This is a genomic window from Pseudomonas sp. WS 5011 (assembly GCF_012985775.1).
Classification (GTDB): Bacteria; Pseudomonadota; Gammaproteobacteria; order Pseudomonadales; family Pseudomonadaceae; genus Aquipseudomonas; species Aquipseudomonas peli.
Genome location: NZ_JAAQXA010000021.1, coordinates 1 through 57,428 on the forward strand (window position 1 = coordinate 1; position 57,428 = coordinate 57,428).

General features: G+C 61.7%; 50 protein-coding genes and 1 pseudogene. 21 read left to right on the plus strand and 30 right to left on the minus strand.

The genetic code is table 11. The annotated features are described in order from the left end of the window. Window positions 1-122: 122 nt before the first annotated feature. The 14 genes and pseudogenes from HBN63_RS18190 to HBN63_RS18255 all read right to left on the minus strand — a co-directional run. Window positions 123-1,421 (minus strand): annotated as a pseudogene (locus HBN63_RS18190) (DUF748 domain-containing protein); the annotation flags it as partial. A 102-nt stretch (window positions 1,422-1,523) separates the two neighbouring features. After that, window positions 1,524-2,540 (minus strand): class I SAM-dependent methyltransferase, encoded by a 1,017-nt coding sequence (locus tag HBN63_RS18195; RefSeq protein ID WP_170050390.1) that lies wholly within the window; start codon window positions 2,538-2,540, stop codon window positions 1,524-1,526. Between the two features lie 119 nt (window positions 2,541-2,659). Next, a complete protein-coding gene (locus HBN63_RS18200; protein ID WP_170050388.1) occupies window positions 2,660-2,839 on the minus strand; it encodes a hypothetical protein in 180 nt (59 codons plus the stop codon). Between the two features lie 178 nt (window positions 2,840-3,017). Further along, on the minus strand, window positions 3,018-4,199 hold the full coding sequence (locus HBN63_RS18205) for an acetyl-CoA C-acetyltransferase (RefSeq protein ID WP_170050391.1): 1,182 nt from the start codon (window positions 4,197-4,199) through the stop codon (window positions 3,018-3,020). Window positions 4,200-4,294: 95 nt separating this feature from the next. Then, on the minus strand, window positions 4,295-5,173 hold the full coding sequence (locus tag HBN63_RS18210; RefSeq protein WP_170050392.1) for an oxygenase MpaB family protein: 879 nt from the start codon (window positions 5,171-5,173) through the stop codon (window positions 4,295-4,297). A 70-nt stretch (window positions 5,174-5,243) separates the two neighbouring features. Further along, a complete protein-coding gene (gene acs, locus HBN63_RS18215; RefSeq protein ID WP_170050393.1) occupies window positions 5,244-7,181 on the minus strand; it encodes an acetate--CoA ligase in 1,938 nt (645 codons plus the stop codon). A 94-nt stretch (window positions 7,182-7,275) separates the two neighbouring features. After that, a complete protein-coding gene (gene pgi / locus HBN63_RS18220; RefSeq protein ID WP_170050429.1) occupies window positions 7,276-8,940 on the minus strand; it encodes a glucose-6-phosphate isomerase in 1,665 nt (554 codons plus the stop codon). A 107-nt stretch (window positions 8,941-9,047) separates the two neighbouring features. Continuing rightward, window positions 9,048-9,908, minus strand: a complete 861-nt coding sequence (gene panC, locus HBN63_RS18225) for a pantoate--beta-alanine ligase (protein WP_170050394.1) — start codon at window positions 9,906-9,908, stop codon at window positions 9,048-9,050. Then, window positions 9,905-10,705: a 3-methyl-2-oxobutanoate hydroxymethyltransferase gene (panB, locus tag HBN63_RS18230; protein ID WP_160088666.1), complete on the minus strand. Its 801-nt coding sequence runs from the start codon at window positions 10,703-10,705 to the stop codon at window positions 9,905-9,907. The genes panC and panB overlap by 4 nt, the downstream gene beginning before the upstream one ends. A 236-nt stretch (window positions 10,706-10,941) precedes the next feature. Next, window positions 10,942-11,439: a 2-amino-4-hydroxy-6-hydroxymethyldihydropteridine diphosphokinase gene (gene folK, locus HBN63_RS18235; RefSeq protein WP_170050395.1), complete on the minus strand. Its 498-nt coding sequence runs from the start codon at window positions 11,437-11,439 to the stop codon at window positions 10,942-10,944. Next, entirely contained in the window at window positions 11,439-12,845 is a 1,407-nt protein-coding gene (locus tag HBN63_RS18240) for a polynucleotide adenylyltransferase PcnB (RefSeq protein ID WP_170050396.1), read from the minus strand. The genes folK and HBN63_RS18240 overlap by 1 nt, the downstream gene beginning before the upstream one ends. A gap of 699 nt (window positions 12,846-13,544) precedes the next feature. After that, a complete protein-coding gene (locus HBN63_RS18245; RefSeq protein ID WP_170050397.1) occupies window positions 13,545-14,972 on the minus strand; it encodes a sigma-54 dependent transcriptional regulator in 1,428 nt (475 codons plus the stop codon). A 76-nt stretch (window positions 14,973-15,048) separates the two neighbouring features. Beyond that, entirely contained in the window at window positions 15,049-18,003 is a 2,955-nt protein-coding gene (locus HBN63_RS18250; protein WP_170050398.1) for a sensor histidine kinase, read from the minus strand. Window positions 18,004-18,063: 60 nt separating this feature from the next. Continuing rightward, on the minus strand, window positions 18,064-18,240 hold the full coding sequence (locus HBN63_RS18255; protein WP_003244646.1) for a hypothetical protein: 177 nt from the start codon (window positions 18,238-18,240) through the stop codon (window positions 18,064-18,066). 156 nt (window positions 18,241-18,396) lie between these two features. Here HBN63_RS18255 and HBN63_RS18260 point away from each other — a divergent pair, with 156 nt between their 5' ends. From HBN63_RS18260 to HBN63_RS18285, 6 genes are all read left to right on the plus strand, one after another. Continuing rightward, complete coding sequence (locus HBN63_RS18260; protein ID WP_170050399.1) at window positions 18,397-19,635, plus strand: parallel beta-helix domain-containing protein; 1,239 nt, start codon at window positions 18,397-18,399, stop codon at window positions 19,633-19,635. Beyond that, window positions 19,635-20,747 carry an SO2930 family diheme c-type cytochrome gene (locus HBN63_RS18265; RefSeq protein ID WP_170050400.1) on the plus strand — a complete coding sequence of 371 codons (1,113 nt, stop codon included), beginning with the start codon at window positions 19,635-19,637 and terminating at the stop codon, window positions 20,745-20,747. Before HBN63_RS18260 ends, HBN63_RS18265 begins: the two co-directional genes overlap by 1 nt. A 168-nt stretch (window positions 20,748-20,915) precedes the next feature. Then, the gene (locus HBN63_RS18270; RefSeq protein WP_170050401.1) at window positions 20,916-24,206 is read left to right on the plus strand and encodes a transglutaminase family protein; all 3,291 of its coding nucleotides are present in this window, start codon (window positions 20,916-20,918) and stop codon (window positions 24,204-24,206) included. 74 nt (window positions 24,207-24,280) lie between these two features. Continuing rightward, complete coding sequence (locus HBN63_RS18275; protein WP_170050402.1) at window positions 24,281-26,773, plus strand: circularly permuted type 2 ATP-grasp protein; 2,493 nt, start codon at window positions 24,281-24,283, stop codon at window positions 26,771-26,773. Next, window positions 26,770-27,675 (plus strand): transglutaminase family protein, encoded by a 906-nt coding sequence (locus HBN63_RS18280; protein ID WP_170050403.1) that lies wholly within the window; start codon window positions 26,770-26,772, stop codon window positions 27,673-27,675. The genes HBN63_RS18275 and HBN63_RS18280 overlap by 4 nt, the downstream gene beginning before the upstream one ends. 55 nt (window positions 27,676-27,730) lie before the next feature. Further along, entirely contained in the window at window positions 27,731-28,579 is an 849-nt protein-coding gene (locus HBN63_RS18285; RefSeq protein WP_170050404.1) for a mechanosensitive ion channel family protein, read from the plus strand. Window positions 28,580-28,620: 41 nt separating this feature from the next. Here HBN63_RS18285 and HBN63_RS18290 read toward each other — a convergent pair whose 3' ends face one another. The 7 genes from HBN63_RS18290 to HBN63_RS18320 form a co-directional block, all read right to left on the minus strand. Further along, entirely contained in the window at window positions 28,621-29,577 is a 957-nt protein-coding gene (locus tag HBN63_RS18290) for a DUF808 domain-containing protein (RefSeq protein WP_170050405.1), read from the minus strand. A 991-nt stretch (window positions 29,578-30,568) separates the two neighbouring features. Beyond that, entirely contained in the window at window positions 30,569-31,480 is a 912-nt protein-coding gene (locus HBN63_RS18295; protein WP_170050406.1) for a glycerophosphodiester phosphodiesterase, read from the minus strand. A gap of 170 nt (window positions 31,481-31,650) precedes the next feature. Beyond that, window positions 31,651-32,223: a HupE/UreJ family protein gene (locus HBN63_RS18300; protein WP_090256007.1), complete on the minus strand. Its 573-nt coding sequence runs from the start codon at window positions 32,221-32,223 to the stop codon at window positions 31,651-31,653. A gap of 172 nt (window positions 32,224-32,395) precedes the next feature. Continuing rightward, the gene (gene ureG, locus HBN63_RS18305; protein ID WP_170050407.1) at window positions 32,396-33,010 is read right to left on the minus strand and encodes an urease accessory protein UreG; all 615 of its coding nucleotides are present in this window, start codon (window positions 33,008-33,010) and stop codon (window positions 32,396-32,398) included. A gap of 19 nt (window positions 33,011-33,029) precedes the next feature. After that, the gene (locus tag HBN63_RS18310; protein WP_170050408.1) at window positions 33,030-33,704 is read right to left on the minus strand and encodes an urease accessory protein UreF; all 675 of its coding nucleotides are present in this window, start codon (window positions 33,702-33,704) and stop codon (window positions 33,030-33,032) included. Then, entirely contained in the window at window positions 33,701-34,201 is a 501-nt protein-coding gene (gene ureE / locus HBN63_RS18315) for an urease accessory protein UreE (RefSeq protein WP_160088638.1), read from the minus strand. The genes HBN63_RS18310 and ureE overlap by 4 nt, the downstream gene beginning before the upstream one ends. Window positions 34,202-34,378: 177 nt before the next feature. Next, on the minus strand, window positions 34,379-35,041 hold the full coding sequence (locus tag HBN63_RS18320) for a TetR family transcriptional regulator (RefSeq protein ID WP_170050409.1): 663 nt from the start codon (window positions 35,039-35,041) through the stop codon (window positions 34,379-34,381). Between the two features lie 141 nt (window positions 35,042-35,182). On the opposite strand from HBN63_RS18320, the gene HBN63_RS18325 reads away from it, so the two are divergent. After that, entirely contained in the window at window positions 35,183-36,298 is a 1,116-nt protein-coding gene (locus HBN63_RS18325) for a ferredoxin reductase (protein ID WP_170050410.1), read from the plus strand. Between the two features lie 17 nt (window positions 36,299-36,315). Next, window positions 36,316-37,395: a fatty acid desaturase gene (locus HBN63_RS18330; protein ID WP_170050411.1), complete on the plus strand. Its 1,080-nt coding sequence runs from the start codon at window positions 36,316-36,318 to the stop codon at window positions 37,393-37,395. 135 nt (window positions 37,396-37,530) lie between these two features. Here HBN63_RS18330 and HBN63_RS18335 read toward each other — a convergent pair whose 3' ends face one another. Then, the gene (locus tag HBN63_RS18335; protein WP_262499022.1) at window positions 37,531-38,259 is read right to left on the minus strand and encodes a class I SAM-dependent methyltransferase; all 729 of its coding nucleotides are present in this window, start codon (window positions 38,257-38,259) and stop codon (window positions 37,531-37,533) included. Between the two features lie 121 nt (window positions 38,260-38,380). Here HBN63_RS18335 and HBN63_RS18340 point away from each other — a divergent pair, with 121 nt between their 5' ends. Then, window positions 38,381-39,271, plus strand: a complete 891-nt coding sequence (locus tag HBN63_RS18340) for a triacylglycerol lipase (RefSeq protein WP_170050412.1) — start codon at window positions 38,381-38,383, stop codon at window positions 39,269-39,271. On the opposite strand, the gene HBN63_RS18345 is transcribed toward HBN63_RS18340, so the two are convergent. Together HBN63_RS18345 and HBN63_RS18350 are read right to left on the minus strand one after the other, a co-directional pair. After that, on the minus strand, window positions 39,268-39,594 hold the full coding sequence (locus tag HBN63_RS18345) for a Rieske (2Fe-2S) protein (protein WP_170050413.1): 327 nt from the start codon (window positions 39,592-39,594) through the stop codon (window positions 39,268-39,270). The genes HBN63_RS18340 and HBN63_RS18345 overlap by 4 nt on opposite strands. Window positions 39,595-39,720: 126 nt before the next feature. Further along, window positions 39,721-41,913, minus strand: coding sequence for a TonB-dependent hemoglobin/transferrin/lactoferrin family receptor (locus HBN63_RS18350; RefSeq protein WP_170050414.1), 2,193 nt, complete (start codon window positions 41,911-41,913; stop codon window positions 39,721-39,723). 130 nt (window positions 41,914-42,043) lie between these two features. Between HBN63_RS18350 and HBN63_RS18355 the strand changes: the two genes are divergently transcribed. From HBN63_RS18355 to HBN63_RS18395, 9 genes are read left to right on the plus strand one after another with little or no spacing between them, the layout of a single operon-like run. Continuing rightward, entirely contained in the window at window positions 42,044-42,742 is a 699-nt protein-coding gene (locus HBN63_RS18355; RefSeq protein ID WP_170050415.1) for an energy transducer TonB, read from the plus strand. Window positions 42,743-42,763: 21 nt separating this feature from the next. Continuing rightward, window positions 42,764-43,834: a ChuX/HutX family heme-like substrate-binding protein gene (locus tag HBN63_RS18360; RefSeq protein WP_170050416.1), complete on the plus strand. Its 1,071-nt coding sequence runs from the start codon at window positions 42,764-42,766 to the stop codon at window positions 43,832-43,834. 1 nt (window position 43,835) lies between these two features. Then, a complete protein-coding gene (locus HBN63_RS18365) occupies window positions 43,836-44,477 on the plus strand; it encodes a MotA/TolQ/ExbB proton channel family protein (RefSeq protein ID WP_170050417.1) in 642 nt (213 codons plus the stop codon). Continuing rightward, entirely contained in the window at window positions 44,474-44,905 is a 432-nt protein-coding gene (locus tag HBN63_RS18370) for a biopolymer transporter ExbD (protein WP_170050418.1), read from the plus strand. The genes HBN63_RS18365 and HBN63_RS18370 overlap by 4 nt, the downstream gene beginning before the upstream one ends. Further along, window positions 44,892-45,791, plus strand: a complete 900-nt coding sequence (locus HBN63_RS18375; RefSeq protein WP_170050419.1) for an ABC transporter substrate-binding protein — start codon at window positions 44,892-44,894, stop codon at window positions 45,789-45,791. The genes HBN63_RS18370 and HBN63_RS18375 overlap by 14 nt, the downstream gene beginning before the upstream one ends. Beyond that, window positions 45,788-46,825: an iron ABC transporter permease gene (locus HBN63_RS18380; protein WP_170050420.1), complete on the plus strand. Its 1,038-nt coding sequence runs from the start codon at window positions 45,788-45,790 to the stop codon at window positions 46,823-46,825. The genes HBN63_RS18375 and HBN63_RS18380 overlap by 4 nt, the downstream gene beginning before the upstream one ends. Beyond that, the gene (locus tag HBN63_RS18385; RefSeq protein ID WP_170050421.1) at window positions 46,825-47,592 is read left to right on the plus strand and encodes a heme ABC transporter ATP-binding protein; all 768 of its coding nucleotides are present in this window, start codon (window positions 46,825-46,827) and stop codon (window positions 47,590-47,592) included. Before HBN63_RS18380 ends, HBN63_RS18385 begins: the two co-directional genes overlap by 1 nt. 10 nt (window positions 47,593-47,602) lie before the next feature. Continuing rightward, window positions 47,603-48,484: a ChaN family lipoprotein gene (locus HBN63_RS18390; RefSeq protein ID WP_170050422.1), complete on the plus strand. Its 882-nt coding sequence runs from the start codon at window positions 47,603-47,605 to the stop codon at window positions 48,482-48,484. 54 nt (window positions 48,485-48,538) lie between these two features. Continuing rightward, the gene (locus HBN63_RS18395; RefSeq protein WP_170050423.1) at window positions 48,539-48,946 is read left to right on the plus strand and encodes a nuclear transport factor 2 family protein; all 408 of its coding nucleotides are present in this window, start codon (window positions 48,539-48,541) and stop codon (window positions 48,944-48,946) included. Window positions 48,947-49,222: 276 nt separating this feature from the next. On the opposite strand, the gene HBN63_RS18400 is transcribed toward HBN63_RS18395, so the two are convergent. The 5 genes from HBN63_RS18400 to HBN63_RS18420 form a co-directional block, all read right to left on the minus strand. Further along, on the minus strand, window positions 49,223-50,023 hold the full coding sequence (locus tag HBN63_RS18400; RefSeq protein ID WP_090256024.1) for a cyclic nucleotide-binding domain-containing protein: 801 nt from the start codon (window positions 50,021-50,023) through the stop codon (window positions 49,223-49,225). A gap of 106 nt (window positions 50,024-50,129) precedes the next feature. After that, window positions 50,130-50,402, minus strand: a complete 273-nt coding sequence (locus HBN63_RS18405) for a TfoX/Sxy family protein (protein WP_090256025.1) — start codon at window positions 50,400-50,402, stop codon at window positions 50,130-50,132. Between the two features lie 38 nt (window positions 50,403-50,440). Further along, complete coding sequence (locus HBN63_RS18410; protein WP_345940498.1) at window positions 50,441-51,181, minus strand: class I SAM-dependent methyltransferase; 741 nt, start codon at window positions 51,179-51,181, stop codon at window positions 50,441-50,443. A gap of 11 nt (window positions 51,182-51,192) precedes the next feature. Then, window positions 51,193-51,537 (minus strand): pentapeptide repeat-containing protein, encoded by a 345-nt coding sequence (locus HBN63_RS18415; RefSeq protein WP_090256027.1) that lies wholly within the window; start codon window positions 51,535-51,537, stop codon window positions 51,193-51,195. An 84-nt stretch (window positions 51,538-51,621) separates the two neighbouring features. Continuing rightward, on the minus strand, window positions 51,622-53,184 hold the full coding sequence (locus HBN63_RS18420; RefSeq protein ID WP_170050425.1) for a bifunctional aminoglycoside phosphotransferase/ATP-binding protein: 1,563 nt from the start codon (window positions 53,182-53,184) through the stop codon (window positions 51,622-51,624). Between the two features lie 118 nt (window positions 53,185-53,302). Here HBN63_RS18420 and mrcB point away from each other — a divergent pair, with 118 nt between their 5' ends. Genes mrcB through HBN63_RS18435 form a run of 3 tightly spaced genes read left to right on the plus strand, consistent with a single transcriptional unit; the run spans window position 53,303 to window position 56,665 of the window. Further along, complete coding sequence (gene mrcB / locus HBN63_RS18425) at window positions 53,303-55,621, plus strand: penicillin-binding protein 1B (protein WP_170050426.1); 2,319 nt, start codon at window positions 53,303-53,305, stop codon at window positions 55,619-55,621. Between the two features lie 16 nt (window positions 55,622-55,637). Then, the gene (locus HBN63_RS18430; RefSeq protein ID WP_160088610.1) at window positions 55,638-56,336 is read left to right on the plus strand and encodes a tetratricopeptide repeat protein; all 699 of its coding nucleotides are present in this window, start codon (window positions 55,638-55,640) and stop codon (window positions 56,334-56,336) included. Continuing rightward, complete coding sequence (locus tag HBN63_RS18435) at window positions 56,336-56,665, plus strand: YqcC family protein (protein WP_090256031.1); 330 nt, start codon at window positions 56,336-56,338, stop codon at window positions 56,663-56,665. The genes HBN63_RS18430 and HBN63_RS18435 overlap by 1 nt, the downstream gene beginning before the upstream one ends. Window positions 56,666-56,679: 14 nt before the next feature. Here the strand turns inward: HBN63_RS18435 and HBN63_RS18440 are convergent, their stop codons facing one another. Further along, a complete protein-coding gene (locus HBN63_RS18440; RefSeq protein ID WP_160088606.1) occupies window positions 56,680-57,123 on the minus strand; it encodes a DUF4124 domain-containing protein in 444 nt (147 codons plus the stop codon). Window positions 57,124-57,428 lie beyond the last annotated feature (305 nt).

The window sequence follows — 57,428 nt, forward strand, 5'->3', positions numbered from 1 at the left end:
GTGCTCGCGGCGGTTAGAAATACAGAAATTAGCGGGTGATCTGGTCGTTTTTGATCGGTTTGCCGCTTTCAAAATCGGCAGGGGCTGAAGTCAGCCTGAAATACAGGGCTTTTTCAGACCATCCTTAGGTCGAGATTAAGCGGGGCCAGGTCTATTTTGACTTCCGCGCCGCCGGCGCGGTCGGCCAGATGCACCTGATAGTCGCGCAGTTGCACGTCACGCAGGATTACCTGCCAGGGTTTGCTGGGCTCTTCCGGCTGGTCGGCAGTGGCGGTTTCCAGGTCAGCGGATTGCTCTGCGGTGGTCGGTTCGCTTGGCTCTTTTGCCGGTTCGGCTTCCGTGGCTGCGGAGCCTGAGCCACCCTCATTTGGAGCTGGAGCTGGAGCTGGAGCTGGAGCTGGAGCTGGTTTGGCGGGTTGGCCGGCCAGCAGCTTCTGCCAGTCGAGCTGGCCATCGGCCTCGCGTGCAGCCCAGGTTTCCAGCTTCTGGCTCCGAATCTTGCCGACGATGACCTGCTGCTTAGCCAGGTCCACGCTGGTTTCGCTTATATCCAGACTTTCCAGGCGCAGCAACGCTTTATCCGCCGGGCTCTTGATGGCAAAGCTGCTGACGCTGAGTTGGGTATTGCTCAGCAGTAGTTCGGTGCCTTTAGCCAGGTTCAGGCTGTAGTCGCTGCTCATATTGACGGTGCCGTCCTCCAGGACCAGCGGCACCGCATCGCGCACATAGGGCCAGATGGCTTTAAGTTTGCCGTCAGTGACTTTCAGACTGCCGCTGGAGCTGATTGGCACCAGGCTGATGCGCCCGGTCCAGTCGATGCGCCCGCCGGTGGGGCCTGTGGCGATCAGGCTCATGTCGGCATTGTCGTCAGGCAGGGTGCTGAGGTTGAACAACTCGAAATTGAGGTCGTCGTAAATAAACTCGATCGGCTCGCTGGGGCGCAGGTCCTGAAAATGCACGTTGCCGCCACTCAGCTTGATCCGCGAAATACGCAGCGGGAACGGCTCGCCGGCCGGCTCTTCAACCGCCGGCTCGGTGCTAGGCGGGACGTTAAACAGTTGCGTTAGATTGAGTCTGCCATCCTTGCCGAACAGCACTTCACTGTGCGGCTTGTCCAGCTCGATATCGGCCAGGTGCAGCACGCCGTTCCACAGGCTGTCGAGTTGCAGGTTGGCGTACAGGCGTTCGAAGGCGATCTGTTGCTGTTCGGCTTCGCCAATCTGCAGGCCCCAGAGGCTGAGCTCAAGGCTGAACGGGTTGAGTTGCAGGCGCTGCAGTGTAGCGGGTACTTCGGCGTAGTGCGCCAACTGCTGGTTGGCGATGCGCAGGCCGATACCGGGCAGAATCAGAAAGCCCAGCAGGCTGTAGAGGGCAACGGCGATGGCAATGGCGCTGGCAGCGCGCTTTATTCCTTTAAGCATAAAAACGTCATCTATCCCGACGAGAAGTGCCTTGGAGTATGGCACGCGTGTGCAGTTCCGCAGAGGCTCTGCGCGGGGATTTTCTGCGAACTTGCGCGTGGATCAGAACTGCAGGATTAGGGTTTTCAGCGGTGGCTGGCCATCTTGTGAGGGGAAGTCGCTTGCCGGCGCCAGCACCTGCCAATCGCGCACCGGGCGGCCGAGCTTTTCTGCGCAGCGCAGCACCTGCTCCCGCCAATCGGCCATGGCGACTTTTGCCAAGTTGTTGCAGCAGATCAGCACACCATCATCGGCGGTGGCGAGGACCGCCGGCTTGAGCAGGCTCTGGTAATCACGCAGCAGGTCGACGGTGCCGAAAGCGCTCTTGGCCCAGGCGGGTGGGTCGAGCAGTACCAGATCAAACTGACGTTGCTCAAGGCGCGGATAGTGCGGCAGCTTCTGCCCGCGACGGGCGTTGATCGGCAACCCGGCTAGTTGGCGAATCGCCGGAAAGTAGTCTGATTGCACAAACTGCATGGGAGTCAGCTGCGGATTGAGTGCGCCATTCTCGCGGCCGACTGCTAGGTTACCCTCGGCAAAATCCAGATTGAGCACCTCGCGGGCACCGCCTGCAGCTGCACTCAGGCCGACGCCACAGGTGTAGGCGAACAGGTTGAGTACGGATTTACTGGCGCTGTGCGCTTTGACCCAGCCGCGGGCGTTGCGCAGGTCAAGAAACAGCAGCGGGTCCTGCCCAGCATGGCGGCTACGTACGCGGTAGTTGAGACCCCATTCATGGCCGATCAGGTCTTCCAGTGCAGCAGGCTCGGCCTGGTAGACAGCATCAGTGCGGTCGATCCGCGAGTTGCCCTGGGAGCGGTCGTTGTAGACCAGTAGCAGTTGTGTGCCGAGGCTGGTCTGGCACTGTTCGGCCAGTTGCAGCAGTTCGTCGCGACTCAGGCTCTGGTGGAAGCTTTGTACCAGTATTTGCGGGCCGTAACGGTCGACGGTCAGGCCGCCTGCGCCTTCTTGGCTGCCATGAAACAGGCGATAGCAGTCGGTACTTTGCTGATGCAGCTCGGCCAGCAGGTCTTGACGGTTATGCAATGCGGCGCGCAGCGCCTGATCGAGAGAGGGCATGCGCGGCGACTCGAAAAAGGAGGGCGCGCAGTTTATCAAGATTCACCTGCCGGGACGCAGGCTCGGCAAAAACAGCAAGGGCACCCTAGGGTGCCCTTTAATTTGCGAGTGTTATTCGATCAGACGATGCGGTTGATGCCTGTGCGGTCAGCGCCGTCAGCAGCAATACGGTTGCCGCCAGTGCGGTCTGCACCATCAGCAGCGATGCGGTTGCTCAGGGTGCGTTCTGCGCCGTCTGCGGCGAAAACATTGCTGGTCAGGCTGGCTGCAAGCAGGGAAGCGATCAGGTACTTGTTCATCTGGGTGTCCTCGGAAGAGTGGGGTAAGTGGCTACGGGGCTAATGTTGCGCCGCAGCCCGACTCTTGAGAAACACAGGCGGTCAATAGCAATCATCATTGCTGTCGATGGTAAATAAAAAAGCCGGTCCCCTGATTGATGGGAGCCGGCTTTTTTGTCGCAATCACTGAGCGGTGCTATCAGGCCCGTTCGATCGCCAGTGCCACGCCCTGACCGCCGCCGATGCACAGAGTGGCGAGGCCTTTTTTGGCATCGCGTTTGATCATCTCGTGCAGCAGGGTCACTAGCACGCGGCAGCCAGAGCCACCAATTGGGTGGCCGAGGGCGATGGCGCCGCCGTTGACGTTGACCTTGTTGGCATCCCAATTCAGCTCTTTGCCCACCGACAGGGCCTGGGCGGCGAAGGCTTCGTTGGCTTCGATCAGGTCGAGGTCGGCCAGTTGCCAGCCAGCTTTCTCTAGGCAGCGCTTGGTCGCCGAGACCGGGCCGATGCCCATGATCGCCGGGTCGACGCCGGCGTTGGCGTAGCTGGCGATCTTCGCCAGCACCGGCAGGCCGAGGGTCTTGGCCTTTTCTGCGCTCATCAGCAGCACGGCGGCGGCGCCATCGTTAAGGCTGGAGGCGTTGCCGGCGGTGACGCTGCCATCCTTCTTGAACGCCGGCTTCAGTTTGCCCAGGGACTCTGCGGTGGTGCCGGCGCGTGGTTGCTCGTCGGTGGCGAAGGCCACTGGCTCGCCCTTACGCTGGGGAATCATGATCGGGGTGATTTCATCGACGAAGCGCCCGGCTTCGATGGCGGCCACGGCCTTCTGCTGCGAGGCAGCGGCGAAGGCGTCCTGCGCTTCACGGCTGATCTCGTACTTGTCCACCAGGTTCTCGGCAGTGATGCCCATGTGGTAGTCGTTGAAGGCGTCCCACAGGCCATCGGTGATCATCGTGTCGACCAGCTTGGCGTGGCCCATGCGCAGGCCCGTACGCGCGCCAGGCATGACGTAGGGGGCCAGGCTCATGTTTTCCATGCCGCCGGCGATGATCACCTCGGCGTCGCCGCAGCGGATCGCCTGAGCGCCCAGGTGCAGGGCTTTCAGGCCCGAGCCGCAGACCTTGTTCAGGGTCAGTGCGGGTACGGCGTGCGGCAGGCCGGCGAGGATCACCGCCTGACGTGCCGGGTTCTGCCCGCTGCCAGCGGTGAGTACCTGGCCAAGGATCACTTCGTCGACCTGCGCGCCGTCCAGGCCGGTCTGTTCCAGCAGGCGGCGGATTACCGCTGCGCCCAGTTCCGGTGCCGGGATATTGGCCAGCGAACCCTGGAAGCTGCCGATGGCGGTGCGGGTGGCGGCAACGATGACGACGTCTTGCATAACGCGATCCTCACAAGTGACAGGCGCGGCTGGCCGCGAAAGGTCGCTATGGTGGCACAGCGGCTTTGTTTACGGCCAGCGCGCGAACCGACCGGTCAGCCGCGCGGCGGCAGGTTCAGACGTCGGCGTGCGCGGTGGATCGCGCCGCCGCGTACCGCCCAGCGCAGCACCGGGGCCAGGCTATGCACGCCGCTGTGGATCACCCGGCTGCGCGCTGGGCTGATCTGCTGGCCGAGCATCTGCTGCGCCCAATCCGGTAGCAGGTCGATACCGGCCTGCATCAGCAGCTTGGCCGCCGGAGCGGCGAGGGCGCTGGGGGCCGGCGCGCCGAGCAGGATTCGTAGAATCTCCAGCGAGCGTTCGTCGCAGCGCAGCTCGGGGCGCACGGCTGTCAGGTAAGTGGCGACTTCTGCACGTGAGCGCGGCACCTGGGTGGCACCCAGACGTTCGGCGATCAGGGCGATTTCCGCGTAATAGCGGTCCTGATCGGCCTCGCTCAGCTGCGGGTTGCGGTAACGCAGGTGGGCCTGGAGGAAGCTGTGCACCTCGGCCACGTGCACCCAGGTCAGCAGTGCCGGGTCACTGGCGGCATAGGCGCGGCCATCCGGAGCGGTGCCTGTGACTTTCAGGTGAATGGTTTTGACCTTGTCGATCAGCCAGTCGGCATCGGCGCGCGAACCGTAGGTGGTGCCGGAAATAAACTGCCCGGTGCGGCGCAGGCGGCCGAGCAGGTCTTCACGAAAGTTCGAGTGATCCCACACACCGGCCAGCGCCAGTGGATGCAAGGCTTGCAGCAGTAGTGCGCTGATGCCGCCGATCAGCATGCTGGTGAAGTCGCCATGCACTTGCCAGCTCACCGAGTCGGGGCCGAACAGGCCAGGGTCGCCCTGGGGCTTTTCGAAGTCGATTTGCCCCAAGGCGACGCCGCTGAGGCTAAGGACCTGGCTTTCAATGCGACGACGGAGAAATTCCATGGAATAGGCTGTTCGCTTGCAGGTGTAGAGTGGATCGCGCTTTAGCGATCCACCCTACATCCTGGCGCGGTTATCGGTTCAGGCGCTGTTCGATCAACCCGTCCACGACTGTAGGGTCGGCCAGGGTCGAGGTGTCGCCCATGTTTTCCAGCTCGTTGCAGGCGATCTTGCGCAGGATGCGCCGCATGATCTTGCCCGAGCGGGTCTTCGGCAGGCCAGGCGCCCACTGGATCAGCTCGGGCTTGGCGAAACTGCCGATTTCCTTGCCAACCAGGGCCAGCAGTTCCTGCTTCAGCGCGTCGTTGATTTCCACGCCGTTCATCGGTGTGACGAAGGCATAGATGCCCTGGCCTTTGAGGTCGTGCGGGTAACCGACCACGGCGGCTTCGGCGACGGCGTCATGCAGCACCAGGGCGCTTTCCACTTCGGCGGTGCCAATGCGGTGGCCGGAGACGTTGATCACGTCGTCCACCCGGCCGGTGATCCAGTAGTAACCGTCCTCGTCGCGGCGTGCGCCGTCGCCGCTGAAGTAGTAACCGGGGTAGGGCTTCAGATAAGTATCGATCATCCGTTGATGGTCGCCGTAGACGCTGCGGATCTGGCTCGGCCAGCTGTCCTTGATTGCTAGCACGCCGCTGCCTGCGCCCTCAATCTCCTTGCCCTGTTCATCCAGCAGCACCGGCTGCACGCCAAAGAACGGCCGGGTCGCCGAACCCGGTTTGAGGTCGGTGGCACCGGGCAGTGGGGTGATCAGAATGGCGCCGGTTTCGGTCTGCCACCAAGTGTCGACGATCGGACAGCGGCGCTCGCCGACCACGTTGTAATACCACTCCCAGGCTTCCGGGTTGATCGGCTCGCCGACGCTGCCGAGCAGGCGCAGGCTGGTGCGTTCGGTGCATTCGACCGGGTCGCTGCCTTCACGCATCAGCGCGCGCAAAGCGGTGGGTGCGGTGTAGAAGATGTTTACCTGATGCTTGTCGATCACCTGCCAGAAGCGCGAGGCGGTGGGGTAATTGGGTACACCTTCGAAGATCAGGCTGGTCGCGCCGTTGGCCAGCGGGCCGTAGACGATATAGCTGTGCCCGGTGACCCAGCCGACGTCGGCGGTGCACCAGTAGACATCGCCCTCGTGGTAGTCGAACACGTACTTGTGGGTCATCGCCGCCATCAGCAGATAGCCGCCAGTGCTGTGCAGCACGCCCTTGGGTTTGCCGGTGCTGCCTGAGGTGTAGAGGATAAACAGCGGGTCCTCGGCGTCCATCGGCTCCGGCGGGCAGTCGCCGGAGGCTTCACGCAAGGCTTCGTGATACCAGATGTCGCGGCCGTCGACCCAGTCGATTTCGCCCTGGGTACGCTCGACCACCACCACCGTATTGACGGCCGGGCAGCTCTGCAGCGCCTTGTCGACATTGGCCTTGAGCGCCACGTACTTGCCGCCGCGCACGCCTTCATCGGCGGTGATCACCGTGCGGCAATCGGCATCCAGAATGCGGTCACGCAGCGCGTCAGGGGAGAAGCCGCCGAACACCACCGAATGCACCGCACCGATGCGCGTGCAGGCGAGCATGGCGTAGGTGGCCTCGGGGATCATCGGCATATAGATGCACACTCGGTCGCCCTTTTTCACTCCACGGCTTTTCAGCACGTTGGCCAGGCGACTGACGTTGTGGTGCAGTTTCTTGTAGGTGATATGTGCCGATTCGCTGGGGTTGTCGCCTTCCCAGATCAGCGCGATCTGCTCGCCGCGCTGCTGCAGGTGGCGGTCGATGCAGTTGTAGCTGACGTTCAGCTGCCCGCCCTTGAACCAGGAGCCCGAGCCGCTGAGCAGGTCGCCCTGCTGCACGCTGTCCCAGGGTTTGCTCCAGTCGAGAAAGGCCTTGGCCTGCTCGGCCCAGAAGGTTTCCGGTTGCTCGATCGACTGCTGGTACAAACGCAGGTAGTCGTCGTTATCCAGGTGGGCGCGCTGGCGCACGGCATCGGGCACGGGGTGGCGAGTGATTTCGAACATGGCGGGTCCTTGTTGTTGTGTTCCGCAATGCTCGTAAGGGTGAACCAAGCGGGTGCTTGGTTCAAGTGCTGGCCTTGTGCTTAGCCGGCTTCGATCAGCCGCGATGGCGCTCGCGGAAGTGCTGGATCAGCCCCTGGGTCGAGGCGTCGCTGGCAGGCTCGTCGAGTTGGCCGGTGAGGCGTTGATAGACGCCCTGGCCGAGCTCCTTGCCCAGTTCGACGCCCCACTGGTCGAAGGCGTTGATGCCCCAGATGGCGCTTTGGACAAACACCTTGTGCTCATACAGCGCGACCAGTGCGCCGAGGTTGAACGGGTCGACGCGGTTGAGCGCGAGGATATTGCTCGGGCGGTTACCGGGGATCACCTTGTGCGGTGCCAGACGTTGCACTTCGGCCTCGTCCAGACCCTTGGCGCGCAGTTCGGCTTCGGCTTCCTCGCGGGTCTTGCCGTGCATCAAGGCTTGGCTCTGAGACAGGCAGTTGGCAAACAGCCACTGATGGTGGTCAGCCAGCGGGCTGAAGCTATTAACCGGGACGATAAAGTCCGCTGGGATCAGCTCGGTACCCTGGTGCAGCAACTGGTGATAAGCGTGTTGGCCGTTACAGCCCACGCCGCCCCAGATCACGGGGCCGGTGCTGAAGTCCACGGGGCTGCCGTCCTGGCGCACGCTTTTGCCGTTGGATTCCATGTCCAACTGCTGCAGGTGTTTGGTGAAGTTACGCAGGTAGTGGTCGTAAGGCAGGATTGCCTGGCTTTTCGCACCCCAGAAGTTGCCGTACCAGATCCCCAGCATGGCCATCAGGACGGGCATGTTTTCCGCCAGCGGCGCCTGGGTGAAATGCTGGTCCATGGCGTAGGCGCCGGCCAGCAGTTCTTTGAAGTTAGAGATGCCGATGGCCAGGGCAATCGGCAGGCCGATGGCCGACCACAGTGAGTAACGCCCGCCGACCCAGTCCCACATCGGGAAGATATTTTCCGCCTTGATACCGAATTCGATCGCAGCCTTCTGGTTGCTGGTCACCGCAATAAAGTGCTTGTGCAGCTCGGCTTCCGGGCCGCCCAGGGCCAGGTACCAGTCGCGTGCGGCCAGGGCGTTTTTCAGGGTTTCCAACGTGCCGAAGGATTTGGACGAGACAATAAACAGCGTGGTCTGTGGGTTCAGGCGCGCCGTCAGTTCACGGAACTCGCTGCCGTCGATATTCGCCAGGTAATGACAGCGCACGCCGCGCTGGGTAAAGGGCCGCAGTGCTTCGGACACCAACTGCGGGCCGAGGAATGAACCGCCAATACCAATGTTCACCACTTCGGTGATCGGTTTGTCGCTGTAGCCGCGCCACAGGCCGCTGTGCACGCGGCTGACCAATTCGGTCATCTGATGCAGTACGCGGTGCACTTGCGGAATCAGGTCGACGCCGTCGAGTTTCAGGGTGCGGCCAATCGGGCTGCGCAGGGCTGTATGCAGGGCTGCACGCCCTTCAGAGGCATTGACCTTATCGCCGCTGAACAGGGCGTGAATGGACGCTGGCAGCTGGGCTTGTTCAGCCAGCTGCACCAATAGTTCCAGGGTTTTTTCGTCGATCAGGTTCTTTGAGTAGTCCAGCAGCAGACCGCTGCTGCTCAGGGAAAAACGGGTAAAACGTTGCGGGTCACGGGCAAAGGCCTCGCGCATGCTGAAGTCGTTCATCTGCTCGCGCTGCTCGCGCAGCGCCTGCCAGGCGGGCAGGCTGGTGACGTCATGCGTTTGCTGGAAGTAGGCCATTGGTGCGTGTTCCTTGTTTTGGGTGCGGCGAATCATGCAAAAAAGCCCGGAGTTATCCGGGCCTTGAGTGTAACTGGCGGGTGTTGGGCCAGCATCTACACCGTGGATCAGCCTGGAGTATCGAGGTCGAACGCCAGGTTGTCGATCAACCGGGTGCTGCCAATAAACGCGGCCAGCAGTATGACCAGGCGGCGATCATCAGCGGTGGCCGGACGCAGGCTGTTGGCTTCGCGTACTTCCAGATAATCCGGGCTAAAGCCTGCGGCGCTGTGTTGCTGCTGTGCAGCGGCGACCAGTTTGGCGTAATCACGCTCACCGGCGCGAATCGCTGTGGCCATCTCTTGCAGGGTACGGTACAGCACCGGCGCAACTTCACGCTGTGCCGTATTCAGGTAACCGTTGCGCGAGGACAGCGCCAGGCCATCGTCGGCCCGCACCGTCGGCTCGCCGATAATCTGGATCGGCATATTGAGGTCACGCACTAAGGTGCGGATCACCGCCAGCTGCTGGAAATCCTTCTGGCCAAAAATCGCCAGATCCGGCTGCACCATGTTGAACAACTTGCTGACTACGGTCGCAACGCCCTCAAAGTGGCCTGGGCGGCTAGCGCCGCAGAGGCCTTCAGACACGCCCGGTACGCTGACACGGGTCTGGCCGTCCATACCGTGCGGGTACATTTCCTCGACATCCGGGGTGAACAGCAGATGGCAGCCTGCTTCGACCAGCTTTTCCTGATCGGCGAGCAGGGTGCGCGGGTATTTGTCGAGGTCTTCGCTGGGGCCGAACTGCAAGGGATTGACGAAGATGCTGGCGACTACGAAATCGGCGCGCTGAGCGGCTTTTTCCACCAGTGCGGCGTGACCGGCATGCAGGTTGCCCATGGTCGGGACGAAGGCGATCTGTTTGCCTTCGGCACGGGCCTGGGCGACAGCGGCGCGCAACTCGCGCACGCTTTTAACTGTGTTCATGCAGAAAATCCGTGTTCGGCTGCTGGGAAACTCTGGTCTTTGACCGCTTTGACGTACGCACTGATGGCGTTCTGGATGCTGCTCTGGCCGGCCATAAAGTTCTTCACGAATTTTGGCGTGCGGCCGCTGAGTGAAAGCCCAAGCATGTCATGCAGGACCAACACCTGACCGTCGGTGGCAACGCCGGCGCCAATGCCGATAACTGGGATCTTCACGGCTTGGCTGATTTCAGCGGCCAGTTCGCTGGGTACGCATTCCAGCAGCAGCATCGCCGCGCCGGCTTGTTCCAGTGCCATTGCGTCAGCGCGCATCTGCCGCGCTTGGGCTTCCTGGCGGCCTTGCACCTTATAACCACCGAGGATATTCACCGCCTGCGGGGTGAGGCCGAGATGGGCGCATACGGGTACGCCGCGCTCAGCCAGTTGACGAATTGGCTCGGCGAGCCAGGCTGCACCTTCGAGCTTGACCATGTGGGCGCCGGCTTGCATCAGTGCCGCGCTGTTGTTCAGGGCTTGCTCAAGGGTGGCGTAGGCCATAAAGGGCAGATCGGCGAGAATCAGCGCGCCCTGGTTACCACGTTTGACGCTGGCGGTGTGGTACGCCATTTCGGCGACAGTGACGGGCAGCGTGCTGTCATGGCCTTGCAAGACCATGCCGAGCGAATCGCCCACCAGCAGCACATCGACGCCGGCCTGGCAGGCCGTCTGGGCGAACGTGGCGTCATAGCAGGTCAGCATGGCGATTTTCTCGCCGCTCTGCTTGAGGCTTTGCAGGGTGGTCAGGGTTACATCAGGCATGAAAACTGTCCTCACTCAGGCGTTCAGTCAGCAGTTGTGCTGCTTCAAGTTGGCCTGCATTGGCCTCGAATTGCACCGGTGCGGGGCAACGGGACGCCTATAGTCCTGATGGGGGGGCTCGAAGTCAATTGCAGGTGTTACCGGCTTGTTACTGCCGTTACCGCCAATGTGTCTGGTCGCAGGTAGGGTTATTACTGCTGCGGCTGCATGACCCAGTAGTCGAAGTTGTCCGGAGTTCAGGTCAACTCTGTTTCGCTGAGGCGTTCCAGCCCTGCATAAGGACAAGCCCCAAGCAGTTCTGTCAGGGCGCGGCCATCCGGCAGCTTTAGGTCGGGGGCGATCTCAGCCAGCGGGTAGAGGACAAAGGCGCGGGCGTGCATATGGTAGTGCGGCACGGTCAGGCGCGGCTCATCCAGTAAGTGTTCGCCGAACAGCAAAATATCTAGGTCGAGGGTGCGTGGCCCCCAACGCTCGGCCTTGCGCGTACGGCCCTGTTCCAATTCGATGGTCTGCAGCGCATCAAGCAGGGCCAGTGGACGGAGTTCGGTATCCAGTGCCGCCACGGCATTTACATAGCGCGGTTGATCCGCAGGACCCAATGGGTCGCTGCTATAGAAGGATGACTGGGCAATCAGATCTGTCTGCGGCAGCGCGGCCAGGGCGGCCAGCGCGCTGCGCAGTTGCTCGATCGGTGTGGCCAGGTTACTGCCCAGGCCGATATAGACGCGTTCCATTATTCGCCGGCTGTACTGCTCGAGTTCTCAGCAGCCGGGCCACGTTTACGCTTGCTGTTATTGCGTTTGCGCTTACGGGGGGCACCTGGGCCATCGTCCTTGTTGCTGAGGTCGCGGATCATATTGCGCCGCTCGCTGTCGCTGACATCCTGATAGCGGGTCCACCAGTCGCCCAGGCCACCGGTTTCCTCGCCTGCGCTTTCGCGCAGCAGCAGGAAGTCGTAGCCAGCGCGGAAGCGTGGGTTTTCCAGCAGCATATCGGCGCGTTTGCCGCTGCGGCGTGGCAGGCGTTCCTGCATATCCCAGATTTCGCGGATCGGCATGGTGAAGCGCTTGGGCACCGCGATGCGCTGGCACTGTTCGCTGATAAGTTCGTGAGCAGCTTCCTGCATGGCCGGGATCGGCGGCATACCGCGATCCTGCAGCTTGATCACGCGGGCTGGCAGGGCTGGCCACAGCAGTGCTGCTAGGAGGAACGCAGGGGTGACTGTCCTGCCCTGATGAATGCGTAGGTCAGTGTTGTCCAACGCATTACGGATCAACTGGTCGGTGTAATCCGGGTTGAGTTTCAGCGCCTCGGCGCTGGCCGGGAACAGCTGGCCGAACAGGCCGTAATCCACCAGCAGCTCGTAGGTGTACACCGCGTAGCCGGCGAGAAACAGCTTGAGTACTTCATCGAATAGGCGCGCAGCGGGGATGCCGCCTAGCAGCGGGGCCAGTTTGTAGATCGGCGCGGCGCTGTGTTTCTCGATGTCGAAATCCAGCTTGGCGGCAAAACGTACTGCACGCAGCATGCGCACCGGGTCTTCCTGGTAGCGCTGAGTCGGATCACCGATCAGGCGGATCAGGTGGTTGCGGATGTCGTGCACGCCATTGGCGTAATCGAGGATGCGCTCGGTGCTCGGGTCGTAATACAGCGCATTGATAGTGAAGTCGCGACGCTGGGCGTCGTCTTCCAGGCTGCCATACACATTGTCACGCAGAATGCGTCCGCTCTCGTTACGCGAGGACAGGTTGCTGTTTTCTTCTTCCTCGCCTTCCGGGTGATTGGCGCGGAAGGTGGCGACCTCAATGATTTCACGGCCGAAGTGCACGTGAACCAGCTTGAAGCGGCGGCCAATGACCCGGGCGTTACGAAATTCGGCGCGCACTTGCTCGGGCGTGGCGCTGGTGGCCACGTCGAAATCCTTGGGGTCAATGTCTAGCAGCAGATCGCGTACGCAACCGCCGACCAGATACGCTTGGTAGCCAGCCTGCTGAAGGCGTTCGACCACGCTGATGGCATAGCGGCTGATTTCACCACGTTCGATCGGGTGCTGGCTGCTGCTCAGCACTTCAGGCGTGCTGTGTGAATGGTTGCCACGGCGGGCAGGGGTACGAAAGGACTTGAACAGCTTTTTCAGCATGGGAGGCACTGTTTGACTAAATGACTGGCCAGAGTATATGCCGGCCGCAGGAATGGCGCGGATTCTAGCATTGAGTCGACGATTGATGGAGGAAACGACAGGAAAGGGCGGCAGGCGGGGGATTTGAAGCTACTGGGGGAGCCGAAGCTCCCCCCCAAATTGGTGCGTGCTCTGTTTTTATTATTATGGCGGGCTTGTTGTTTTTGTTGATTTACCCGTTCCATCCAGTCAAGGACTTTTGGAAAACTTCCCAAGCTGGGAATCAAGAGCAAACGGATTGCTTTGGATGCTGACGCTGCAATGATCACGGTGTGACCTAACCAGTATTGGCGCTGCCTTGGGGCAGTTTTATTGTTCTCAGCCTGGTTATGGGGCGTACCCCAACGGCAAGTCCTTTCCAAAAGAATCAGTTAGCTGCGCCTCCGCGTTGTTGTTTTTATTGTGCTGGAGTCGGTACGTCTTATTTTTATTAGGGTTGGAACGTTTTGTTATTGTTGTTGTACTGACCCTAAAGCATACCCCGTGCCAGTTTTTTAAATCCCTTTAAAATCAACGGCTTGATTGTTTGTGTGAGGCACGATGTGGCACAAAAAAGCCGGGTTCTCGTTACCGTAAGACCCGGCTTTTGTTACTAAGTGTTGAAGGGGTAACAGGTGAGGGAACCTCTTGCGGGCGCATCTGTCACCTTGGCGCGCCGCTCTAGCCCGCGGTTGCTCCTGAGGATTTACGCCGTGGGATACCGAGGCGCTGGCGGCGCTCCCACAAACATTTGCGGCTGATGCCGAGTTTGCGTGCCAGTTCGGTCTCGGTCATATGGTCCTGGTGCTCGAGAACGAAGTGCTGGAAGTAATCCTCCAACGACAGGTCTTCAGTAGGTTCGCTCGGCTCATGCCCCAGGCCGCCGCTTTGTGCGGGCAGGCCGGTGAAGTCGTCTTCCAGGTCATCCAGTTCAATATCGATGCCCAGTAGTTCGGCCGAGATGCTATTGCCTTCACAGAGAATCACTGCGCGTTCGATGGCGTTTTCTAGTTCACGCACGTTACCCGGCCAGGGGTAATGGCGAATCGCTTGTTCAGCATCGGCAGCAAAGCTCAATTCCGGGCGGCCCTGGCGGGTGCTTTGGCGCACCAGGAAGGCGCGGGCGATTTCACTTACGTCAGCGCCGCGTTCACGCAGTGCGGGCAGTTTTAGGGCAATCACATGCAGGCGGTAATACAGGTCTTCGCGAAATTGGCCAATCTTCGACAGGCTTTTCAAGTCACGGTGAGTCGCGGCGATCAAGCGCACATCGACCTTCTGTGATTGCACCGAGCCGACCCGGCGGATTTCGCCTTCCTGCAGTACGCGCAGTAGGCGTGCCTGGGCCTCGAGAGGCAGTTCACCGATTTCATCAAGGAACAAGGTGCCGCCGTCAGCGGCTTCGACCAAACCCGCTCGGCCGGCGCTGGCGCCAGTAAAGGCACCTTTCTCATGGCCGAATAGCTCGGACTCGATCAGCGATTCGGGGATGGCGGCGCAGTTCACTGAAATCAGCGGCGCTTTGGCACGGCGCGAAAGGTTGTGCAGAGCGCGGGCGACCAGTTCTTTACCGGTGCCGGACTCGCCTTGAATCAGTACGTTGGAATCAGTGGGCGCGACCTTGCGGATCTTGCTGTACATCTCCTGCATAGCCGCGCAGGAGCCGATGATGCCGATTTCGCCGTTGCTGTTGTCCACCACCTTATCGGCGCTGGCTTTTGTTGTGCCGGTGGCGGGGGCTGGAGCGCTCTTGGCCTGCTGGTGATCGCGCAGGATGCGCGCGACGGCCTGGAGCATTTCGTCGTGGTCGAAGGGCTTGGCGATGTAATCCACCGCGCCCATTTTCATCGAGTCGACCGCCGAACGCAGGCTGGCGTAGCTGGTCATGATCAGCACCGGCGTGCCCTGGCCGAGCTTGATTAGCTCGGTGCCGGGTGCGCCCGGTAGGCGCAGGTCGCTGACGATCAGGTCGAAGCTGGGGATGCTGAAGCGTTCTTGCGCTTCTTGCACCGAGCCGGCCTCGCTGACTTCGTATTGGTTACGTTCCAGCAGGCGACGCAAGGCAGAGCGGATAATGGTTTCGTCTTCGACGATCAAAATATGAGGCATCAATTCGGTCTCTCGACGGTCTCGGGGCATGCCGCTGGGCTAAAGGGCCTGGCAGGCATGCTCGCTGGTAGCTGGTTTAAGTCGCTATGGACGTCGCCTCGACATGCCTCGGCAGGCTGACCCTAATGCGGGTGCCGCGTTGAAGCTCGGGGTCGGCCGGGCTGTCGATTGTTATCTGTCCATAATGCTCTTCCACAATCGAATAGACCAGTGCAAGGCCCAGTCCCGTACCTTTGCCCGGGTCCTTGGTGGTGAAGAAGGGTTCGAACAAACGGTCGATGATAGCCTTGGGAATACCGCTGCCTTCGTCCTCGACGATCAGGTCTACGGTGTGCTCGAAACGTTCGCTCTTGACCCGGATCGCACTGCCCGGCGGTGAGGCATCGCGGGCGTTTGACAGCAGGTTGATCAGCACCTGGGCCAGGCGTTGCGGGTCACCCACCACCCAATGATCGGAGTCGCAGAGATTGAAAAACTGCACTTCAACGCTGCGCCGGTTGAGCGCCAGCAGGGCAATCGCATCCTGGGCCACCTGGGCCAGACACACCGGCTCCTCGCTGTGCTGGTGGCTGCCGGAATGGGCAAAGCTCATCAGCGATTGAACGATGCGCGACACGCGCTTGGTCTGCTCGATGATCTGCTCGCTGATCTCGGTCAGCTCGGGGTCACCTTCGCGTTCTTCGCGCAGGTTCTGCGCCAGGCAGGCGATGCCGGTGATCGGGTTGCCAATCTCATGCGCCACGCCGGCAGCCAGACGACCAATGGAGGCGAGTCGCTCGGAGTGCACCAGCTTATCTTCCAGCATCTGCGTTTCGGTGAGGTCTTCAACCAGCAGTACCAGGCCGCTGTTGCCGGGGGCCAGTGGCTCGTCGATGGCCGCTTTGTGCAGGTTGAGCCAGCGCGTTTGGCCGTCCAAGGCCAGGCGCTGTTTGTGCAAGTGTTCGTCGGGCAGTTCGATAAACCGCTCCAGCAGCCCACGCCAGGGCTCGGCCAAAGTGTTCAGGCGTGAGCCGACCACACGCTGCGCGGGGATTTCGGTGAGTTCTTCCATGGCCTTGTTCCACATCAGGATCTCCTGATCCTTGGCCAGCGAGCAGACGCCCATCGGCAGTTCCTGCAGGGTCTGGCGGTGATAGCGGCGCAGGGTGTCGAGTTCGGCGGCGAGACCGGTGAGGCGCGAGTGGTAGTCCTCAAGGCGGTTCTCGATAAAGTGGATGTCCTCGGTGACGTAGGTTTCGCTGCCAGCTTTATAGGGCAGGAAGGTTTCGACGATGTCCTGGGCCACGCTGGGGCCCATCAGCCCGGACAGGTTGGCCTCGATGCGGTCGCGCAGGCGGCGCAGGGCATAAGGGCGACCTTCATCGAACGGTAAATGCAGGTCGCGCAGGGCTTGCTCCACCTCGTGCTGGGCGGTCTTGGCGCCCAGGGGTTTGGCCAGTTGCGCAGCGAATTCTTGCGGTGAGGCCGCCAGCAGTTCGCGGCGTTGCGGGCGGCGCACGTTATCCACCGCGCAGGCTTCTGCGGCGCTCTTTTCTTCCGGGCTGGCTTCGGTGAACAGTGACACCAGGGTGAACACCAGCACGTTAGCGGCCAATGAGCCGATGGCGGCCAGGTGCCAACTGCTGTCATCCAGCACATAAATGACGTTGAACCAGGGCAGATACAGGCCCTGCAGGTTGCCGAGCATCGGCAACAGCATGCTCACCACCCATACGGCGATCCCCGCCAGCAAGCCGGCAATAAAGCCTTTGCGATTGGCGGCGGGCCAGTACAACACCGACAGAACGCCGGGGAGGAATTGCAGGGTGGCGACGAAGGCGACGATGCCGAGGTTGGCCAGGTCCTGTTCGGCACCGAGCAGTAAATAGAAGCCGTAGCCGGCCATGATCACCAGCAGGATCAGTGCGCGCCGTGTCCACTTCAACCAGCGGTAGATATTGCCTTCCGACGGCGGTTGATACAGCGGCAAAACCACATGGTTGAGCACCATGCCGGACAGCGCCAGGGTGGTGACGATGATTAACCCGCTGGAAGCCGACAGGCCGCCGACATAGGCAATCAGTGCCAGGGTCTGGCTATTCACCGCGATGCCGACGCCGAGGGTGAAGTATTCCGGGTTGGTGGTTGCACCCAGCTTGAGGCCGGCCCAGAGAATCAGCGGCACCGCCAAGCTCATCAGCAGCAGAAACAACGGTAGGCCCCAACTGGCGCTGACCATGGCGCGCGGGTTGAGGTTCTCGGTAAAGGTCATGTGGTACATGTGCGGCATGACGATCGCCGAGGCGAAGAACACCAGCAACAGGGTACGCCATGGGCCTTCCTGCAGCGGCGTGTGCAGGCTGGTCAGCGACGACTGGTTCTGCACCAGCCAGGATTGCAGGTCCTGCGGACCGTCGAACACACCGTACAGGGCATACAGACCGATGGCGCTAATGGCCACCAGTTTGACCACCGACTCAAAGGCGATGGCGAACACCAGGCCTTCGTGCTTCTCGCGGGTGGCGATATGCCGGGCGCCGAACAGGATGGTGAACAGGATGATCAGCCCGCAGTAGGCCAACGCTACGCGCTCCTGCACCGGCTCGCGGGTGAGGATGCCGATGGAATCGGCCACCGCCTGAATCTGTAGAGCCAGTAGCGGCAGTACGCCGATCAGCATAAACACCGTGGTCAGCGCGCCGGCCCAGGTGCTGCGAAAACGGAAGGCAAACAGGTCGGCCAGCGATGACAGCTGGTAGGTGCGGGTGATACGCAGGATCGGGTAGAGCAGCACCGGCGCCAGCAGAAAGGCTCCAGACACCCCCAGGTAACTGGCGAGGAAGCCGTAGCCATATTGATAGGCCAACCCCACCGTGCCGTAGAAGGCCCAGGCGCTGGCGTATACGCCGAGCGACAGGGTGTAGGTCAGTGGGTGACGAATCACCCAGCGCGGAATCAGGCCACGTTCACTGATCCAGGCCACGCCGAACAGAATAAGAAGGTAGGCAGCGCTGATCAGAATCAGCTGGCTCAGGCTAAAGCTCGTCAGCATCACGTTGGCTCTGAAGCGAATAAGGGTAAGGAGCGGTCACGTACGTCGCGCCGCAACAGGTCAGAGCTCATCGGCATCACGCTGACTCTGAAGAATGAAGGTCACGACTATCAGGATCAGCCACAGCAGGTAGGGGCGGTACCAGGCCCCATTGGGGTCGATCCACCAGTCCATGATGGCCGGGGAGAACAGGTAGATCCCCACCACCAGGATCAGTACCAATCGATAGATATACATGCCGCATCTCTTCGCTTAATTGCCGGCGATGGTAACGGATGCGCGACGCTCTGGGCTATTGGTCGGGCGGTGTGGGCTGAGCGTGCGCAGGGGTTGGCTTTTTCTGATTAGTTGGTACTATCGTTCCACTTAATAAGAAAAACGCTGGAGATTGCCATGCGCCTTGCCCCGCTTTCCGTGCTTGCCCTGTCCGTGCTGCTTGCCGCCTGCAGCGAAGAACCGGCCCCGGTGGCCGATCTGGATTTCCAGAAAGACCTGCAGACCCAGCTGATCAAGGCCAAGCCCGGCAGCGTGATCGAGATTCCCGCCGGCACCTATCAGCTCGACCGCAGCCTGAGCCTGAAAGTCAGCGGTGTGACTATTAAGGGCGCGGGTATGGACAAGACCATCCTCAGCTTCAAGGGGCAGAAGTCCGGCGCTGAAGGCCTGCTGGTGGATGCCTCGGATTTCACCATTGAAGACATCGCCTTCGAGGACACCCTGGGTGATTCGCTGAAAGTGGTGGGCGGCAAGAACATCATCATCCGCCGTGTGCGCACCGAGTGGACCAACGGCCCGGCCACCGAGAACGGCGCCTACGGCATCTACCCGGTGCAGACCGAAAATACCCTGATCGACGGCGCGGTGGCCATTGGCGCCTCCGATGCCGGCATTTATGTCGGCCAGTCGCGCAACGTGGTGGTACGCAACAGCCGCGCCGAGCGCAACGTCGCTGGCATCGAGATCGAAAACACCATCGACGCCGACGTGTATGACAACGTCGCTACCGGCAATACCGGCGGCATTCTGGTGTTCAACATGCCCAACCTGCCGCAGGCCGGCCGGGTGACGCGGGTGTTCCGTAACAAGATCGAAGGCAACAACCACAAGAACTTCGGCCACAAAGGCACACCCGTGGCCAGCGTTCCGGCAGGCTCGGGGGTGGTGATCAACTCCAATGACGATGTCGAGGTGTTCGACAACGATATCGGCGATCACAAGACCGCCAACATCATCATCAGCAGCTACTTCAGCACCGGTTACACCGACCTCTCCACCGCCGAGAACTTCGACCCCTATCCAGAAGGCATCTATATCCACGGCAACCGCTTCGGCCCCGGCGGCGACAGCCCGGATCACCTGGAGCTGAAGGCGCTGAAGGTCAGCCAGTTCGGCTTGAATGGCCGTCTGCCGGACATTCTCTGGGACGGCTACGTCAACCTCGACATTCTGGTGGATGGCAAGCTGCCGGCTGATCGCGCGATCTGCATCAATAACGGCGAGGCGGGGATGATCAACGTCGACGGGCCGAACAACTTCAAGAACATCAGCACCGAAATGGCCGACTACCGTTGCAGCCTGCCCGCGCTGCCGGCAGTCAAACTGGCTTCGGCCGAAGCCGGTCAGGGGGCCTGATGCGTAGGCTGCTGCTGGGTGTGTTACTGCTCCTGGCCGGCTGTGAGCAGCAGCCGGCCCCGTTGTACCTGCCGCAAGGTGACAACTACCCGGAAACACTCAGCGAGTGGGGCATGCTGCAACGCGCCGATGGTTTTATCGCGCCGATTGCCGAGGCGCTGCCCTATGACCTGAATACCCCGCTGTTTACCGACTACGCGCACAAGCTGCGCAGCGTGTGGATGCCGGCAGGTACGGCGGCGAGTTATGGCGAGGCGCACTTCGACTACCCGGTTGGCACGGTGCTGAGCAAGACCTTCTACTACCCCAAGGACGCCCAGGGCCGCCTGCTGCTTAACGAGCAGGATGACCGCGATCCGCAGCGCGGTCTGGAGCTGGCGCGGGTGCAGTTGATCGAGACGCGCATTCTGCTTAAACAGCAGGACGGCTGGGTCGCGTTGCCCTATGTGTGGGATGAACAGCAAAAGGAGGCACATCTGGAATGGGCTGGTGACAGCCGCCAGTTGAGCCTGCTGAATGCCGAGGGCAAGACTCAGGCGGTGGCCTATCAGGTGCCGGACGCTAACCAATGCGCCGGTTGCCATGAGGAAACTGCAGGGAAGGGCGTCAATCCGCTGGGGCCCAAGTCGCGGCACCTGAACAAGGATTTTGCCTACGCCGATGGCACGCATAATCAGTTGCAGTACTGGCAGCAGCAGGGCCGTCTACAGGGCGTGCCGGCCGAATTGCAGGGCGTGCCGCAGAACGCTTTATGGCCGACCCCGCGCAGTGGCGAGAGCCTGGAACAGCAGGCGCGCAGTTATCTGGATGCCAACTGCAGCCACTGTCACAACCCCAAGGGCCCGGGGCGTACTTCAGGGCTGCTGCTTGACCCGGCCACGGCCATCGGCATCAGTTATGGCCTGTGCAAGCAGCCGGTGGCTGCAGGGAAAGGCTCGGGTGATCGTCTGGTGGATATTCACCCGGGCCAGCCGGATAAGTCGGTGCTGCTATTTCGAATGGAGAGCGTGGATCCGAGCATCATGATGCCGGAGCTGGGCCGTTCCTCCGTGCATACCGAGGGCGTCGAGGTGCTGCGGCGGTGGGTTGCCAGCCTGCAAGGGGATTGCTGAAGGGCGCGACCTGTTTTCGTGCGCCGCGGCTGGCGTGGGGCATGGCTGGCCCTGTTGTGGTGCGTGCCTGTAGCGGGTGAATGCGGCAGGCCGCGCCAGCTCTGGCTTGGGCCACTGGCATAAGTCTTGCGCTGCCTGGTTATCGCCCAGGCTCGCAGGAGGCCCGCTGTGTCGATTCATATCGCCTTGCACCATGTCAGCCACTATCGCTACGACCGCGCGGTCAACCTTGGCCCGCAGGTCGTGCGCCTGCGCCCTGCACCGCACAGCCGTACCCGGGTGTTGTCCTACGCGTTGAAGGTCGAGCCGGGCGAGCACTTTATCAACTGGCAGCAGGACCCCCAGGGCAACTACCTGGCGCGCCTGGTCTTCCCAGAAAAGACCCGCGAGCTGAAAATCGAAGTCGATCTGGTTGCCGAAATGGCGGTGTTTAACCCCTTTGATTTCTTCCTCGAACCCTACGCCGAGAAAATCCCTTTTGCCTACACCGCGGGCGAGCAGCTGGAGCTGGCGCCTTATTTGGTCAAGCTGCCGGCCAGCAAGCTGTTTGCCACGTATCTGGCCAGCATCGAGCGCACGCCGCTGTCGAGCGTGGATTTTCTGGTGGCGCTGAATCAGCGCCTTTCCACCGATATCAGTTACCTGATCCGCCTGGAGCCGGGCGTGCAGACTCCGGAAGAAAGCCTGCAGAAAGGCTCCGGCTCCTGCCGCGACTCGGCCTGGTTGTTGGTGCAGCTGTTCCGCCACCTGGGCCTGGCGGCGCGCTTTGTTTCCGGCTACCTGATCCAGCTGAAAGCGGATGTGAAATCCCTCGACGGCCCATCCGGCACCGAGGTGGATTTCACTGACCTGCATGCCTGGTGCGAGGTCTATCTGCCGGGTGCCGGCTGGATTGGCCTGGACCCGACCAGCGGCCTGTTCGCCGGTGAAGGCCATATTCCGCTGGCCTGCAGCCCCGAACCGTCCTCGGCGGCGCCGATCAGCGGCGGCGTGGATGAGAGCGAGTGCGAGTTCAGCCACGAGATGTGGGTCGAGCGTATCTGGGAAGCGCCGCGCGTCAGCAAACCCTACAGCGAGGCGCAGTGGCAGGCGATTGTCGCGCTCGGGCAGAAGATCGACGGCGATCTGCAGGCCCAGGACGTACGCCTGACCATGGGCGGCGAGCCGACCTTTGTCGCCCTTGATTACCCCGACGATGCCGAATGGAACACCGCCGCCCTGGGGCCGAACAAGCGCCGCCTGGCCACTGATTTGTTCCATCGCTTGCGCGAGCACTATGCACCGAGCGCGCTGGTGCATTTCGGCCAGGGTAAGTGGTACCCCGGCGAGCAGCTGCCGCGCTGGTCGCTGAATGCCTACTGGCGCCGCGACGGCGAGCCGCTGTGGCACACCCCGGCGCTGTACGCCGACGAGCAACAGGACTACGGCGTTGATGCGGCCAAGGCCGCCGACTTCCTCACCCTGCTCGCCGAACGTTTGGGCGTGGATGGCCAATACTGCGTGCCGGCCTATGAGGACCGTTTCTATTACCTGTGGCGCGAACGCAAGCTGCCGATCAACGTCACCGCCGAAGACCCGCGCCTGGCCGACGCGCTGGAGCGCGAGCGCCTGCGCAAGGTGTTCGAGCAGAGCCTGGATAAGGTGATCGGGCATATCCTGCCGCTGGCTCGGCATGCCAAGCAGCTGGGTTGGCAGAGCGGCAGCTGGTTTTTGCGTGACCAGCATTGCCGGCTGATACCGGGCGATTCGGCGATGGGCTACCGGCTGCCGCTGGATTCCCAGCCCTGGGTCAGCGAAGCCGATTACCCCTACGTGACCCCGGAAGACCCCAGCCAGGTGTTCGCTCCGCTGCCGGCTGCGGCGCAGATCAAGCCGCAGCTGCGCGGCGTCTGGCCGGGTAGCCAGAACGGCGCAGGTAAGCGTCCGCTGCTCGGCCAGTCGGCCGCCGCTGTGGTGCGCACCGCACTGTGTGCCGAGCCGCGCGAGGGCAAGCTCTATCTGTTTATGCCGCCGCTGGTGCGTCTGGAGGATTACCTGGAGCTGGTGGCTGCCATCGAAGCCACCGCCGCCGAGCTGAAATGCCCGGTGCTGCTGGAAGGTTATGAGCCGCCGCTGGACCCGCGCCTGCAGTTCTTCCGGGTGACCCCGGACCCTGGCGTGATCGAGGTGAATATCCACCCAGCCGCCAGTTGGGATGAGCTGGTCGAGCGCACCGAGTTTCTCTACGAGCAGGCTCGCGAATGCCGCCTGAGTAGCGAGAAATTTATGATCGACGGCCGCCACACCGGCACCGGCGGTGGCAACCACTTCGTCCTCGGCGGCGCGACGCCGGCGGATTCACCGTTTCTGCGCCGCCCGGATCTGCTGCGCAGCCTGATCAGCTACTGGCACAACCACCCGTCGCTGTCCTACCTGTTCAGCGGCCTGTTTATCGGCCCGACCTCCCAGGCGCCGCGTATCGATGAAGCGCGTAACGATGCGCTGTACGAGTTGGAAATCGCCTTCGCGCAGATGCCCGAAGTGGGTCGCGACTGTCAGCCCTGGCTGGTCGACCGCCTGCTACGCAACCTGCTGGTGGACGTGACCGGTAACACCCATCGCTCCGAATTCTGTATCGACAAGCTGTACTCGCCGGATTCGGCCTCCGGGCGTCTCGGCCTGCTGGAGCTGCGTGCTTTCGAAATGCCGCCCCATGCGCAGATGAGCCTGGCCCAGCAGCTGCTGATCCGCGCGCTGATCGCGCGTTTCTGGCGTGAACCCTACAAACCGGCGCGACTGGTGCGCTGGGGCACCGAGCTGCATGACCGCTACCTGCTGCCGCACTTTATCGAGCAGGATTTTGCCGACGTGCTGCAGGAGCTCGACGGCTGCGGCTATCGCCTGCACAGCGAGTGGTTTGCCCCGCACTTCGAGTTCCGCTTTCCCAAATCCGGCGATTTCAACGTCAAGGGCATCGAGCTGGAACTGCGTCAGGCCCTGGAACCTTGGCATGTGCTGGGCGAGGAGGGCGGGGGCGGCGGCACGGTGCGCTATGTCGACTCCTCGCTGGAGCGCATGCAGGTCAAGCTCAGCGGCCTGCCGAGTGACCGCTATGTGCTGACCTGCAACGGCGTACCGGTGCCGCTGCGGCCTACCGGCAAGGTCGGCGAGTTTGTCGGCGGCGTACGTTTCCGCGCCTGGCAGCCGGCCAACTGCCTGCACCCGACCATCGAAGTACATGCGCCGCTGGTCTTCGATCTGGTGGACAGCTGGATGAGCCGCTCCCTGGGCGGTTGCCAGTATCATGTCGCCCATCCGGGCGGACGCAATTACGACAGCCTGCCGGTAAACGCCTATGAGGCCGAGAGTCGGCGGTTGGCGCGTTTCTTCCGTCTGGGCCACAGCCCAGGCAAACGCCCGGCACTGGCCCCGATCAATAATAATGAAATGCCCATGACCCTGGACCTGCGCCTGACCTAGCCTGGGTCGATTGCAGGAGCCGTCGAGTTGGCTCCTGCATCTGCGCAACACCAGAACCTTTTATCGAGCCTGCCATGCCCGACCTGCTTGCCGACTACCCCCTGACGTCCGGGGCTTACCACGAACTGTTCGACGCCGACGGTAAGGTACGCCCGCACTGGCGCCTGCTGCTCGAGCGTTTGCAGCGCAGCAGCCCGGCGCAGCTGGCGCAGCGCCAGGCCCTGCTGGCGCGGCAGATTCAGGAAAACGGCGTGACCTACAACGTCTACGCCGACCCCGATGGCGCCGACCGGCCGTGGGAACTGGACCTGCTGCCCAACCTGATCCCGACTGAAGAGTGGCAGCAGATCGCCGCCGGCGTAGCCCAGCGCGCCGGGTTGCTGAATGCCGTGCTGGCCGATCTGTATGGCCCGCAGCAGCTGCTGGCCGACGGGCTGTTGCCGGCTGAGCTGGTGTTTGGCCACAACAACTACTTATGGCCCTGCCAGGGTGTGCAGCCGCCTGGCGGCACTTATCTGCATTTGTATGCGGTGGACTTGGCCCGCGCCCCGGATGGCCGCTGGTGGGTAACGGCCGACCGCACTCAGGCGCCGTCTGGCGCCGGTTATGCCCTGGAAAACCGGCAGATCGTCTCGCGCGCCTTTCCCGAGCTGTACCGTGACCTGCGCGTGCAATACCTGGCCGGGTTCTTCCGCACCCTGCAGGACACCCTGGCGCGCCAGGCCCCGGCCGGCAGTGAAACACCGCTGGTGGTGCTGGTCACCCCTGGGCGTTTCAACGAGAGCTATTTCGAGCACCTGTACCTGGCGCGTCAGCTCGGTTATCCGCTGGTGGAAGGCAGCGACCTCACCGTGCGCGACGCCAAGGTCTACCTGAAAACCCTGGCCGGCCTGCGCCGCGTGCATGCGGTGCTGCGCCGTCTGGATGATGACTTTTGCGACCCACTGGAGCTGCGTACCGACTCGGCCCTCGGCGTGCCCGGCCTGCTCGAAGCGGTGCGCCAGGGCAATGTGCTGGTGGCCAACGCCCTCGGCAGTGGCGTGTTGGAATCCCCCGGTTTGCCGGGCTTTCTTCCGGCCATCGCGGAAAAATTATTGGGCGAAGAACTGTTGCTGCCGAGCATCGCCAGCTGGTGGTGCGGCGAGCCGCCGGTGCTGGACAAAGCCCTGGAGCAGCTCGACGAGCTGCTGGTGCGCGCCAGCTTTCCCTCGCAGAGTTTTGCCCCGGTGTTTGGCCGTGATCTGGACGAGGCGCAGCGTGCCGAATTGGCTGAACGCCTCAAGGCGCGGCCTTATGCCTATGTCGCCCAGGCTTTGGCGCAATTGTCGCAAGCGCCGGTCTGGCAGCCTGAAGAAGGCCAGCTGGCGCCGCGCGCCATCGGCATGCGGGTGTTTGCCGTGGCCAGTGCCGAGGGTTACCGGGTAATGCCCGGTGGCCTGACCCGGGTAGCCACCGAAGCCGATGCCGAAGTGGTGTCGATGCAGCGCGGTGGCGCCAGCAAGGACACCTGGGTACTCGGCGAGCGGCATGCCGGCGGCGAACCCTGGCAATGGCTGCGTCCGCTGGGCGTGGCCGATCTGGTACGCAGCGACCCCTATCTGCCTTCGCGGGTGGTGGAAAATCTCTACTGGTTTGGTCGCTACAGCGAACGCTGCGAGGACGGTGCGCGGCTGCTGCGCATCATGCTGGCGCGTTATGTGGATGACGACGATGACCCGCAGGCGCTGCAAACCGCCCTGAGCCTGGCCGAGAGCCTGGGCCTGCTGCCGGATGCCGAAAGCGGCGAACTGCAGCAGCGCCTGCTTGAAGCGCTGCTCGGCGAGGACTGGCCTGACAGCTTGCGTGGCAACCTGCAGCGCCTGCAGTGGGTGGCTGGCAGCGTGCGCGGCAAGCTGTCCCAGGCCAACTGGCAGGCCCTGCTGGAGTTGCAGCGCGAGGCCCAGGGCCTGGATGCCGAGCAGGCTGACTTCGGCGAGCTGCTGGATTTTCTCGACCGTCTGCTGCTGTCGTTGGCGGCGCTGTCGGGCTTTGCCCTGGATGATATGACCCGCGATGACGGCTGGCGCTTTCTGATGATCGGCCGCTGCATCGAGCGCCTGCAGTTCCTCTGCAACAGCCTGGCGAATTTTCTCCGTAGCAGCGCGGCTAATGACCAATCCGCACTGGAGTGGCTGCTGGAACTGGGCAACAGCAGCATCACCTACCGCACCCGTTACCTGGCTTCGGCGCAGCTGATTCCGGTGCTCGACCTGTTGCTGCTGGATGAGCAGAACCCGCACTCCGTGCTTTTTCAGGTGCGCACCCTGCTGCGCTCCCTGTCGCGCCTGGGCGAGCGTTTCGAGCTGCCCAGCGAGCGCCGGCTGAAACACCTGGAAGGGCAACTGGCGCGCTTCAGCCTGGCCAGCCTGGAGAATCCGCTATTTGGCGCGGCCAGCGTGCAGGAGGTGCTGGATGGTTTGTCTGGGCTGCTGGAAAGCATCAGCCAGGCCAGTGCGGAAATCTCCGACCGTTTAGGCTTGCGCTTCTTTGTGCATGTCGACGCCAGCCAGCGGACGCAATCCTTATGAGCAGCGCCTTCTACCAGATTCTTCACGACACTCATTACCGCTACGCCAGCCCGGTGTCGCTGGCCCAGCAGCTGGCGCACCTGTGGCCACGGGCTTGCCCCTGGCAGCGCAATCACAACCAGCAGCTGCTGGTCAGCCCGCAGCCGTGCCAGCGCCAGGATGCTCTGGATGTGTTCGGCAACCCGCTGACCCGCCTGGTGTTCGAGCGCCCGCATCATGAACTCAAGGTCAGCGCGCGCCTGCAGGTCGAGGTGCTGGCGCGGCCGGCGCTGGATCTGCAGGCGTCGCCGCCCTGGGAAGAGGCGTGCACGGCGCTGCGTTACAGTGGCCAGGCGCTGTTGCCTGGGGTGTTGGAGGCGACGCGCTTTCGTTTCGAGTCGCCCTATGTGCACCTCAAGCAGGTGTTCGCCGCCTACGCGGCGGATTGCTTTAGCCCCGGCCGGCCGTTTCTGGCGGCGGTGGATGGGCTGATGCAGAAAATTTTCAGCGAATTCAGCTTCGATGCCGCCGCCACCCAGGTGGCGACGCCGCTGCTGCAGGTGTTGGAGGAGCGCCGTGGCGTGTGTCAGGACTTCGCCCATCTGATGCTCGCCTGCCTGCGCTCCATGGGCCTTTCGGCGCGTTATGTCAGCGGCTACCTACTGACCCAGCCACCGCCCGGCCAGCCCCGGCTGATCGGCGCCGATGCCTCGCATGCCTGGGTCGCGGTGTTCTGCCCGCAGCAGGGCTGGGTGGATTTTGACCCAACCAACAATATCCGCCCGGCGCTGGAACATATCACCCTGGCCTGGGGCCGCGATTTTGCCGATGTTTCGCCGCTGCGTGGGGTGATTCTCGGCGGCGGCAGCCATGACCCCGAGGTGCAGGTGACGGTGCTGCCGATCCCCGCGATAGAGGGCTAGCGGTTATGTAACTGCGTGCTAGCGTTTTCTGGTGAACACTCACTGGAGCTGCGCCATGGAAGAAACCAACCTGATCAATCTCGGCACCGAGAAAGTTGCCGATCTCTACAACCTGGTCGCGCAGTACGGCGCGGCGTTTGCCATCAAGATTCTCTCGGCGATTGCCTTCTGGGTGATCGGCCGCTGGCTGATCGGCTTTGCCGTCGGCATGGTGCAGCGCGCATTGGGCCAGCAGCGGGTTGACCCGACGGTGCTGCGCTATGTCGGCAACTTTATCTCGGTGACCCTCAACATCATTCTGGTCATCGGTATTCTCGGCTACTTCGGCGTGCAAACCACCAGCCTGGCGGCGCTGATTGCGGCGGTCGGCCTGGCCATCGGCATGGCCTGGTCGGGGCTGCTGGCCAACCTCGCGGCCGGCGGTTTTATCATCGTGCTGCGGCCGTTCAAGGTCGGCGACTTTATCAGTGCCGGCGGGGTGGTCGGCACTGTCACCGAAATCGGCCTGTTCGTCACCGCGATCAACACCCCGGACAACGTGATGACTCTGGTGGGTAACAACAAGATCTTTTCCGACAACATCCAGAACTTCAGCCACAACGCGTTTCGCCGGGTCGATCTGCAGGCGCAGCTGTCCGGCGCGGCGGACTACAAAGCCGCTGCGGCGCTGCTCAAGCAGCGTATCGGCGGTATTGCCAACGTGCTGAAAGAGCCGGCGGTGGATGTGGAAATTATCGAGTTCAATCTGGTTGGGCCGGTGCTGGCGGTGCGCCCGTATTGCCACACCGACCATTACTGGCAGGTGTATTTCGACAGCAACAAGATGATCAAGGATGCCCTCGGCGAAGGCGGCTTCCCGGCGCCGATGCCGGCGCAGACGGTGATCATGCAGCAAGCAGGGTAACAGACGATGCCGGCCGCCAGAGGATGGCGGTCGGCGCTGGATCAGGCTTGCGCCTTGCTCGGTTTCACGGCTTTCCAGGCGCGAGTCGCCAGGCTAACCAGCAGCAGGGCCACGGCGCCGGCGATGATCCCTGCGATGGCATTCAGCAGCGTCGGCAGCAAGGCAGCGAGCAGACCGCTGCTGGCCGCCACGCTCTGCGTCAACTGGTCGATCCACTCCTGCGCGGCATGTACACCGTGGGTGAGGATGCCGCCGCCGACCATAAACATCGCCGCGGTGCCGAGAATCGACAGGGTTTTCATCATATATGGCGCGGTAAACAGAATGCCGCGACCGAGGCTGCGTTGCAGGCGGCCGCCCAGGCCTTCACCACCACGCTGATTGAGATAGAGGCCGGCGTCGTCCAGCTTGACGATACCCGCCACCAGGCCATAAACCCCGACCGTCATCAGCAGAGCGATACCCGAAAGCGCCGCGACCTGCTTGCCGAAACTGGCCAGGGCCACGGTGCCAAGGGTGATGGCGATGATTTCTGCCGAGAGGATAAAGTCGGTGCGGATCGCGCCTTTGATCTTGTCCTTCTCGAACGCCAGCATGTCCACCTCGGGGTCGGCCACAGCCTGCAGCAGTTCTTGATGCTGCGCCTGATTATCGGCCTTGCTGTGGAGGAACTTGTGCGCGAGTTTCTCGAAGCCTTCGTAGCAGAGGAAGGCGCCACCAAACATCAGCAGCGGCGTTACCGCCCAGGGCGCAAAGGCACTGATCAGCAGGGCAGCAGGCACCAGAATCAGCTTGTTCTTGAACGAACCCTTGGCCACCGCCCAGACCACCGGCAGCTCCCGTTCGGCCCGCACGCCGCTGACCTGCTGGGCGTTCAGCGCCAGGTCGTCGCCGAGTACCCCGGCAGTTTTCTTGGCCGCCACTTTGGTCATTACCGCCACATCGTCGAGAACGGCGGCGATGTCATCAAGCAGGGTTAATAGGCTAGCGCCGGCCATGCGAGGGATTCCTTTCTTGAGTTTCTGAGGCGAATCGCCTGGCAGAAGGGCAGGCGACGGTGCGCAGATTTATACGTGAGTCAGCACATATCAGCCATAGGCGGAAAACCCAGTTTTGCCGCAGTGCACGAAAAACGGTGGTATGGGTTAGTCGCTGCTATTGCCGCACGATCCACTGGCGCCACTGGCATAGGCAGCGAGCAGGCTGCGTAACAGGTCATTGAGGGGCATGGGCGTATCTCCTTGATTGGTGGAGTGACGTTACGCCTGTGCCCGGCGGCTGGGCTGTTGATTGTCTCGATTGGGGTCATAGCCGAAAGCTGCTTTGGCGTTATGCACAGCTATTGCGGCGGTGCACAGTTAGTTGTGCACAAAGACTGTGGAGCGAGCTGTGGATAAGGTGGGCGTAGGCGCTTGCAGGCCTAGTCGTGCGGCTTCTTACGGTCTTTGTGCATTTTTTGATCAGTCAATTATTTACCGTTAAAACAACAGGTTAGCCTGGTTATTCAGGGCATTATGGGGTAGCGCTGAAGTTGTCCACGACTACTGTGGGTAGAACTGTTGATAACTCTGGTATGACTGCCTGCAAGGCTTATAAAGCCTGGTTTTGCGCCCTTTGATCGATTTTTAAGCAGTGTGTAGAAGTCTCGAAATACGTCATTTACGCTCTGCCGAGTCAAGCAATAATCGCGTTATTTCAAGGGTTTGCCGCAATGCTGCAACGCGCGGTGGATAACTTATCCCAGGTTGCTGTGGAGCGATCTGTGGATTAGCTGAGCACGCATGCGTTCAGGCCACAGCGGACGTGGCCTGAACGCGGTAGGTTGTTTTTTATACAGCGGCGAGTGGTCAGAGCCTTTCTACGATCTCGCGAGCTAGAGCACTGCAAGGCGAAAACAGGCGAGGAAGCGGAGTTTACGAGCTGTAAATGAGCATTCCGAGCCTGTTTTCAACGCAGTAGGGCCGACGCGCAGCAGATCGTAAAAGGCTCTTAGTCTTCTAGGGCGCTGATCTGCGTCGAACGCCCGAGCACCTGCAGGGCACGATCCGGGTAATCGGTGATCAGTGCGTTTGCCCCCAGATCAATCAGGCGGCGCATATCGGGCTGTTCGTTGATGGTCCACAGCTGCACATTCAGCCCACGTTGTGTGGCGGTCTTGAGCAAGCTCGGGCTGGCAATGGGTAGACCATCGTGGGCTTCGGGAATCTGCAGCGCCTGGTAGGACGGCGACAGCAGGCTGCCTAGGCCGACCCAGTTGAGCGCCACCAGCAAGCGTACCGAGCCGGGGCCTGCAGAGGTGGCAACGCCCGGGCACTGTTCGCGGAACAGCTGCAGGCTGCGGTCATAGAAGCTGCCGACAATCACCTTGTCGCGTTGCTGGTGCGCTTCAAGGGCATCACACAGCTGCGCTTCCATGCCGACATCCGGCACCTTGATTTCAATCACCTTGGGGATGCTGGGGAAACGTTCGAGCACTTCGGTAAAGGTCGGGATCCGCACGCCCTGGCCACGGTAGGGGTAGCTTTGGCCGCCATCGGCGCTCCAGCGGTAACCGGCGTCCAGCGCTTGCAACTGCGCCAGGCTGTGCGCGGCCACCGGGCCTTCGCCATTGGTGGTGCGATTCAGCGTACGGTCGTGGATCACCACCAGTTCGCCGTCACTGGACAGGTGCAGGTCCATCTCCAGCATGTCCACGCCCAGGGCGCTGGCACGCTCAAAGGCAAACAGGCTGTTTTCCGGCCACAGGCCTTTACCGCCGCGATGGGCAATCACCAGCGGTCGTTCGGCAAAGCTGCTAAGCACTGCGGCTGGTTGGGCCGGTTTACTGGTCAGGGCCAGTACGCCGAGGGCGATGGCCAGTAACAGCAGTGGAACAGAGAGAAAGCGGGCAACGCGCAGCATGGTCAGGGTCCAGGGCAGTCAAGGGAGAGGAGGTTTAATACGCCTCGACTATGACAAAGCCATGGCGGCTGGGCGAGAGGCGAAATGCGCCAGCCTAGCGACCTTTGCGGTCAGGGGGTGTTGGCGTGGCGGATGCGGGTGGACGCTGGCCGTCCACCCGAGCCAGTCACTTAGCCTGCCAGCAGCCAGGCGCCGGTGACTGCCGAAGCCGCGCCGAGTATGCGCACCACCGGTGCAGCGGCCTGGGGCAGCAGACGCACCAGTGCGTAGCCGCTGGCGTGCAGAGCGGCGGTTGCGACCACGAAGCCGGCGGCATAGCCCCATGGGCTGGCCAGCGCCGGCAGCTCCAGGCCGTGGGCAACGCCGTGGGTCAGGGCGAACAGTGCAGTCAGGGCGATGGAAATAACCATTGGCAGGCGGATGGCCACGGCGACTAGAAGACCAAACGCCAGCACTGACGCGGCGATACCGGTTTCCATCAGCGGAATCTGCAAGCCGTTAAAGCCCAGCAGGCCGCCGATCAGCATGGTGCCAACAAAGGTCAGCGGCAGCGCCCAGCGCGCCGCGCCGGATTGCTGTGCAGCCCAGAGGCCGACGGCGAGCATCGCCAGCAGGTGATCGAGACCGAATACCGGGTGCGCCAGGCCGGCCATTAGCCCGGAGTGATCGTGGCCAGCGTGGGCGAAGGCCACTGCGGGGCTGAGAAACAGGGCGAGGGCGAACAGGGATTTACGCAGGTTCATGGGGTGTCTCCTTGACTGAATGGGTTGTACTTAGAACCTGTTTACGATCTCGCGAGCTAGAGCCAGTCAAGGCAAAAACAGCCGAGAAAGCGGAGTTTACGAGCTGTAAATGAGCATTCCGAGGCTGTTTTAACGCCGAATGGCCGACGCGCAGCAGATCGTAAGCAGGTTCTCAGGCTGCATTGAGCATGCCGTGCTGTTCGATAAAGGCGATGATCTGATCAAGCCCCTGGCCGATCTTCTGGTTGCTGAACACAAACGGCTTGTCGCCGCGCATCTTCAGGGTGTCGCGTTCCATCACGTCCAGCGATGCGCCGACCAGCGGGGCCAGGTCGACCTTGTTGATCACCAGCAGGTCGGACTTGCAGATCCCAGGGCCGCCTTTGCGCGGCAGCTTGTCGCCGGCGGATACGTCGATTACGTAGATGGTCAGGTCCGACAGCTCCGGGCTGAAGGTAGCCGAAAGGTTGTCGCCGCCGGATTCGACGATGATCAGGTCCAGGCCTGGGAAACGCCGGTTGAGTTGGTCGACCGCTTCCAGGTTGATCGAGGCGTCTTCGCGAATCGCCGTGTGCGGGCAACCGCCGGTTTCTACGCCGATGATCCGCTCAGGCGCCAGAGCCTCGTTGCGCACCAGAAACTGCGCGTCTTCCTGGGTGTAGATGTCGTTGGTCACCACGGCCAGGTTGTAGCGTTCGCGCAGGGCCAGGCACAGGGCCAGGGTCAGGGCGGTTTTGCCGGAGCCGACCGGGCCACCGATGCCGACACGCAGGGGTTGGCTGTTCATCTTCAAGTCTTCCTTATCATCAAGAACGGAATAAACGGCTGTACTGACGCTCGTGCGCCATGCTCGCCAGGGCCAGGCCAAAGGCGGCGCTGCCCCAGTGTTGCGGTTCTAACTCGCTAGCCTGACGCTGCGCCTGATCGAGCAGCGGCAGCAGTTGCGAGGTCAGCCGCTGGGCGGCTTGCTGGCCCAGCGGCAGGGTTTTCATCAGCACCGCCAGCTGGTTTTCCAGCCAGCCCCAGAGCCAGGCGGCGAGGGCATCTTGTGGCTCGATCTGCCAGGCGCGAGCTGCCAGTGCCCAGCCGACGGCCAGGCCGGGTTCGTCGAGATCGCTGAACAGCTGTTGCGCCGGCTGATCCAGCTCCGGCAGGCCACTTAGCAGTTGCTGCAGGGAGTAACCCATCTGGCGGCTTTCCAAGCGCAATTCGCGGGTTTCGCGGCTGGCACGTTGTTGTTCGGCCAGGCTGCGCAGCTGGGACCAGTCCTCGCGTGCGGCGGCCTGGCAATGGGCGAGCAGCAGCGGTGCCTCGAAGCGCGCGAGATTGAGCAGCAGCTGATCGGCAATCCAGCGTTGGGCGCTTTCCGCGTTATCTACCAAGCCCTGTTCCACCGCCATTTCCAGACCCTGGGAATAGCTGTATCCGCCAATAGGTAATTGGGGGCTCGCCAGCCGGAGGAGCTGCCAGGCTTTATTCACTTGCGCGCACCGAATTGATGCAGGCGCGGCGCATAGCTGAATTCGGCATCGCCAGCATGGGAATGGTGATGGCCGCCGCCGTAAGCGCCTTGCTCGGGCTGGTAGGGGGCTTCGATCAGTTCCACCGTGGCGCCGAGTTGTTCGAGCATGGCCTTGAGCACGTAGTCATCCGGCAGGCGCAGCCAGCCATCGCCGAGTTGCAGAGCCACGTGACGGTTGCCCAGGTGGTAGGCGGCGCGCATCAACTCGAAGGCGTTGGCGCAGGTGACGTGCAGCAGCGGTTCGGTGCGGGCGATGACGCGTACGATGCGGCCGTCTTCGGCCTGCAGGCATTCGCCATCGTGCAAGGCTGGTTGGCCGCGCTCGAGGAACAGGCCGACATCTTCGCCTGTGCGGCTGTAGCAACGCAGACGGCTTTTGCTGCGGGCTTCGAAGCTCAGCTCGAGTTCAGCATCCCAGTGCGGCTGGGCGGCAATACGGCGGTGAATCACCAACATGGGGCAGTTTCCGGCAGGGCAATGCTGGTTATAGAGCAAGTGCCTTGCCAAACTGCCGTTGCGCCACGCAGAGCGGGGCGCCTGGGGTGGGTGTGGCTGAAATTAGAGCGTGATGAGGTTTGGTTTGGTGCGCCTGCTTGGGTTTTGCGCGTTTTTGGTGCGATGGGCCGGCGGTGATCAGTCGCGGGTTTGCCCGAGGCCTTGCCAGTGCTTGGCACCGATAAAGATAAAGCGCAGCTGCTCGATCATTTTGACCTCGGGCGAGGCGTGCATCGGCAGGGGCGCTGCGGGCGGGTCGATCAGCTCGGGCAGGGTGGCGAATACGGTTTTCACCACCAGGTCGGCGATTACATTCTGCGCCGGTGCGTCGAAGTGTTGCAGCTTCGGCATGGCCGCAAGATCCGCCACCAGGTCGGCGGTAATACGTTCACGCAAAGCGCCCACTGCCTGGCGTACCAGTAGTGAGCCGCCATACTGCTCGCGGGCGAGAAACAGAAACTGCGAGCGGTTGGCCGCCACGGCGTCGAGGAAGATGCGCACCGAGGCGTCGATCACACCGCCCACCTCGAACTCATGGTGGCGTACCTGGCGAATGGTTTCGCGAAAGGTTTCGCCGACTTCGGCAATCAGCGCCAGGCCCAGGGCATCCATATCGTCGAAATGCCGGTAGAAACCGGTCGGCACGATGCCGGCGCAGCGCGCCACTTCGCGCAGGCTCAGGCTGCCAAAGCCACGGCCGCTGTCCATCAGGCTGCGCGCTGCGTCCATCAGGGCGTGGCGGGTTTGCAGTTTTTGTTCGGCGCGCGGTTGTAGTGGTTTCAAGCGGGCATGGCTCTGCATGGCGAAATCAGCGCAGCACTCTAACAAACGCTCATTGTTTACGTCGAACCGTGCGTGCATCGCCGGCTTTGAGTGTACGACTGTTGACTGAATAAGCGTGCTCTGCCAGTCTAGTGAACAATTGTTCACTGGAGTCTTGTCGTGGCCCTTCTTCCTTTTGTCTGGGTGCGCGGGCTCGCCAGCCTGCTGTATCCGCTGCGTGTGCTGGTCGCCCATGGTTGGTTACGAGAAAGCGATGTCGATGCCGGGCTGAAACTGCTGCACCCGGCGCTGCGGCTGAATCGAGTGTTTGCCCGGGTCGTTCAGCGCCAGTGGGTGGCCGATGACATGCTCGAACTGACCCTGCAGGCCAACGGCAACTGGCGTGGCGCGCAGCCGGGTCAGCACCTGCAGCTGTTCCTTGAACGCAATGGCGTGCGCCTGAGTCGCAGCTACAGCCTGACGGCGGTGCGGCCGAATGGCTGCGTGCAGGTCGCCATCAAGCATCAGGCCGGCGGCCGGGTGTCACCCTATTTACTGGAACACCTGGCGGTGGGTGATGTGCTGGAGCTGGGGCCGGTGTATGGCGAATTGAGTTGGCCAGAGGCGCAGGAGGGGGTGTTGTTGTTGGCGGCAGGCAGTGGCATCACGCCGTTGCTGGGTCTTTTGCGCAGTGCTCTTGCGCAGGGTTTCAGTGCGCCGATTACCTTGCTGCATTACGTGCGGGAGCAGGGCCAGCGCGGTTTTGTTGCCGAATTGCAGGCCCTGCAGGCGCAGCACAGCAACCTGCAGGTGCGTTGGTCACTGACCGCTGCTGGTGCTGGGTTGGAAGGATCAGTTGGGCGTTTTACGGATAAGCATCTGGCCGATGTTGCGCAGTTGGATCAGCGCCGCGTTCTGGCCTGCGGCCCGGCGGGTTTTGTCGCCCAGGTGCAGCAGTGGTGGCAGGCCGCTAGCTTGCCTGGCGCGCTGCAGGTTGAGGCCTTCACTGCGCCCGTGCTGCGCGCCGATGTCAGCCTACGCGAAGTGCGCTTGGGGTTTACCCGCAGCCATCAGCAGGCGACCGCCAATAATCAGCTCAGCTTGCTGGAACAGGCTGAAGCCCATGGCCTTAAGCCGGCCCATGGTTGTCGCCAGGGCATCTGTGCCAGCTGCACCTGCACGTTGCTCAGCGGCACGGTGCGCGATCTGCGCAGCGGGGCACTGTTTAGCGAGCCCGGACAACCCATTCGATTGTGCGTCAGCGCGCCCCATAGCGACGTCGACATTGATCTTTAACCTGCGAGGGAATCCCCATGCGTCGTGATCGCGAACTCTCCCTGGATGAAATGAACGCCTTCGGCAACGAGCTGGACGCCCTGCGCCAACGCACCCTGGCCGATCTGGGCGAGGCGGATGCGCGCTATATCCGCCGGATTCGCGCAGCGGTGCGGTTCTGTTGCTGGAGCGGACGTGGCCTGCTGATGCTCGGTTGGTTTCCGCCGACCTGGCTACTCGGCACCCTGCTGCTGGGGCTGGGTAAGATTCTGGAGAATATGGAGCTAGGGCATAACGTCATGCACGGCCAGTACGACTGGATGAATGACCCGGAGTTTGCCGGGCGCAGCTACGAATGGGATATCGCCGGCCCGAGTGACTTCTGGCGGCATACCCACAACCACGTGCACCACACCTGGACCAATGTGCTGGGCATGGACGATGACGTGGGCTATGGCGTGGTGCGGCTGTTTCCTGAGCAGCGCTGGAAGCCGTTCTACCGTTGGCAGCCGCTGTGGGTGACGCTCCAAGCGCTGTTGTTCCAGTACTCGGTGGCGATCCAGCATCTGCGTCTGGACAAGGTCTACAAGGGCAAGCTGAGCAAGGCCGAAGTGCGCCCATTGATGAAACAGTTCAACGCCAAAATACTGCGTCAGTGGGGCAAGGATTACCTGTTCTTCCCGCTGCTGGCGCTGCTGATCGGCGCCAATGCCGTGGCGGTGCTCGCCGGTAATGCCGTGGCCAACCTGATCCGCAACCTGTGGACTTTCACGGTGATCTTCTGCGGTCACTTTACCGAGCAGGCGGCGGTGTTCAGCAAGGAGTCGGTGGTCGGCGAGAGCCGTGGACACTGGTACCTGCGCCAGCTGCGCGGGTCCAGCAACCTGAATGGCGGACCGCTGTTCCATATTATGACGGGCAACCTCAGCCACCAGATCGAACACCACTTGTTCCCCGATCTGCCGGCGCGGCGCTATGCGGCGATGGCTGTGGAGGTCCGTGAGATCGCCGAGCGTTATGGGCAGGTCTATAACAATGGCAGCTTGTGGAGCCAGTTTTCGACAGTGCTTAGGCGGATTTGGATCTACCGCCGTCGTCCGTCGCTAGCAAGCTGTTGAAACTACCTGCGTTGCTGATCCAGCGTTAAAAACAGGCTCGGAATGCTCATTTACAGCTCGTAAACTCCGCTTCCTCGCCTGTTTTTGCCTTGTCTCAGCTGCCTCGTCGACGTTTCAATAGCCTGCTAGAAAAGGTCAGCGCGTAAACACGCAGGTCAGATAACGGTTGCTAAAGCCGTAGCGCATCATCGAATACAGCCGGCTGAACAGGTACAGCGGGCGTTTGCGGTAATACAGCAGCACCGCATTGCCGACCCCTTCACTGCGGTGCTGTTTCTGTTGATCGGCCTGTTTCGAGAATAAACCTTTGAACTGCCACCACTGAATCTGTTCCAAGTGCTGCCGGGCATGCAGCCCTTGCTGACGGAACAGCACATAAAAGCTGCGTTTGCTGAAGTCATGCAGGTGGTGTGGGTTACCGTCGAGGGTCGGGGTAATCGGCACCGAGGCGATAACCTTGCCGCCCTCGACTAATAAACGCGCATAGTTGGCCAGCAGCACCTGCGGACGCGGCAGGTGCTCGATGGTTTCCAGGCTGACGATGCAATCAAAGCCCTGCTCGCTGCTGAACTGTTCGGCATCGGCACATTCATAACGCAGGTTGGGCAGGTGGTAATGGTTGCGGGCGTAGGCAATGGCCGTCGGGTCGATGTCCACGCCGGTAACCTGTTTGTCCGGGTTGCGCTCAGCCAGCAGGGCCGTGCCATAGCCGCAGCCGCAGGCCATATCCAGTACGCGCTGGCCGCTGAGGTGCAGGGCTGCGAACTCATAGCGCTGCATATGAATCTGCAGGCTGGCCTGGTCGTCCGAGTTCAGCGGGTTGAGATCCTTCGGGTAAATCCGTTCGATGGTATGCATGGTCATGGCAGCGCAAAGAGAAGCCAGGACTATAGGCCAGGTGGCCCACTATTCCCACGCGCTGTATTGGCATGCTTCGTGGTTCAGTACTTTCTTTCTAGGCGGTATGACACAAGGATGGTTTGCAATGTCGACATCTTCTGCACCCCGTTATCCCCTGGTCCTGGTGCCAGGTTTACTCGGCTTTATCAGCCTGCTCGGTTATCCCTACTGGTACGGCATCGTCACGGCGCTGCGCCGCATCGGTGCAAAAGTCTTCCCGGTGCTGGTGTCGTCGGTGCATTCCACCGAGGTGCGCGGCGAGCAACTGCTGCTGCGCATCGCCGATGTGTTGCAGGAGACCGGCGCAGAAAAGGTCCATCTGATCGGTCACAGCCAGGGCGCCCTGACGGCGCGTTACGCGGCCGCGCTAAAGCCCGAGTGGGTAGCGTCCGTCACCTCGGTCGCCGGGCCTAATCATGGCTCTGAATTGGCGGATTTTCTCAAACGCAAAGCCCCGCACGGCAGCTGGCGCGAGCGTTTGTTGGCGCGTCTGCTGCGTGGCGTAGCAAGGTGCATGGCCTGGTTGGAGCGCGGTTACAAAGGCGAACCACTGCCGATGGATGTGGCAGCAGCGCAGCAATCGCTGACCAGCGACGGCGTGGCTGCCTTTAATGTGCAGTATCCGCAGGGCTTGCCCGAAGTCTGGGGCGGTGAGGGTGCGGCCGAGGTTAACGGCGTGCGCTATTACTCCTGGTCCGGCACCATCCAGCCGGGGATCACCGATAAAGGCGGCAACCGCTTCGACGGGCCGAATGTCGCCTGCCGGATGTTTGCCAAAACCTTTCAGCGCGAGCCGGGGCAATGCGATGGCATGGTTGGGCGCTACAGCTCACACTTGGGCACGGTGATTGGTGATCAGTACCCGATGGATCACTTCGACATCATCAATCAGACCTTTGGCCTGGTCGGTAAGGGCGCCGAGCCAGTCAAATTGTTTGTCGAGCACGCACAGCGTTTGGCGGCTGCCGGACTCTAGAGTTCGTTTAGCTCGACCCAGATGCCCTGATCATCCTCGCGGATGACAAGCTCCTGCAGCGCTTGCCCGGCGCAGGGGCCGGCGACGCATTCGCCGGACTCGATGAGAAACAGTGCGCCGTGGGTGGCGCACTGGATCAGGCTGGCGCTGGCGTCGAGAAACTGGTCGGCCAGCCATTCCAGTGGGATGCCACGGTGCGGGCAGCGATTGCGATAGGCATACAGCTGGCCGTCTTTGCGCACGGCAAACAGCTTCTCTCCCGCTATCTCGAAGCCCCGGCTCTGGCCTTCGGCCACTTCATCCGGTGCACACAAACGCAACATAGGAACCTCCCCGACAGGCCGGCATTATGCCGCCCTGGCGTGGAAGTGAAAGAGGAGGGCGCATCCTTGCGCCAAGTGGAACTCTGTTTCGCGACTAGTTGATCGCGCGGTAGACGTGTTGCTGGGTCATATTTCCCAGACTAGATTGACGGCCGCGTGGCGGCCCGGCTGGCTGAAGCGGCCCATGCTTGGGCTGTTTTCAGTCAGGCCGCGCACATCACCCCACTGCCAGTACTCTTTGTCGGTCAGGTTGAACAGGCCGGCATTCACGGCGAAGGCATCAGTCATCTGCCACCAGCCATTGAGGTCGAGTACGCCATAACCCGATGTCTGGGCGTGATTGGCGGTTTGGGTCATGTCGACGCGGGTTTTCGCCGCCACCAGGGTCCAGCTCAGTTCGCCACCAAACTTGCCGCTTGGCTCGCTGTAGCCCAGGCCGAATACCCCCTTGAGCGGGTCGACGCTGTTGATCGGCTGGCCTGTGCCTTCATCCTTGCCGCGGGCGTACGCCACGCTGCCACGGGCTTTCCAGCCAGCCGAAAGACCCAGTTGGTCGAGGAACAGTTCGCCTTTGGCTTCCGCGCCACGAATGGTCACTCGATCACGGTTGACGTACTGGAACTCGCCGAAGGGGAAGCCCGGCACGCTGGAAGGGCGTTCGTCTCGTTCAATAAAGTCGTCGTACTGGTTGTAGAACAGCGCCGCGCCAAAGCTGCCGATGGCGTACTGGCCGCGCAGACCCAGTTCGAAGCTGTCGCTGGTTTCTGCCTTCAGGTTGGTATTGGCCAGGGTGCGGTACATGCCGGGGTTGGCGAACTCGCCAAAGATCTCGATTGCCTGTGGCGCGCGGAAACCTGCTGCGTACTGACCGTAGAAGCTGTGGGCGTCGTCGAATTGGTAGGTCACGCCAAACTTGGGCGACAACGCCGAATCTTTGAAGTCGCTCGGATTGCGATCCGTTGCCTGGCTGTTGAGGTACTTGTCGGTGACGTGCGGGCTCATCTCATAGTGGTCATAACGCAAACCCGGTAAAAGGGTCCAGCGGCCAATGCTGATGCTGTCCTGAGCGAACAGGGCGTATTCCTTGGTGGTCGGATCGGGGAAGTCGCTGGTGGGTAGAACAGGCGTGGTGACGCCGGTGGCCAGTGCGGTCTCACCGCCTTCGCGCAGGTCCGCGTTCTTCAGGTGTTTGACGTCCAGACCATAGACCAGCGCATGTTGCGTGCTGCCGATGCTGAAGGCCTTGTCCAGCTTGGTGTTGAACGCCCAGAGTTTTTCTTCGTAGTACGAATCCCGTGTGCGGTAGCGTGGCTGGCCGCCGACCACGCGGTTCTCGAAGGTTTGCTGACGGGTCTGGCTGTCCTGGTAGTTGAGCTGACTGTGAATCTGGTCAACCAGCAGGGTATCGAGTTGCTGGGTATGGGAGAGGGAGTAGCGCTCACGGTCGACGCGGTCCTCAGCATCCTGAGTACGGATGGTCGCGGTGTTGCTGTAGTTGCTCAGTACCTGGGTGTCGGTGTCGTCCTGGTAACGCTCATAGGTCAGCTGCAGGCGGCCGCTGTCGCTGTAATCCCAGCCGAATTTGCTCAGCAGGTTGTCGGTACGGTAATCCAGCGGATTGGCCTGCTCGCGGGTTGCGCCGATACCACCCTGGCCGCTGTGGGTGTCCGTGGCCTGGCCGCTGCGTCGGCCCAGGTGCAGCAAGCCGTCGACCTGGCCCAGGCGTGCGGCAAAGGTGGCGCTGCGCTGCCAGCTGTCATCGCTGCCGTCATAGCCGGTTTTCAGGCGGGCGTAAGTGTCATCGCCTTCGTCCAGGTAGTCGCCGGCATCCTTGGTCAGGAAGCTCACCGCGCCGCCAATCGCATCGCTGCCGTACAGCGAACTGGCGGGGCCACGGATAATTTCCACCTGCTTGACGGTATCGACGTCAACGTAGTCGCGCTTGGCGCTAAGGAAACCGCCGAACGAGAACTCGTCCGGCATACCGATGCCGTCTACCTGGGTCAGCACGCGGTTACCGCCGATACCACGAATGGTAAAGCCCGAGAGGCCGAAACGATCACCGCTGCCACCGACCGATACGCCAGGCTCGTAGCGCACCAGGTCCTTGATGTTCTTGATGTTCTGCTGGTCGATCTGCCGTTCGGTTTGTACCGATACGGTGCTCGGCACCTGGTCGAGTGTCTGCTCGGTACGGGTGGCCGTGACTGTCACGGTATCGAACTGGTTCGGCGCTTTCTCGGCGCCAAGGGCCAGCGATGGGCTGAGTAACAGCAGGGCAAGCCAGGGGCGGCGGGCGAATGGAGGACTTCTGTGCATGGGGACTCCAGGATCGTACGGGTGGTTTCTGTGACCACCGGGTTGGCATCGGCGGCAAACCTAAACGACATTGACATGCGAATGCAAATAATTATCAAATAGATCTAATTCGATTTGATTGGGCTTTTGCATGCTGCGTTTGTCGCTGTTTCTGCTGCTGTCGCTGGCGCTGCATGTCGCCGGCTGGCTGCTGCATGGCGAGGCGCAGCCGCCTGCGTTGAGTGCGGCGCAAACCCGCGAAGCGCCCCAGGTATTACGCCTGGCTGCCGTGCTGCAACAGGCCGAGCCGGCGCCGGCCAAGCTGCCTGAGCAACCGCAACCGCAACCGCAACGCCAGGCGGTCGTGCCTAGAAAGTCTCCGGCACCCAAGCCTGTCGTGCAGGCGCCAGTGGCCAAGGCAAAGCCAGTGGTAGCGGCACAGCCAACTCAAAACCAGCCGGTGCAAGCGCAGCCAACCGAGGCAACCCGTCAGTCGGCTGCGGTGCGTGCAGCGGCTCAAGCCGCGCCAGCCAAGCCTGTTGCTACAAAGCCGGTCGCTGAAGTGCTTATCCGCAAACCGAGTTTCCGCGAGCCGCCCCGCCAGCCGAATTACCCGTCCCAGGCGCGGCGGCGTAATCAGCAGGGTGTGGTGCTGGTCGAGGTGCGTCTGGATGAGCGCGGCCAGCAACGCAGCCTGAACGTACTGCGCTCTTCTGGCGTGGAGAGTCTTGATCGCGCCGCTCTGGAGGCGGTTGCCAAGTGGCGCTTTCGCCCCGAAACCACCGGCGGTCAGGCTGTGCCTAGCCGTGTACAGATCCCTATTCAGTTCGCCTTGACGGCGAGCCGTTGATTAATCAGTGAGGAGTTTTCCATGAGCACACACGCCCAATCCGTCGCGCCCAGTAATGATCTGTATCTGGCCTGGCAGGTGCTGCGCAGCGAGCAGCCACGCTTGCGCGCTCGCGATGCCGCCGAGCGTCTGGCCGTCAGCGAGGCCGAACTGGCGGCCAGCCGCCTCGATGTCGATGCCGTGCGCTTGCAGCCGGACTGGGCGCAATTACTGCCGGCACTGGGCGAGCTGGGCTATGTGATGGCGCTGACCCGCAACGAGCATTGCGTGCATGAACGCAAGGGTCATTACCGTGAGGTGACGGTGACCGGCAATGGCCAGATGGGCTTAGTGGTGTCGGCTGATATCGACCTGCGGCTGTTCCTCGGCGGCTGGGCCAGCGTATTTGCTATCGAGGAGCAAACCGGCAAAGGCACCCAGCGCAGCATTCAGGTGTTCGACCGGCAAGGCATTGCGGTGCACAAGGTGTTTCTCACCGAAGACAGCCAGCTAAGTGCCTGGGCGCCACTGGTGGAGCGTTTCCGCATGGCTGAGCAGAGCGCCGAGTTGGAACTGATGCCGCTGCCCCAGGTGCAGCCCGCGCAAGCCGATGCCCAGGTAGACGCTAATGCTCTGCGCGTGGGTTGGTCGACCCTCAAGGACACTCACCACTTCTTCGCTCTGCTGAAAAAATACGGCGCTACACGCACCCAGGCGCTACGCCTGGCCGGAAGTGAGTGGGCCGAGCCGCTGGACGTGCGCGAGCTGCCGAAACTGCTGGAGCAGGCTGGTGCGCGCGAAGTACCGATCATGGTGTTTGTCGGTAATCGCCACTGCATCCAGATTCACTCCGGCCCGGTGCGCAACCTGCGCTGGATGGACACCTGGTTCAACGTGCTTGATCCCGAGTTCAATCTGCACTTGCAGACCACTGGCGTGACCGAGCTGTGGCGGGTACGCAAGCCCAGCACCGATGGCGTGATCACCAGTTGGGAAGCCTTCGATGCCAATGGCGAGTTGGTGGTGCAGCTGTTTGGCGCGCGCAAACCAGGCGTCCCGGAGCGCGAAGACTGGCGCGCCCTGGCCGAAAGCGCGCCAGCGCTGGAGTGCTGAGATGAGCCAGTGGTGGAGTGCGATGGGGCCGTTGGGCTGGCCGCTGGCGCTGTGTTCGCTGCTGGCGCTGGCACTGATTCTGGAGCGCCTTAGCGTATTTCTGCGTTTGCAGCCGCTGAGCACTGCCGCCGGGCGTGCGGCCGTCAGCGCCTGCCGCACCTGTGAACGTGAGCACTGCAAAGGTCGTGCGCGTGGTTGGCGCTATGGCCTGGCGTTGTTGCTCAAACACAGCGCCTTGCCGGCGGTGCAGCGCGAAGAGCTGCTCGGCTGCTGGTTGCTGGAAGAGCGTCAGCGTCTCAATCGCCAGCTGCGCTTGCTGCAGCTGATCGGCATGCTGGCACCCATGCTAGGGCTGCTCGGCACAGTGCTGGGCATGCTTGAGATGTTTGCCAATATCGCCGGGCAGAACAGCCCGGTCACCCCTGCGCTGCTCGCCGATGGATTGTGGCAGGCGCTGTACACCACGGTGTGGGGCTTGCTGATCGCCATACCGGCGCTGGCGGCAGGGCAGGGCTTTGCCTTGTGGGCCGAGCGTTATCTGGAGGGCGTACAAGCGTTACTCAATCGTTGTCAGCTGGCATTGGATGGTCTGGAGCTGGAACTGCCGAGTCATCAGCCAGCTGCGCAGTGGGTGTTGTCGTGATCCGTCTGCCGGCTGCCAGCAATTCTCAGGGCAATCTGTTGCCCGATCTGACACCGCTGCTCGATGTGATTTTTATCGTGCTGGTGTTCTTTCTGCTGACCGCGCAAACGCCACTGCTGGAGCTGCCTTTGCAGTTACCGCAGAGCCGCGAGGCGCTGCCCACGGCGAGTGCCGGCAACGGCGAACGCATGCAAATACAGCTCTCAGCCGAAGGTGCTTGGCGCTTTAACGGCGTGCAGCAGGCGGATTTCAGCAGGCTGCGCACTGAACTGACTGCAGCCTTTGTCGCCGACAACACGGTAGGTCTGGACCTGGCGTTGGATCGTCAGGCACCGCTGTCGGCATTTCTCGACCTGATGGCCTTGCTGCAGCAGCAGGGCATTCAAGACAGTCGCATTCTTCTAGAGGCCAACTATGAAACGCCTTAATACGTTGTTCGCCCTGGGCGCGAGCCTGTTGTCCTGTGCCTCGGCGATGGCCGCCGAGCCGTTGCCGCAACGCTGGATCAGTTCCGGCGGCTCGCTCAGCGAGTGGGTGGTGGCGTTGGGTGGCGAAAGCCGTCTGGTCGGTGTGGACAGCACCAGTCAGCATCCAGAATCGCTGCGCGCACTGCCGAGCATCGGTTATCAGCGTCAGCTGGCGGCCGAGGGCATGCTGACGCTGCGCCCGGATATGTTGATTGGCAGTGAAGAGATGGGCCCGCCGCCGGTACTGGCGCAGTTGCGCGGCGCCGGGGTGTTGGTGGAAATGCTCTCATCCAAGGCGGATCTGAGCAGTTTGCAGGCCAGCCTGCAGCGCATCGGCACTCTGTTAGGTGAGCCGCAGCGTGCGGATCAGGCCTTTGCGGCCTATCAGCAGCGCTTGCAGCAGCAGGCCGACTGGCTGGTGACCGCGCAGCGTCAGCAAGCAGCGCCGGGTGTGCTGCTGTTGCTCGGCCATGCCGGCGGTAGCCCGATGGCGGGCGGCAAGGACACTTCGGCCGATTGGCTGATCGAGCGCGCCGGCGGGCACAATCTGGCCAGCCACAACGGCTTCAAGGCACTTTCCACCGAAGCCTTGTTGGCGCTTGATCCGGAGGTGGTGATCATCGCCGACCGCAGCCTGTCCGGTGATGCCGCGCGTGAGGCGCTGTTGCAGCAGAATCCGGCGCTGGCGGCGACCCGGGCCGCGCGTAACCAGCGTTTGCTGATGCTCGACCCGACGCTGCTGGTCGGTGGCCTCGGCCCGCGTTTGCCGGATGGGCTGGCGGCCTTGTCCGCAGCCTTTTATCCTGCCAGCCAACCTCTGGTCGCCGAAGCTAAGCCCACGCCATGAATCCTGTTATTCGTCCGCGCTCACTGTTTATCGCACTGAGCCTGCTGTTGGCGCTCGCGCTTTGGTTATCCCTGGCGCTGGGGCCGGTCAGCTTGCCGCTGCTCGATACCCTCAAGGCGGCGCTGCGCCTGCTGGGTTTGGCGCAACCGGGTGATGATCTGGCTCAGGCCGAATTGATCCTCGGGCAGATTCGTCTGCCGCGCACCCTGCTCGGGTTACTGGTCGGCGCGGTACTTGCGTTGTGCGGGGTGGCGATGCAGGGGCTGTTTCGCAACCCGCTGGCTGACCCGGGCCTGATCGGGGTCTCCAGCGGCGCGGCGCTTGGTGCGTCGATTGCGATTGTCGGCGGCGCTGCCCTTGGCGGTTTGCCGGAAGCCTTTGCACCTTATCTGTTGTCGTTGTTCGCCTTTATCGGCGGCCTTGGAGTGACGGCGCTGGTCTATCGTCTGGGCCGGCGTGACGGCGAAACCAATGTGGCGACCATGCTGCTGGCCGGCATTGCGCTAACCGCATTGGCCGGCGCGGCCATCGGCCTGTTCACCTACCTGGCCGATGACGCCACCTTGCGCACCCTGACGTTCTGGAACCTGGGCAGCCTGAATGGCGCCAGCTACGAGCGTCTGTGGCCGTTGCTGTTGGTCACGGCCGCCGTGGCGCTGTGGCTGCCACGACGGGCCAAGGCGCTGAATGCTTTGCTGTTGGGCGAGTCCGAAGCGCGCCATCTGGGCTTTGCTGTTGAGCGGATTAAGGCCGAACTGGTGTTCTGCACCGCCCTGGGCGTCGGTGCAGCGGTGGCGGCGGCGGGGATGATCGGCTTTATTGGCCTGGTGGTGCCGCATCTGGTGCGCCTGCTGGTCGGACCGGATCATCGCGTGCTGTTGCCAGCCTCGGCGCTGGCAGGTGCCAGCCTGTTGCTGCTGGCCGATCTGGCAGCGCGGCTGGTGCTGGCGCCGGCCGAATTGCCGATTGGTATCGTCACGGCGCTGATTGGCGCGCCGTTCTTCCTTTATCTGTTGCTGCGGGGGCGTACCTGATGCTGCGCGCGGAAAATCTGGCGGTACAGCGCGGCCCGTGCACGGTGTTGGCGGATATCAACCTAGAGCTGCGTCCAGGCGAAGTGCTCGGCGTGCTGGGGCCCAATGGCGCCGGCAAGAGCACCTTGCTGGGTGCGTTGTGTGGCGAGCTGCAGCCGTGCCACGGCGATGTATGGCTCGATCAGCGGCGACTGCAGGACTGGCCCGGCAGCGAGCGTGCGCAACGTTTGGCGGTGTTGCCGCAGACCTCGACGCTGAATTTTGCCTTTCGTGTGGAAGAAGTGGTCGGCATGGGCCGTTTACCCCATGCCAGCGGCCGCCTGCGTGATGCACAGATCATCAAGCAGGCGTTGGAAGCGGCCGATGCCTTGCATTTGGCCGGACGCAGTTACCTGGCGTTATCCGGCGGCGAGCGCCAACGTGTGCACCTGGCGCGTGTGCTGGCGCAGCTCTGGCCCGGTGGGGAAGGGCAGATGCTGCTGCTCGATGAGCCCACGTCGATGCTCGATCCACTGCATCAGCACACTACGTTGCAGGCCACTCGCGCTTTCGTCGAGCAGGGCGCGGCGGTGCTGGTGATTCTTCACGATCTCAACCTGGCCGCGCGTTACTGCGACCGCCTGTTGCTGTTGGACCGTGGCCGCCCTCATGCGCTCGGTAGCCCTGAGGATGTGCTGCGTGCCGAACCGCTTCAAGCCGTATTCGGTCTTGAAGTGCTGGTGCAGCGGCATCCAGAACGGGGTCATCCTTTAATTGTTGCTCGTTAAGGTCTTGTTTATGCGTATTGCGTTATTGATGGTCGCTGCGCTGTTGAGTGCCTGTCAGGCCTCGTTACCGGCTTTACCCGCCTGGCAAAGCCCGGAAGGTTTACAGCATCCTGAGTTGGGGCAGATTGTCGATTTGCGCACCGGCGCGCAGCTGACGCCTGAGCAACTGCTGACGCACTTGGCCGCGGCACCAAAAGTGCTGGTCGGCGAGCGGCATGACAATCCCGATCACCATGCGCTGCAGCTCTGGCTGTTGCGGGCACTGGCAGCCCAGCGGCCGCAAGGCAGTCTGCTGCTGGAAATGCTGACCCCGGATCAGCAGGTCAAGGTCGAACAGGTGCGCGCTGCTATCGCGGCAGGGCAGGCACCGCAGGACATCTTGGGTGCTTTGAACTGGCAGCCAGGCTGGGCTTGGTCGCTGTATGGGCCGCTGGTGCAGCATGCGCTGCGTCAGCCTTATCCGTTGCTGGCAGCCAACCTTGAGCGCCGCGAAGTCATGCAAATTTACGCTCAGGTGCCGCAGCTGCAAGGCCCGGCATCCACGGCGCAGCCAGTGCGTGAGGCGCTGTTTGAACAGATTCGCCAGTCGCACTGCAATCTGCTGCCGGAAAGTCAGTTGCCCGCCATGCTTGCCGTGCAGCAACAGCGGGATCGACGCATGGCCGAAGCCCTGCTGGCTGCGCCGGCGCCAAGCCTGCTGTTTGCTGGCGCCTTCCATGTGCGCCGTGAGTTGGGTGTGCCGCTGCATCTGCAGGATTTAGGGGCAGCTGAAGGTGTGCAAGTGCTGATTCTTGCGGAGGTCGGCAGCCAGGTTTCCACCGCGTCGGCCGATTACGTCTGGTACACGCCAGCGCAACCTGAGCAGGATCACTGCGCAAAACTGCGACCCTAGCCCGATTTGCCTGCGGCTGAGCAGGTAGTCTGCGGTTTTCACCGGAGACTGCTGATGCCAGCCGCTGCCCACGCCCTGCTTACCCGCTATTTCAACGCCCTCAACGAACGCGACAGCCGTGCCTGCCTGGCCCTTCTCAGCGCCGATGTGCTGCTGGATATCAACCAGGGTCCGCGCGAGCAGGGCATAAAAGCCTTTGCCGACTATCTGGAGCGCACCCAGCGCTGCTACCGCGAAAGCATCGATAACCTGCAAATCCTCACCGAGCCAAGCGGGCAGCGCGCCGCTTGTGAGTTCACCCTGAGCGGCGAATACCTGAGCACCGATGATGGCCTGCCGGACGCCTGTGGCCAGAGCTATCAGCTGACGGCAGCGAGTTTCTTCGAGATTCGCGACGGCAAGATCTGCCGCGTAAGCCAGCATTTCAATCTGCCGGAGTGGTTGGCGCAGGTTGATTTCTAAAGGCTGGTAAGCGTACTTTTCGACAGGCAAAAAAAGACCCGGCAAGAGCCGGGTCAATAACCGTGATTAGCCTGATGAGGAGATAATCTGAAGAGGCCGACTGAAGGTCTCTTAAGCTTATCGGCTGATCTCGCGACCAGTTGTGGTAATAATAACAATTCTCATTTTCAAGTCAACACCTTCAAGCAAACTTTTTTATCTACCTGCCAGCTACCTGCTCGGCCCATAAACAAACAACCCGACACGAGGTCGGGTTGTTTAGGCTGCACGCGGGTTTCAGGACACTTCGGCTGGCAGGCGCAGCTGGGTGACTTCCTTGTTCAGTAGGTCGATGCGTTTGGCCATGCTCTCGATCAGGCTGTGGGCAATGCGCGGGTTGCTCTGCATCAGGCTGAGGAACTGCTCTTTTGGAATGACCATCACGGTGCATGGCTCGCTGGCCAGCACCGTGGCGCTGCGCTTCTCACGGGTGAACACGGCCATGGCGCCGAAGATTTCATCCTTCTGCACGTCACCGACTTTGTGCCCGTCGACGTAGGCCTCGGCATGGCCTTCGATGATGATAAAGACGTTGTCGGCGACGTCGCCCTGATGGATCAGCTCTTCACCTGCCGCAAAGTGCTGGAAGCCGGTGGACGGGCGAATTTCAGGCTGTTTCAAACGTGCCAGGGCATCGGACAGCAGGGCGGTGTGGCCGATCAGATACTGGATAAACAGTTCCTGGCGTTGTTCGCTGGCATAGATGTGCTTGAACACGTCGCTGCGCGAATAGGGAATCAGACTCAGCTGTTCTTCACTGCTGTAGCGGCAGCTGGGCATGTCCAAGCCTTGGCGCAAGCCTACCAGGTCGCCTTCCTGCAGATAAAACAGCGGACGCTCATCGACAACGGCATGCAGCAGGCCATTTTCAATGATGAATAACTGATTGCCCGGCAGCATCTTGGCCAAGTCTTCTGCGCGTTCAAGCTGTAGTGGCGATCCAGCAGGTGCAAGCCCATCGAGCAATTGAGTGGGGATGCTTTGTAGTCGGTTGATCAGCTGATCGGCGTAAGCCGGTTGCTCCCCGAGTAAATACATGAGCGAATATCCTTGAACTGGCTGGGCATACTAAACCGCACGAACGTCCCTAAAACAATAGTTGCCAGCGCGCTTCAGGTAAATCAAAAGCCTGAGAGGTTGTGAGCTAGCTCTTATTGTGGGGTGAACTTTCATTGAGCTGGCCATTGAGTTCGGCTTTATGCCCAGGTGGCAGTTCGTTCCAGTGCACATCCAGCAGTGCGCCTTCAATCGCATACAACAGCACTTTAGATGCCCTGAAACCCCTTGCGCGAACGGCCCGGTAGGCGCTGACGGCCCCTAGCCGCCGCAGGTCATTGGCGCTGTGGATACCGACTGCGTGTAACCACTGAGCTGAGGTTTTGCCGAGGTTCTTCAAATGTTGCAGTTCATCGTTCATCAAGCCTCCTTGCGCTGTTGAGCCGTTGTGCGGTGGAGTCAGTTTGGCGTACCTGCCAGAAAGTGTAGCGGCCAGCGGACAAAGCGTGGCTGTTTGGCATCACCCCAGATTTGCTGCAGCTCGGGCAGTAATTGGGACACCGGGTCCGTAGCATTTTCCTGCTCATAGCGCTGAACCGCCGACCAGGTACGCAGGTAGCCCAGCAGGTGTTCCAACGTCCAGCTGCTTTCGATCGCCGAGGTCGGCGGAGTGCATGGGGTAAAGGGATTGTCGATATCGCTGTAGCCGACATCCACACTGGCGCGGCCTGCAGGCCAATAGCCGCCGAGGGTATTCCAGTAAAGATCGTCGATCAGTGCGTCCAGCTCATCGTCAATGCGCATCAGGCTGTAACACCAGGCACAGAACACGCCGCCAGGCTTGAGCAGGCGACGCACTTCGTTGAAGAACGCTGGAGTGGCGAACCAGTGCAGTGCCTGCGCTACCACGATCAGGTCCAGGCTGTGATTAGGCAGCGGTTGCGCATGCGCTTCGGCGACGAACCGTTGCACCCCCGCGTAATTCTTGCCGGCTACCACTTGCTTAAGGCTGGCATCACTGGCCAGCACCTGCCTGAAATGCTGCCGCATTGGGCGACTGGCCTGCCCGCTGCCGCACGCAATGTCCAGTGCCCGTTGGTGTGAAGCACATTGCGCGGCCAGCCAGGAAAACAGACTGGCTGGATAGTGCGGACGAAAACTGGCGTAAGCATCTGCTCGGGCACCGAACAGTTGGCTCACATCGTTGCCGCTCACCGGGTGTTGTAGCGCAGGCGGGTGCCGAAATTAACCGACATCAGAATCTCATCAGCTGTCAGTTCGACTGGGAAGTAAGCGCCAGAAATCTGCGCGTGGGCCAGGCTGGCACCTTGTAGTTGAGCGTCGCGCAGGTCCAGGCCGCGTAAATCGGCGCCGCGGAAGTAAGCGTTGGTGAAGTTGATGCCCTGTGCGTCAAGGGCGCGCAAGTCAAGCCCGCGAAAATCACCGTCGCTCAGGTCGACGATGACATCCTTGGGCTTCTGCGCATTGAAGGCTGAGATTTTTTCATTGTGGATCAGGGCATACAACGGGTTATCCAGTTGTCTGGGCTGACTCATGGGGCATCTCCATATGAGGGTTATCCTCAGTATAGAAGTCGCGGCGCGCTCTGCTCGCGCCGCGGATGCGTTTCCCTGAACTGATTAAACGCCCGGCAAGCGCTGACGAATACGTGCGATCAGGGTATCCAGGCTGGCGCTTTCGTGGGTGTCGACGCGCTTGCTGTGCAGCAGCTCCTGCTCACTCAGTGCTTCGCGGCTGGCGTGTTGGGCCTTTACAACGTCCATGGTGGCGTCGGACGGGTCGTTGCCGGCGGCGTTGCGTTGCTCCAGCCAACTGGCAATTACTTCATCTGGGGCGTGGCATTCCAGAATAAGAAAAGGCGCGCCGCAGTTCTCTGCTACCTGGCCCGCCGCGTCGCGCTGTGCGTGCTTCAGGTAAGTGGCGTCGATCACGACCGGAAAACCAGCGCGCAATGTGGCTTCGGCGAGCTGGTGCAGGCGTTGGTAGGTGGCGGCACTGGCGTCTTGGGTATAGATGCCGGCGCTGAGCTTGCCGAGGTCGGTATCTTTCTGTTCACCGAACAGGCGTTTGCGTTCCACATCCGAACGCAGGCGAACAGCTCCGAGCGCTTCAACCAGACGCATGGCCACATGGCTTTTGCCGACAGCGGAAACACCGTGGGTAATGGCCAGGAAGCTTGATGGGATGGCGCTGTAGCTTTCTGCCAGGTTGGCGTAGTTGCGGTACTGGCGCAGGGTCACGGCCTTTTGCACGGCATCGGTCTGATGGGCCAGGCTAAACAACGCAACCTTGGCGCGTACCAGGGCGCGATAGGCTTTGTAGAAATTCAGCAGCTCCAGAGCGGCGTAATCACCGGTGTGCTCCAGCCAGGCATTTACGACGCGCCAGGCATGGGCCTTGAGGCCCCGGTCTTCCAAGTCCATCGCGAGGAAAGCGGCGTCCGAGGCGATGTCGATCAGGCGGAACGGTTCGTTGAATTCAATGCAGTCGAACAGCACCACCTGATCGTCCAGCAGTGTGGCATTACCCAGGTGGATGTCGCCGTGGCATTCGCGAATCGAACCATTGGCCGCGCGTGCGGCCAGCAGCGGTTCAAGGCGCGCGCAGTTAGCTTCGGTCCAGGCTTCAAGGGCTTCCAATTGCTGCAGGTCGGCTGCGTCGCTGAGAATTGGACGGATCTGTTCGAAGTTCTGCCGCATGGGGGCGACGATTGCTTCAGGGGTACATAACGCATGGCTGGCTGCGACGGCTGGGGTCGAACCGTGGAAGTCGGCAATCTGTTTGGCCAGGGCATCGATATGCGCTTCGCTCAGTTCACCACGCGCCTGCACCTCACTGAGTAGCTGGCTTTGTGGGAATTGACGCATTTTCAACGCGTATTCGATGACAGGACCGTCGCTGCCAAATTGCGGTGCATCGACGCTGCCACTGATCGGCAGTACTTCTAGGTAAAGACCCTGGGTCAGGCGTTGGTTGAGGCGCAGCTCTTCCTTGCAGAAATGTTGGCGTGCACTCAGCTCGGTGAAATCGAGAAAACCGAAGTTCACCGGTTTCTTGAGCTTGTAGGCAAAGGGGCCGGTGAGCACCACCCAAGAAATATGGGTTTCGATGACCTGGAACTGCTCTACAGGGTGAGGGTAGAGGGCCGGGTTCTGCAGTGCGGTGATCAGAGCTTGGCTCACGGGCGATCCTTGGCGTTGTGCTGATATAAGAGGCGGCCATTATGGCCGCTCAACGCCAGTCTGCAAACCGCTGAGCTGGCCTGCTGGCAAGCGGGCAAAGTGCGTATAATGCCGCGCCATGACTCGTACCCGATCTTCTCGTCCCCGTTCTAAACGCCGTTCCGGCGGTATGCGCCCCTGGTTGGGCTGGGCTATCAAGCTCGGTCTGGTTGGTTTGGTGGTGCTTGCCGTGTTTGCGGTTTACCTCGATGCTGTGGTGCAGGAGAAGTTCTCCGGCAAGCGCTGGACTGTGCCCGCCAAGGTCTATGCCAGGCCGCTGGAGTTGTTCGTTGGGCAGAAACTGGCCAAGGATGACTTCCTCAAGGAGCTGGATGCCCTGGGCTATCGCCGTGAAAGCGCGGTGGCTGGCCCCGGCGGTGTGTCGGTGGCGGGCAACAATATCGAGCTGCATTCACGCGGCTTTCAATTTTATGAAAGCACAGAGCCTTCGCAGCGCGTGCGCGTGCGCTTCTCCGGCGACTATGTCGCGGGCCTGACTCAGGCCGGCGGCGGTAACCTAGCAGTAGCCCGGCTTGAACCGTTGCTGATTGGCGGGCTGTATCCGGCGCACCAGGAAGACCGCGTGCTGATCAAGCTGGAGCAGGTGCCGCCTTATTTGGTGGAAACCCTGGTCGCGATTGAAGACCGTGAGTTCTTCAATCATTTCGGTGTGTCGCCCAAAGGCATTGCCCGCGCCGTATGGATCAACGCCACTGCCGGTCAGCTGCGCCAGGGGGGTAGTACCCTGACTCAGCAGTTGGTAAAGAACTTCTACCTGACCAACGAGCGCACTCTGGTCCGCAAGGCTACCGAAGCCATGATGGCGGTGTTGCTGGAGTTGCATTACGACAAGAAGGACATCCTTGAGGCCTACCTCAACGAGGTTTTCCTTGGTCAAGATGGCCAGCGTGCAGTGCACGGTTTTGGCTTGGCCAGCCAATACTTCTTCAGCCAGCCTCTCTCCGAGTTGAAACTTGATCAAGTCGCACTGCTGGTCGGTATGGTCAAAGGGCCAACCTACTACAACCCGCGGCGCAACCCGGAGCGGGCGCTGGAACGGCGCAATCTGGTGCTTGATGTACTGGCCGCACAGGGTGTCGCCAGTGTTGAAGAAGTGGATGCCGCGAAGCAGAAACCGTTGGGTATCACGCGGCGCGGTAGCTTGGCAGACAGCTCGTTCCCAGCCTTCCTTGACCTGGTCAAACGCCAGCTGCGCGAGGATTACCAGGAGCAGGACCTCACTGAAGAAGGTCTGCGCATTTTCACCAGCTTCGATCCGATCATGCAGCTGAAAGCCGAAAGTGCGTTGGCCGGCACGCTGAAGCGCTTGTCTGGGCGCAAAGGGGTTGATCAGGTGGAAGCGGGGATGGTGGTGACCAGCCCAGAAAGTGGCGAGGTGCAGGCCATTATTGGTAGCCGCCAGCCACGCTTTGCTGGCTTCAACCGGGCGTTAGATGCAGTACGGCCGATTGGCTCGCTGATCAAACCGGCCATCTACCTGACCGCGCTGGAGCGGCCGAGCCAATACACTCTGACCAGTTTGCTTGAAGATCAGCCCTTCTCGATCAAGGGCCAGGACGGTCAGGTGTGGAGCCCACAGAACTATGACCGCAAGGCCCATGGCACCATTTACCTGTACCAGGGCTTGGTTAACTCCTACAACCTGTCAACCGCAAAGCTGGGGCTGGAAATCGGCGTGCCGGAAGTGCTGAAGACGCTGAACCGTTTAGGTGTCGAGCAGGAATGGCCAGCCTATCCGTCGATGCTGCTGGGCGCTGGCGGGTTGAGCCCGATGAGCGTGGCGAGCATGTACCAGACCTTGGCCAATGGCGGCTTCAATACGCCGTTGCGCGGTATTCGTGCGGTGTTGACGGCGGAGGGTGAACCCCTCAAACGCTACCCGTATCAGATTCAGCAGCGCTTCGACAGCGGTGCCATTTATCTGCTGCAGAACGCCATGCAACGCACGATGTCAGAAGGCACTGGGCGCTCGGTCTACAGCCAACTGCCGCGTTCGTTGGCACTCGCCGGTAAGACCGGCACCAGTAACGACTCCCGTGACAGTTGGTTCGCCGGCTTCAGCCAGGATGTACTGGCCGTGGTTTGGTTGGGGCGTGATGACAATGGCCCGACACCGCTGACCGGTGCTACCGGTGCGCTGCAGGTGTGGACGGACTTTATGCGTCAGGCCGATCCGTTGCCGCTGGATATGCCGGTGCCGGACAACGTGGTGCTGGCCTGGGTGGATGCGAGCAGCGGCCAAGGTACGGACCCGAGTTGTCCGAATGCAGTACAGATGCCGTATATTCGCGGCAGCCAGCCTGTCGCCGGGCCGGCCTGTGGTATTCAGGCACCGGTCAATGAAGTGATGGATTGGGTGCGCGGCTGGTTGGATTAAGCGAAGAGGGTGTGATGTGAATAAGTGGTTGATTCCAGCTGTAACGGTTTCGCTGGTACTGGCGGGTTGCAGCAGTGTGCCGCGTGGCTCGATTCCGGTCGTTGAGGGTGGAACTGCGGTCGCCGGCGCGCAGTCAGGCACGCCTGGCAGCTATGGCGCCCCAGTTACTCAGCCTCAGGCCCTGCCGGAAGACTCCGGCGTGGTCGTGATGGTGCCAGGTGGAGGTGGGAGTTCTGCGCCGATTCAGTCGTTCCCGGCGACCAATGCACCGTTGGACACCGGCACAACATCGCAGCCTTGGAGTGCTTCGGCGCCTGCCACGACTCAAGGTGGCTATGTCGCCCCTGCGCCCAGTGGCATTCCAAGTGGTGGTTTGGCCATGGATGAGCAGCTGGACGGGCCGGTTCTGGCCTTGTTGACGACTGCTCAGCAACAGCAGGGCGGTGGCGATCTGAACGGTGCCGCTTCCAGCCTGGAGCGCGCTCAGCGCATTGCGCCACGTGAGCCGCAGGTGCTCTACAAGCTCGCCGAGGTGCGCTTGGCTCAAGGTGATGCTGCGCAGGCCGAGCAATTCGCCCGTCGCGGCCTGAGCTATGCCAGCGGTCGTCCGGCTTTGCAGGCCAGCCTGTGGAACCTGATTGCTCAAGCGCGCGAGCGTCAAGGCGATGCTGCCGGTGCTGCGCAGGCTCGTGAGCAGGCGCGAGTTAACCTCTAATGGATGCGCGTGTGCTTGCGGTGGCGGAGCAGCTGTTGCTCATTGAGCGAGAGTTGCGCGTGCAGGGGTGGTGGGATGCGCAGGCGCCCAGCGCGCAGGCGCTGTCCAGTCAGGAGCCATTTTGTGTCGACACGCTGGCGTTCGAGCAGTGGCTGCAGTGGATATTCTTACCGAGAATGAAACAAATGGTGGAGGCGGGGGCCGCACTGCCCCGTGTTTCCGGAATTCAGCCGATGGCCGAGCAGGTGTTTGGTGGCCAGGCCAAAAAGGCCAGAGAACTGATCAAGCTGCTGGGTGAGTTCGATCAGTTGATTGTTGGCGCGACCTGAGTCGCGCCAGCGGCTTACTTGCAGTTTTCGGCGATCGCCTTCTGTGCTTCGCTGATACGGCTCTGGCGTTCTTCTTCGCTTAGGCGACGCACTTCACCCTCTACCTCCATGCGTATGCGTGGATTGTTTTCCAGCTGCGAAAGGTTGGTGCGCACATCTGCGCAGTACTTCTTGCGCTCTACTTCTTTGGCCGCAATATCCTGTTTGACCTTCTCATCTATGGCTGCCTGCTCGGGGTCGGCGATACTCTCGAAGGTAGGTGCTGCTTTCTTTTCTTCCGCAACAGCAGGCTTTGGTGGTGGTGCTGCAGTGTTGACGCTGGTGGCGTCTTGGCCTTGCGGCGGCTGTGCGCTGAAGTGCGTCACGCCTTGGGCATCGACCCACTTGTAAACCTGGCTGGCCATGGCGGTGGCGCTCATGGCGAGCAGCAAGCTGCTGGTGATCATCATGCGGCGCATGCGTTTTCCTTATGTTGAGCTGCGGTGCCTGCTGACTACTATAACCAAATTGTCTGAATCGTCATCCTGCGCTGCGTCACAGCAGAAGATTGCAGATTCAATCACGGATTACTTGACTTGGTCGCGCCGAATCCCAACAATTCCACGCTCGCTGTAGTGGAGTCCGCCGCAAGCAGGCTTTAGCTCAGTAGACATGAGGCGCACACCCGCGCCGACCTGTTACACCCGCAACGCGTTACCTCGCGCTGGGTGGGAAAACCCCGCAACACTTTGGGGAGTTCCCAATACTTGCTCAGTTGTAGCTG

Coding starts and splice junctions, on each gene's coding strand:
- HBN63_RS18195 (WP_170050390.1), bottom strand. CDS start 2,540: ATGCCCTCTCTCGATCAGGCGCTGCGCGCCGCATTGCATAACCGTCAA.
- HBN63_RS18200 (WP_170050388.1), bottom strand. CDS start 2,839: ATGAACAAGTACCTGATCGCTTCCCTGCTTGCAGCCAGCCTGACCAGC.
- HBN63_RS18205 (WP_170050391.1), bottom strand. CDS start 4,199: ATGCAAGACGTCGTCATCGTTGCCGCCACCCGCACCGCCATCGGCAGC.
- HBN63_RS18210 (WP_170050392.1), bottom strand. CDS start 5,173: ATGGAATTTCTCCGTCGTCGCATTGAAAGCCAGGTCCTTAGCCTCAGC.
- acs (WP_170050393.1), bottom strand. CDS start 7,181: ATGTTCGAAATCACTCGCCACCCCGTGCCCGATGCCGTGCGCCAGCGC.
- pgi (WP_170050429.1), bottom strand. CDS start 8,940: ATGGCCTACTTCCAGCAAACGCATGACGTCACCAGCCTGCCCGCCTGG.
- panC (WP_170050394.1), bottom strand. CDS start 9,908: ATGAACACAGTTAAAAGCGTGCGCGAGTTGCGCGCCGCTGTCGCCCAG.
- panB (WP_160088666.1), bottom strand. CDS start 10,705: ATGCCTGATGTAACCCTGACCACCCTGCAAAGCCTCAAGCAGAGCGGC.
- folK (WP_170050395.1), bottom strand. CDS start 11,439: ATGGAACGCGTCTATATCGGCCTGGGCAGTAACCTGGCCACACCGATC.
- HBN63_RS18240 (WP_170050396.1), bottom strand. CDS start 12,845: ATGCTGAAAAAGCTGTTCAAGTCCTTTCGTACCCCTGCCCGCCGTGGC.
- HBN63_RS18245 (WP_170050397.1), bottom strand. CDS start 14,972: ATGCCTCATATTTTGATCGTCGAAGACGAAACCATTATCCGCTCTGCC.
- HBN63_RS18250 (WP_170050398.1), bottom strand. CDS start 18,003: ATGCTGACGAGCTTTAGCCTGAGCCAGCTGATTCTGATCAGCGCTGCC.
- HBN63_RS18255 (WP_003244646.1), bottom strand. CDS start 18,240: ATGTATATCTATCGATTGGTACTGATCCTGGTGGTGGGGATCTACCTG.
- HBN63_RS18260 (WP_170050399.1), top strand. CDS start 18,397: ATGCGCCTTGCCCCGCTTTCCGTGCTTGCCCTGTCCGTGCTGCTTGCC.
- HBN63_RS18265 (WP_170050400.1), top strand. CDS start 19,635: ATGCGTAGGCTGCTGCTGGGTGTGTTACTGCTCCTGGCCGGCTGTGAG.
- HBN63_RS18275 (WP_170050402.1), top strand. CDS start 24,281: ATGCCCGACCTGCTTGCCGACTACCCCCTGACGTCCGGGGCTTACCAC.
- HBN63_RS18280 (WP_170050403.1), top strand. CDS start 26,770: ATGAGCAGCGCCTTCTACCAGATTCTTCACGACACTCATTACCGCTAC.
- HBN63_RS18285 (WP_170050404.1), top strand. CDS start 27,731: ATGGAAGAAACCAACCTGATCAATCTCGGCACCGAGAAAGTTGCCGAT.
- HBN63_RS18290 (WP_170050405.1), bottom strand. CDS start 29,577: ATGGCCGGCGCTAGCCTATTAACCCTGCTTGATGACATCGCCGCCGTT.
- HBN63_RS18295 (WP_170050406.1), bottom strand. CDS start 31,480: ATGCTGCGCGTTGCCCGCTTTCTCTCTGTTCCACTGCTGTTACTGGCC.
- HBN63_RS18300 (WP_090256007.1), bottom strand. CDS start 32,223: ATGAACCTGCGTAAATCCCTGTTCGCCCTCGCCCTGTTTCTCAGCCCC.
- ureG (WP_170050407.1), bottom strand. CDS start 33,010: ATGAACAGCCAACCCCTGCGTGTCGGCATCGGTGGCCCGGTCGGCTCC.
- ureE (WP_160088638.1), bottom strand. CDS start 34,201: ATGTTGGTGATTCACCGCCGTATTGCCGCCCAGCCGCACTGGGATGCT.
- HBN63_RS18320 (WP_170050409.1), bottom strand. CDS start 35,041: ATGCAGAGCCATGCCCGCTTGAAACCACTACAACCGCGCGCCGAACAA.
- HBN63_RS18330 (WP_170050411.1), top strand. CDS start 36,316: ATGCGTCGTGATCGCGAACTCTCCCTGGATGAAATGAACGCCTTCGGC.
- HBN63_RS18335 (WP_262499022.1), bottom strand. CDS start 38,259: ATGACCATGCATACCATCGAACGGATTTACCCGAAGGATCTCAACCCG.
- HBN63_RS18340 (WP_170050412.1), top strand. CDS start 38,381: ATGTCGACATCTTCTGCACCCCGTTATCCCCTGGTCCTGGTGCCAGGT.
- HBN63_RS18345 (WP_170050413.1), bottom strand. CDS start 39,594: ATGTTGCGTTTGTGTGCACCGGATGAAGTGGCCGAAGGCCAGAGCCGG.
- HBN63_RS18350 (WP_170050414.1), bottom strand. CDS start 41,913: ATGCACAGAAGTCCTCCATTCGCCCGCCGCCCCTGGCTTGCCCTGCTG.
- HBN63_RS18355 (WP_170050415.1), top strand. CDS start 42,044: ATGCTGCGTTTGTCGCTGTTTCTGCTGCTGTCGCTGGCGCTGCATGTC.
- HBN63_RS18360 (WP_170050416.1), top strand. CDS start 42,764: ATGAGCACACACGCCCAATCCGTCGCGCCCAGTAATGATCTGTATCTG.
- HBN63_RS18365 (WP_170050417.1), top strand. CDS start 43,836: ATGAGCCAGTGGTGGAGTGCGATGGGGCCGTTGGGCTGGCCGCTGGCG.
- HBN63_RS18375 (WP_170050419.1), top strand. CDS start 44,892: ATGAAACGCCTTAATACGTTGTTCGCCCTGGGCGCGAGCCTGTTGTCC.
- HBN63_RS18380 (WP_170050420.1), top strand. CDS start 45,788: ATGAATCCTGTTATTCGTCCGCGCTCACTGTTTATCGCACTGAGCCTG.
- HBN63_RS18385 (WP_170050421.1), top strand. CDS start 46,825: ATGCTGCGCGCGGAAAATCTGGCGGTACAGCGCGGCCCGTGCACGGTG.
- HBN63_RS18390 (WP_170050422.1), top strand. CDS start 47,603: ATGCGTATTGCGTTATTGATGGTCGCTGCGCTGTTGAGTGCCTGTCAG.
- HBN63_RS18395 (WP_170050423.1), top strand. CDS start 48,539: ATGCCAGCCGCTGCCCACGCCCTGCTTACCCGCTATTTCAACGCCCTC.
- HBN63_RS18400 (WP_090256024.1), bottom strand. CDS start 50,023: ATGTATTTACTCGGGGAGCAACCGGCTTACGCCGATCAGCTGATCAAC.
- HBN63_RS18405 (WP_090256025.1), bottom strand. CDS start 50,402: ATGAACGATGAACTGCAACATTTGAAGAACCTCGGCAAAACCTCAGCT.
- HBN63_RS18415 (WP_090256027.1), bottom strand. CDS start 51,537: ATGAGTCAGCCCAGACAACTGGATAACCCGTTGTATGCCCTGATCCAC.
- mrcB (WP_170050426.1), top strand. CDS start 53,303: ATGACTCGTACCCGATCTTCTCGTCCCCGTTCTAAACGCCGTTCCGGC.
- HBN63_RS18435 (WP_090256031.1), top strand. CDS start 56,336: ATGGATGCGCGTGTGCTTGCGGTGGCGGAGCAGCTGTTGCTCATTGAG.
- HBN63_RS18440 (WP_160088606.1), bottom strand. CDS start 57,123: ATGCGCCGCATGATGATCACCAGCAGCTTGCTGCTCGCCATGAGCGCC.